At 41.2% G+C, this 52,219-nt stretch carries 49 protein-coding genes and 6 pseudogenes (1 of these 55 running past the window's edge); 14 read left to right on the plus strand and 41 right to left on the minus strand.

What is annotated here, in order from left to right; translation table 11 throughout:
- Together ACFORE_RS04195 and ACFORE_RS04200 are read right to left on the minus strand one after the other, a co-directional pair.
- Nucleotides 1-856 carry the 5' portion of an ATP-dependent nuclease gene (locus ACFORE_RS04195; RefSeq protein WP_000470931.1) on the minus strand. Its footprint begins 1,334 nt before the window's first position, so the window shows 856 of its 2,190 coding nt (coding positions 1-856); it begins with the start codon at nt 854-856; the stop codon falls past the left edge of the window.
- Nucleotides 857-989: 133 nt separating this feature from the next.
- Entirely contained in the window at nt 990-2,180 is a 1,191-nt protein-coding gene (locus ACFORE_RS04200) for an IS256-like element ISLgar5 family transposase (protein ID WP_000997693.1), read from the minus strand.
- A 627-nt stretch (nt 2,181-2,807) separates the two neighbouring features.
- Here ACFORE_RS04200 and ACFORE_RS04205 point away from each other — a divergent pair.
- Both ACFORE_RS04205 and ACFORE_RS04210 read left to right on the plus strand, forming a co-directional pair.
- Entirely contained in the window at nt 2,808-4,142 is a 1,335-nt protein-coding gene (locus ACFORE_RS04205; protein ID WP_380434997.1) for an MATE family efflux transporter, read from the plus strand.
- 392 nt (nt 4,143-4,534) lie between these two features.
- Nucleotides 4,535-4,852: a restriction endonuclease subunit S gene (locus ACFORE_RS04210; RefSeq protein WP_380435003.1), complete on the plus strand. Its 318-nt coding sequence runs from the start codon at nt 4,535-4,537 to the stop codon at nt 4,850-4,852.
- Between the two features lie 50 nt (nt 4,853-4,902).
- On the opposite strand, the gene ACFORE_RS04215 is transcribed toward ACFORE_RS04210, so the two are convergent.
- Nucleotides 4,903-5,835: a site-specific integrase gene (locus ACFORE_RS04215; protein WP_366125229.1), complete on the minus strand. Its 933-nt coding sequence runs from the start codon at nt 5,833-5,835 to the stop codon at nt 4,903-4,905.
- 96 nt (nt 5,836-5,931) lie between these two features.
- Nucleotides 5,932-6,471, minus strand: coding sequence for a restriction endonuclease subunit S (locus ACFORE_RS04220; RefSeq protein WP_269725867.1), 540 nt, complete (start codon nt 6,469-6,471; stop codon nt 5,932-5,934).
- 29 nt (nt 6,472-6,500) lie between these two features.
- Between ACFORE_RS04220 and ACFORE_RS04225 the strand changes: the two genes are divergently transcribed.
- From ACFORE_RS04225 to xerS, 8 genes and pseudogenes are all read left to right on the plus strand, one after another.
- Nucleotides 6,501-6,680, plus strand: coding sequence for a hypothetical protein (locus tag ACFORE_RS04225; RefSeq protein WP_235300405.1), 180 nt, complete (start codon nt 6,501-6,503; stop codon nt 6,678-6,680).
- Nucleotides 6,681-6,791: 111 nt separating this feature from the next.
- Nucleotides 6,792-7,490: a GntR family transcriptional regulator gene (locus ACFORE_RS04230; protein ID WP_235300404.1), complete on the plus strand. Its 699-nt coding sequence runs from the start codon at nt 6,792-6,794 to the stop codon at nt 7,488-7,490.
- A gap of 117 nt (nt 7,491-7,607) precedes the next feature.
- Entirely contained in the window at nt 7,608-7,940 is a 333-nt protein-coding gene (locus ACFORE_RS04235; protein ID WP_168260798.1) for a putative DNA-binding protein, read from the plus strand.
- 58 nt (nt 7,941-7,998) lie between these two features.
- Nucleotides 7,999-9,564, plus strand: coding sequence for a signal recognition particle protein (ffh, locus tag ACFORE_RS04240; RefSeq protein ID WP_235300403.1), 1,566 nt, complete (start codon nt 7,999-8,001; stop codon nt 9,562-9,564).
- A 172-nt stretch (nt 9,565-9,736) separates the two neighbouring features.
- Nucleotides 9,737-9,920: pseudogene (locus tag ACFORE_RS04245) on the plus strand (type II toxin-antitoxin system HicA family toxin).
- Between the two features lie 56 nt (nt 9,921-9,976).
- Complete coding sequence (locus ACFORE_RS04250) at nt 9,977-10,354, plus strand: type II toxin-antitoxin system HicB family antitoxin (protein ID WP_235300402.1); 378 nt, start codon at nt 9,977-9,979, stop codon at nt 10,352-10,354.
- A 74-nt stretch (nt 10,355-10,428) separates the two neighbouring features.
- Nucleotides 10,429-10,998, plus strand: a complete 570-nt coding sequence (locus tag ACFORE_RS04255) for a ribonuclease HI (RefSeq protein WP_235300401.1) — start codon at nt 10,429-10,431, stop codon at nt 10,996-10,998.
- A 145-nt stretch (nt 10,999-11,143) separates the two neighbouring features.
- Nucleotides 11,144-12,214 carry a tyrosine recombinase XerS gene (gene xerS / locus ACFORE_RS04260; protein WP_154454325.1) on the plus strand — a complete coding sequence of 357 codons (1,071 nt, stop codon included), beginning with the start codon at nt 11,144-11,146 and terminating at the stop codon, nt 12,212-12,214.
- Nucleotides 12,215-12,248: 34 nt separating this feature from the next.
- On the opposite strand, the pseudogene ACFORE_RS04265 reads toward xerS, so the two are convergent.
- From ACFORE_RS04265 to ACFORE_RS04335, 15 genes and pseudogenes are all read right to left on the minus strand, one after another.
- A pseudogene (locus tag ACFORE_RS04265) lies at nt 12,249-13,196 on the minus strand (sensor histidine kinase).
- Nucleotides 13,193-13,855: a response regulator transcription factor gene (locus ACFORE_RS04270; RefSeq protein WP_154454326.1), complete on the minus strand. Its 663-nt coding sequence runs from the start codon at nt 13,853-13,855 to the stop codon at nt 13,193-13,195. The pseudogene ACFORE_RS04265 and the gene ACFORE_RS04270 overlap by 4 nt, the downstream one beginning before the upstream one ends.
- 63 nt (nt 13,856-13,918) lie before the next feature.
- Nucleotides 13,919-15,889, minus strand: coding sequence for an FtsX-like permease family protein (locus ACFORE_RS04275; RefSeq protein ID WP_293651155.1), 1,971 nt, complete (start codon nt 15,887-15,889; stop codon nt 13,919-13,921).
- Between the two features lies 1 nt (nt 15,890).
- Nucleotides 15,891-16,643 carry an ABC transporter ATP-binding protein gene (locus ACFORE_RS04280; RefSeq protein WP_269725839.1) on the minus strand — a complete coding sequence of 251 codons (753 nt, stop codon included), beginning with the start codon at nt 16,641-16,643 and terminating at the stop codon, nt 15,891-15,893.
- A 419-nt stretch (nt 16,644-17,062) separates the two neighbouring features.
- Nucleotides 17,063-17,887, minus strand: a complete 825-nt coding sequence (locus tag ACFORE_RS04285; RefSeq protein WP_235281101.1) for a sugar phosphate isomerase/epimerase family protein — start codon at nt 17,885-17,887, stop codon at nt 17,063-17,065.
- Nucleotides 17,888-17,909: 22 nt separating this feature from the next.
- The gene (trmFO, locus tag ACFORE_RS04290) at nt 17,910-19,247 is read right to left on the minus strand and encodes a methylenetetrahydrofolate--tRNA-(uracil(54)-C(5))-methyltransferase (FADH(2)-oxidizing) TrmFO (protein WP_240892610.1); all 1,338 of its coding nucleotides are present in this window, start codon (nt 19,245-19,247) and stop codon (nt 17,910-17,912) included.
- A gap of 206 nt (nt 19,248-19,453) precedes the next feature.
- Entirely contained in the window at nt 19,454-21,586 is a 2,133-nt protein-coding gene (gene topA / locus ACFORE_RS04295; RefSeq protein ID WP_269725838.1) for a type I DNA topoisomerase, read from the minus strand.
- 133 nt (nt 21,587-21,719) lie between these two features.
- A complete protein-coding gene (gene dprA / locus ACFORE_RS04300) occupies nt 21,720-22,562 on the minus strand; it encodes a DNA-processing protein DprA (RefSeq protein WP_154454331.1) in 843 nt (280 codons plus the stop codon).
- A gap of 81 nt (nt 22,563-22,643) precedes the next feature.
- Nucleotides 22,644-23,417 carry a ribonuclease HII gene (locus tag ACFORE_RS04305; RefSeq protein WP_154454332.1) on the minus strand — a complete coding sequence of 258 codons (774 nt, stop codon included), beginning with the start codon at nt 23,415-23,417 and terminating at the stop codon, nt 22,644-22,646.
- The gene (gene ylqF, locus ACFORE_RS04310; protein WP_154454333.1) at nt 23,404-24,258 is read right to left on the minus strand and encodes a ribosome biogenesis GTPase YlqF; all 855 of its coding nucleotides are present in this window, start codon (nt 24,256-24,258) and stop codon (nt 23,404-23,406) included. The genes ACFORE_RS04305 and ylqF overlap by 14 nt, the downstream gene beginning before the upstream one ends.
- A 90-nt stretch (nt 24,259-24,348) precedes the next feature.
- A pseudogene (locus ACFORE_RS04315) lies at nt 24,349-24,552 on the minus strand (tyrosine-type recombinase/integrase); the annotation flags it as partial.
- 137 nt (nt 24,553-24,689) lie between these two features.
- Entirely contained in the window at nt 24,690-25,688 is a 999-nt protein-coding gene (locus ACFORE_RS04320; protein WP_373875648.1) for a DNA primase, read from the minus strand.
- A 40-nt stretch (nt 25,689-25,728) separates the two neighbouring features.
- Nucleotides 25,729-26,367: a peptidylprolyl isomerase gene (locus ACFORE_RS04325; protein ID WP_293956877.1), complete on the minus strand. Its 639-nt coding sequence runs from the start codon at nt 26,365-26,367 to the stop codon at nt 25,729-25,731.
- A 160-nt stretch (nt 26,368-26,527) separates the two neighbouring features.
- Nucleotides 26,528-26,899, minus strand: coding sequence for a transposase (locus ACFORE_RS04330; RefSeq protein ID WP_380435004.1), 372 nt, complete (start codon nt 26,897-26,899; stop codon nt 26,528-26,530).
- Nucleotides 26,900-27,059: 160 nt separating this feature from the next.
- The gene (locus ACFORE_RS04335) at nt 27,060-27,284 is read right to left on the minus strand and encodes a transposase (protein WP_154454335.1); all 225 of its coding nucleotides are present in this window, start codon (nt 27,282-27,284) and stop codon (nt 27,060-27,062) included.
- Nucleotides 27,285-27,305: 21 nt separating this feature from the next.
- Here ACFORE_RS04335 and ACFORE_RS04340 point away from each other — a divergent pair, with 21 nt between their 5' ends.
- Complete coding sequence (locus tag ACFORE_RS04340; protein WP_269725836.1) at nt 27,306-28,004, plus strand: YfhO family protein; 699 nt, start codon at nt 27,306-27,308, stop codon at nt 28,002-28,004.
- Between the two features lie 238 nt (nt 28,005-28,242).
- Here ACFORE_RS04340 and ACFORE_RS04345 read toward each other — a convergent pair whose 3' ends face one another.
- The 16 genes and pseudogenes from ACFORE_RS04345 to ACFORE_RS04420 form a co-directional block, all read right to left on the minus strand.
- Nucleotides 28,243-28,863, minus strand: coding sequence for a PepSY domain-containing protein (locus ACFORE_RS04345; RefSeq protein WP_154454337.1), 621 nt, complete (start codon nt 28,861-28,863; stop codon nt 28,243-28,245).
- Nucleotides 28,864-28,972: 109 nt separating this feature from the next.
- Nucleotides 28,973-29,095, minus strand: coding sequence for an ATP-binding protein (locus tag ACFORE_RS04350; protein ID WP_154454338.1), 123 nt, complete (start codon nt 29,093-29,095; stop codon nt 28,973-28,975).
- 121 nt (nt 29,096-29,216) lie between these two features.
- Nucleotides 29,217-32,021, minus strand: a complete 2,805-nt coding sequence (locus tag ACFORE_RS04355; RefSeq protein WP_235300357.1) for a phage tail tip lysozyme — start codon at nt 32,019-32,021, stop codon at nt 29,217-29,219.
- A complete protein-coding gene (locus ACFORE_RS04360; RefSeq protein ID WP_294009590.1) occupies nt 32,018-34,369 on the minus strand; it encodes a VirB4-like conjugal transfer ATPase, CD1110 family in 2,352 nt (783 codons plus the stop codon). Before ACFORE_RS04360 ends, ACFORE_RS04355 begins: the two co-directional genes overlap by 4 nt.
- The gene (locus ACFORE_RS04365; protein WP_044771483.1) at nt 34,326-34,679 is read right to left on the minus strand and encodes a PrgI family protein; all 354 of its coding nucleotides are present in this window, start codon (nt 34,677-34,679) and stop codon (nt 34,326-34,328) included. Before ACFORE_RS04365 ends, ACFORE_RS04360 begins: the two co-directional genes overlap by 44 nt.
- A 62-nt stretch (nt 34,680-34,741) precedes the next feature.
- Nucleotides 34,742-35,596, minus strand: coding sequence for a VirB6/TrbL-like conjugal transfer protein, CD1112 family (locus ACFORE_RS04370; protein WP_154454340.1), 855 nt, complete (start codon nt 35,594-35,596; stop codon nt 34,742-34,744).
- Between the two features lie 16 nt (nt 35,597-35,612).
- Nucleotides 35,613-35,855, minus strand: a complete 243-nt coding sequence (locus ACFORE_RS04375; RefSeq protein ID WP_380434998.1) for a hypothetical protein — start codon at nt 35,853-35,855, stop codon at nt 35,613-35,615.
- 17 nt (nt 35,856-35,872) lie between these two features.
- Nucleotides 35,873-37,693 carry a VirD4-like conjugal transfer protein, CD1115 family gene (locus ACFORE_RS04380; protein ID WP_380434999.1) on the minus strand — a complete coding sequence of 607 codons (1,821 nt, stop codon included), beginning with the start codon at nt 37,691-37,693 and terminating at the stop codon, nt 35,873-35,875.
- On the minus strand, nt 37,693-38,181 hold the full coding sequence (locus tag ACFORE_RS04385) for a hypothetical protein (RefSeq protein ID WP_380435000.1): 489 nt from the start codon (nt 38,179-38,181) through the stop codon (nt 37,693-37,695). Before ACFORE_RS04385 ends, ACFORE_RS04380 begins: the two co-directional genes overlap by 1 nt.
- A gap of 76 nt (nt 38,182-38,257) precedes the next feature.
- Complete coding sequence (locus ACFORE_RS04390; RefSeq protein ID WP_154454343.1) at nt 38,258-38,839, minus strand: CPBP family intramembrane glutamic endopeptidase; 582 nt, start codon at nt 38,837-38,839, stop codon at nt 38,258-38,260.
- Nucleotides 38,840-38,841: 2 nt separating this feature from the next.
- Entirely contained in the window at nt 38,842-39,075 is a 234-nt protein-coding gene (locus tag ACFORE_RS04395) for a transcriptional regulator (protein ID WP_380435001.1), read from the minus strand.
- 9 nt (nt 39,076-39,084) lie between these two features.
- Nucleotides 39,085-39,468 (minus strand): thioredoxin domain-containing protein, encoded by a 384-nt coding sequence (locus tag ACFORE_RS04400; protein ID WP_154454345.1) that lies wholly within the window; start codon nt 39,466-39,468, stop codon nt 39,085-39,087.
- 9 nt (nt 39,469-39,477) lie between these two features.
- On the minus strand, nt 39,478-39,906 hold the full coding sequence (locus tag ACFORE_RS04405; protein WP_294050016.1) for a hypothetical protein: 429 nt from the start codon (nt 39,904-39,906) through the stop codon (nt 39,478-39,480).
- Nucleotides 39,890-40,312, minus strand: a pseudogene (locus ACFORE_RS04410) (DNA cytosine methyltransferase); the annotation flags it as partial. The gene ACFORE_RS04405 and the pseudogene ACFORE_RS04410, both read right to left, overlap by 17 nt.
- A gap of 175 nt (nt 40,313-40,487) precedes the next feature.
- Nucleotides 40,488-41,312 carry a replication initiator protein A gene (locus tag ACFORE_RS04415; protein WP_154454347.1) on the minus strand — a complete coding sequence of 275 codons (825 nt, stop codon included), beginning with the start codon at nt 41,310-41,312 and terminating at the stop codon, nt 40,488-40,490.
- Nucleotides 41,309-41,482, minus strand: a complete 174-nt coding sequence (locus ACFORE_RS04420; protein WP_006738653.1) for a hypothetical protein — start codon at nt 41,480-41,482, stop codon at nt 41,309-41,311. The genes ACFORE_RS04415 and ACFORE_RS04420 overlap by 4 nt, the downstream gene beginning before the upstream one ends.
- A 448-nt stretch (nt 41,483-41,930) precedes the next feature.
- On the opposite strand from ACFORE_RS04420, the gene ACFORE_RS04425 reads away from it, so the two are divergent.
- The gene (locus tag ACFORE_RS04425; protein ID WP_154454348.1) at nt 41,931-42,338 is read left to right on the plus strand and encodes a DUF4231 domain-containing protein; all 408 of its coding nucleotides are present in this window, start codon (nt 41,931-41,933) and stop codon (nt 42,336-42,338) included.
- Between the two features lie 29 nt (nt 42,339-42,367).
- On the opposite strand, the gene ACFORE_RS04430 is transcribed toward ACFORE_RS04425, so the two are convergent.
- The 3 genes from ACFORE_RS04430 to ACFORE_RS04440 all read right to left on the minus strand — a co-directional run bounded on the left by ACFORE_RS04430 (nt 42,368) and on the right by ACFORE_RS04440 (nt 45,465).
- On the minus strand, nt 42,368-43,906 hold the full coding sequence (locus ACFORE_RS04430) for an ABC-F family ATP-binding cassette domain-containing protein (RefSeq protein WP_235280710.1): 1,539 nt from the start codon (nt 43,904-43,906) through the stop codon (nt 42,368-42,370).
- A gap of 144 nt (nt 43,907-44,050) precedes the next feature.
- Nucleotides 44,051-44,608, minus strand: a complete 558-nt coding sequence (locus ACFORE_RS04435; RefSeq protein WP_235280709.1) for an ECF transporter S component — start codon at nt 44,606-44,608, stop codon at nt 44,051-44,053.
- Nucleotides 44,605-45,465, minus strand: a complete 861-nt coding sequence (locus ACFORE_RS04440) for a pyridoxamine kinase (RefSeq protein ID WP_380435005.1) — start codon at nt 45,463-45,465, stop codon at nt 44,605-44,607. Before ACFORE_RS04440 ends, ACFORE_RS04435 begins: the two co-directional genes overlap by 4 nt.
- Nucleotides 45,466-45,584: 119 nt before the next feature.
- Here ACFORE_RS04440 and ACFORE_RS04445 point away from each other — a divergent pair, with 119 nt between their 5' ends.
- On the plus strand, nt 45,585-46,847 hold the full coding sequence (locus tag ACFORE_RS04445; RefSeq protein WP_154454351.1) for an aminotransferase-like domain-containing protein: 1,263 nt from the start codon (nt 45,585-45,587) through the stop codon (nt 46,845-46,847).
- A 7-nt stretch (nt 46,848-46,854) separates the two neighbouring features.
- On the opposite strand, the pseudogene treC reads toward ACFORE_RS04445, so the two are convergent.
- Nucleotides 46,855-48,480: pseudogene (gene treC / locus ACFORE_RS04450) on the minus strand (alpha,alpha-phosphotrehalase).
- Between the two features lie 14 nt (nt 48,481-48,494).
- A pseudogene (gene treP, locus ACFORE_RS04455) lies at nt 48,495-50,468 on the minus strand (PTS system trehalose-specific EIIBC component).
- 197 nt (nt 50,469-50,665) lie between these two features.
- Here treP and treR point away from each other — a divergent pair.
- Entirely contained in the window at nt 50,666-51,376 is a 711-nt protein-coding gene (treR, locus tag ACFORE_RS04460; RefSeq protein WP_264879619.1) for a trehalose operon repressor, read from the plus strand.
- 74 nt (nt 51,377-51,450) lie between these two features.
- On the opposite strand, the gene ACFORE_RS04465 is transcribed toward treR, so the two are convergent.
- Nucleotides 51,451-52,219 (minus strand): IS3 family transposase (locus tag ACFORE_RS04465; protein ID WP_380435002.1); only part of this gene is annotated, 769 nt, incomplete at its 5' end.

Raw genomic sequence — 52,219 nt, forward strand, 5'->3', positions numbered from 1 at the left:
TGCTATTTAGTTGCCGATTAATATTTTCGCCAATTTTCCTAATTTCAGGAACACTGGTAATAGTCTCATTTAATTGCTGTATAATTGTTTTTAATGACTCAACATTATCTGATGATATTTTTGATTCAATTGTTTCCATGATTCTTTTGACAGGGTTTCGATTGTTTTTCATTTCTCTAAGAACATCTCGAAGAGCGTCAACATAAACAACCGAAATATGCTTGAAAATATCTGACATGTCAATTCTTGAGCCCAAAAGAGCTTCATCGTCTTCTTCAGGATTACTAGCTATATTGTCATTGAGTCTTCCTACCAATTTATCATAATTTTCATTGATACAGAAATTTAGATTTGATTTAGATGTGTAGTAAAATTCATAGTCGGATAGACGAATAGAATTTCTAAATTCGTTAAATTGATGAGAGTCTAATTCAGTGGAAATATCAAATAATTGCTTTCTAATAGCTTTGTTAGGTCTAATAAATAGAGAAATACTACCTACACCTTTATCTGCATTTGAAATCAATTCTTCTAAGATTGTTTGACTTTCAGAATTTAAAGAAATGGAAGCACAAATCTCATTGTCAAATTCTTCTTCGCTGATTCCTTCAAATGTCGCAGAGATAATAATCCAATGCCCTTGCCACCCATTTTGAATTCCATGAAAAAAATCTGATTCTTTCAGTGTTTTACTACTATAGTAATAACTATCATCTAATAAGATTCTCAATGCAGTAAGAGCATTGGTTTTCCCTGAATCATTCTCACCTATAATAGTATTTGTCTCATTATCGAATCGAAAGATTTCGGATTCATAATTTCTAAAATTTCGAATTTGAAGAGTAGATATAAACATAAGCAGATCTCCTAACTATTTAATTAATATGATTATATAGTAAGTTTATCATAAATTATGTTAGTAAAAGTTCTCATTATAAGGGAGCGTCAATAATTTTGTGTAAATGATTCTTCCCTACTGCAGATTGTTTCTAATTCTCAATCAGTTGGCTTAGCATTTGTTCAAGTTCGCCTTCGGCCTGTTGAAAGCCTTTATGACTGCGACCTAGGAATTTTTGGTTGTAAGTATCAAAAGACGAGACTAAGAAACGTTCCATCGACTCTTCGTTTTGGAACTGTTCCTTGCGGTGGCTGTATTTCTTGATTTGCTTATTAAAGGATTCAATCAAGTTCGTAGAATAAATACTCTTGCGTATGGCCAAGGGGAAATCATAGAAAGTGAGCAAGTGATCGTTCGAAAGAATCGATTCAACCACTTTTGGATAGCTGGTTTTCCTTTTTTCCGCAAAAGCACCACGTGCTTCCAACGCCACCTCTTTAGATGAGGCTTGATACACCATTTTAAAATCATCACAGACTTCCTTACGATCATCGACACGCACTTTGTGACTGATATTACGGGAAACGTGTACACAACAATGTTGAAAACGAGCTTTGGGATAGAACCGACTAATCGCTCCTACCATCCCCTTTAAGCCATCCGTGATGAACAGGAGGACATTTTTCAAACCGCGCTCTTGAAGGTCCAATAAAATTTCCTCCCAAATCGTGATGGATTCAGTCGGTGCAATCGCATAGCTCAATACTTCCTTTGATCCGTCCGGGCGAATGCCAACTGCGATATGAATAGCTTCCTTGGCGACGGTTTTCCGCTTTAACGGAATATACGTTGCGTCCATATAAATAGCAGCATAACGGTCATGAAGCTCCCGCCCTTTAAACGCCGTTACCTCTTCTGTAAATGATTTTGTTATATTGGACATGGTTTGGGGCGTGTAGTAATGCCCATACATTTTCTCAATCAAGTCTGCGATTTCCGACATGGTAATACCTTTTCGGAAGAGGTGAATGACGGTCTCCTCTAACGTGTCATTCGTCCGTCTATAAGCAGGAACAGTCTGTTGCTTGAACTCACCATTGCGGTCGCGCGGAATCTGGAGATGAAGTTCCCCATACTCGGTCTTGACCGTACGGTCATAGGAGCCGTTACGAGAATTACCCGTGTTAAAACCAATGCGATCATACTTTTCGTAATCTAGGAAAGCCGTTAACTCCGTTTTGAGAAGCGTATTGACTGCTTTCTCCAAATGGACACGGAATAATTCATTCAAATCGCCTTTGTTCGCTAGAGTCTTTAGAATTTCTGTAGTAAAATCGTTCATAGGGAAGTCCTCTCTTCTGTGAATGTGTTGTGGTAACTCTATTCTACAGAAGGGACTTCCTTTTTTCTATTTACACAAAATATTTTACACTCTCCATTATAACAATTGGGTTAAAAAGAAAATAGATAGTATTCTACCTCATATTTATTTGAAAGTAATATATAAAAGACGTTCAAATTCGAACGCCTCTCGTTAACCAAATATTGGATTCAGAATCTAGTTTTCATATATAAACAGAGTATGATTAGGTGCAAAAATTGCACTTTTATTGCACTTTTATTTTTATTTATAGTGTTTTACTGTTCTGTATATTGTTTTAACTCCCTTGATAGTATCGCATTCTGTTTTATACACTTTACGTTGAAAACAGAGTGGGAGTAATAAACAGAGGATTAAAAAGCTATTAGCCTGCAAGTTGCAGTAGAAGCTGGCAATATTCCGAGTACTACTCATAAAATCATTAAACCTTGCTGATGTTCAGAAATGAAATCTGAATGTCGGCAAGGTTTTTTTGTTATTAAAGCGATTCCTCCCCAAAAATCATTAAAAAGATGCAAAAATCTATTGCTAATATGCAAGCGTTTGCTTTATAATCTAAGTATGATGCTTTAGGAAGAAAACGCTTTAATGACAACGAAAACCAGACGAAAACCATTTTTCAGAGAAGCCATGACGATTGCATTGCCCGTTGCTTTGCAAGCTATGTTGCAATCGTCTTTTTCCATGATTGACCAGCTGATGGTGGGGCAATTGGGCAAGACGGCCATTGCTTCGGTGGAAATTGGCGGAAAACCACAGTTTATTTTCACTTTTGTGAGTGGGGCAATTGCAACCGTGACGGGGATCATGGTGTCCCAATACATAGGCCGACAGGAGCAGAAGAAGATCAACACCAGCATGTCCTCCAATCTCCTTGTGATGTTGGCCTTGGCAGCCTTGACCGTTATGGCGTGTTTCTTCTTGCCAAGCACGGTGGCGGGGATTTTCACTACCGACCAAAAGGTGATTGCGACGGCGGCGGATTACATGCGAATTTTGGCCTTTATTTACCCACTGTCAGGGATGGCCTCCATCTTGGCCGTTCATATGCGCTGCTACAGTTACGCCCAATACCCGCTCTACATAAGTGCGGTGGGAGCCGTGGTCAATACGGTCTTGAATTACCTCTTGATTTTTGGTAATTTTGGTTTTCCTGTCATGGGGGTCAAGGGAGCAGCCATTGCCAGTCTGATTTCGCAGATGGTAAATCTACTCTTGATGATTTATTTTTATCGGAAATATTGCCAGTTTGCCTTTGATTTGGGTATGACCTCAAGCGAAGTCAAGCAGTACGCTGTCATGCTTTTCCCTATCGTTGCCAATGAATTGCTTTGGACCTTGGGGCAGAGTGTCAATACCTTCATCTATGGGCACATGGGAACAGGTGAGCTGGCTGGTATGTCCTCGACAGGTCCCATCCAAGGGCTCTTTATCGGAGCTCTTTCAGGGCTGTCGCAAGCAGCGGGCATTCTCATCGGTAGGCGCCTCGGCAAACGCGACTACGAAAGTGCCTACCACGATTCCAAACGCTTGTGCGTTTATGGTTTTATAGGATCTTTGGTGCTTTCGCTCGTGCTTATCCTCACCAGAAGCAGCTACATCAATCTCTACAATGTCGATGAGCAGGTCAGTCACGTCGGTTCACAATTGCTCCTAGCCTTTGCCATCCTTGCCCCTATCAAAGTCCAAAACATGATCTTAGGGGGCGGCATTATCCGAAGCGGCGGTCGAACCAAATACATCATGATTATCGACATGATGGGCACTTGGCTGATCGGCGTTCCCCTAGGGCTTTTCACAGGACTCGTCCTCAAACTCCCTATCGTTTGGGTCTATTTCATCCTCTCCCAAGAAGAGCTTTTCCGCTTTATCGTGTCCATCTTCATGTTTCGCAGCCGAAAATGGATGAATACCATTCGATAATATTAACGTAATATTATTTATGTAAACTATAAACCTTCCCAAGGGAAGGTTTTTTTCTGAAAACGGCTAGTCAAGAGCACTAAAAGCGTGTATAATGGAGCTATTACTGCGAAATAATGGAGAACACCTCCCCAATCTGAGGCGAAAAGCTTGGGGAAGCACGGAACCGTGACGGTTTTCTGCCGTTTTCCTGAAACTGGAGGGGTGTATGGATAGCAAAATACCAAACATAAGGTTTAAAGGGTTCACTGACGCTTGGGAACAGCGTAAGTTAACCGATATAACTTCTAGCTATTCCGGATTAACATATAGTCCAATCAAATAATGTAAAAGTTGGTGATGTTATTGTAGTTGTACGAAATGGAAGTAGATCTTTAATTGGGAAACACGCTATTGTTACCAAAGAAATGCCTCATACAGTAATCGGAGCATTTATGTTTGCTTTTCGAGGAGAAAATGGGGATTATATTAATGCATTATTGAGTACTAATAATTTTCAAAAAGAAGTTCATAAAAGTTTGGGAGCCACTATCAATCAAATTACAGGAAAAGATTTTTCTATGATGAATTTTCAAACTCCTAAACTTGAAGAACAGAATAAAATCGGTTCATTCTTCAAGCAGCTAGATAACACTATCGCTCGTCATCAGCGTAAGTGCGATGAATTGAAAGAGATGAAGAAAACACTTTTGAAAAATCTTTTCATCTAAAAAAGTGACAAAAAGGCAAAAACTTGAAGTTTTCACTTCAAGTTTTTTCGTTAGGAGTTTAGGTTGGACAAAGAGCGCATGATCAGGTCGATGTCCTGGCTTTCCAGTTCGTTGATGATGTGGAGGTAGGTTTTTTGCGTGGTAGTCATATTAGAATGCCCCAGCCTTCTGGAAACGCTGGCAATGGAAACACCCGCAAAGAGCAGCAGCGAAGCGTGGGTGTGGCGCAAGCCATGAACAGTGATGACAGGGATCCCAGCATTTCGGCAATGCCTCGCCAAGCGGTCATTTACCGTCGAGTTATAGACCTTTCCCTTGATAAAAATTGGCTGATTGTCAGGCAAATCCCGCAGCAATTCCGCAAACTGAATCACCGTTTGCCAGTCTATTGGAACCTTGCGAATGGACGATTGGTTTTTAGTGGGGAGAAAACCGCTATTGCCCTTGTAATCCCACGTTTTAGACACAAAAAGCGTCTGATGCGTCAAATCAAAATCCTTTGGCGTCAGCGCTAAAGCCTCCGAAAAGCGCAATCCAGTCTTTGCAATCAGCAAAATCAACCAGTCCATGTTGATCTGCGGAACCAAGTCAAGATCATCCAGCAATTTGTGCAGTTCGTATTGATTTAAAAACTTAGGCTTCTTGGCACGAGGCTGCTTGCCCTTGATAATAGCCTTGCGAGTCGGATCCCTTTGAATCAAACCCTCATCCACCGCGTCCAAAATCGCGCATTTCAAATGGTGGTGGAAGTCCATCGTCGTCTGACGCTCGTGCTCGCTGGCGTATTGATTTAACAGACGCTGATAAGACATCCGATTCAAATGCCTGATCTCAAGCTCAGGCACCAATTTCTCCAGCCACCGATAAGCCATATCGTATTTTTGCATAGTCACAGGCCGAATCGCCCCTTCCTTATAAACCGAAATCCATTGCTTGTAGTAATCACAAAACAACATCGCCTCAGAATGCTTCATCTCATCCATAAGTAACCCTCCTTTTTTGAAAACAAACAGAAAAGCAAACATTTACAACAATACTGTACCCCACCCCACCCCAAAAATGCACCACCAACCCCCAATTCACCCCCAAAAATCCTTACGCTGATGAAGAGTTATGGTGTTGTCTAACTGTTTGAAGAATGAGCCTATTTTCGTCTGTTCTGCTAGTGTCGGAACATTGATTGGAACTTGACCAATCTCATTCTTGTTAATTTTCTTTGGAAAGGCGATATGCAAAGTCCTCTTCCAAATCTGGTCTTGTACAAATGGTGAATAAATACTTGCCTGCAAGAAATAAGGATTTAACTCCTCAGATTTGAATAGTGCAAGACTAACGTAATAGGCGAGGTCTTCGTCTGTTTCAACGACATTCGCAGTTCCTATATCCCCGATTCGAGTCATCAAGACATCACCTCGTTGTGGTCTTATTTTGAATTCATCTTCAAAAGCCTCACGAGAAATGAACTTATTTGAAGTCAAAGTCTTGATATTCTCAACACTAAGAAACATCACACCATTATCTTGATACTTAGGAGTTTGGTGGGTTCCGTCATAAATATCGGAAACCTCGTTCAACTTACGCTGTTCCCAAGCGTTAGCTTTTTTTGGACAAAATTGAATCTATGATATAATAAATGGGAGTTATTATTATGATTTTAGATATTAATGTAAAAGAAATGGTCATTTTGGGTGTTCCATTTGAGGGTAGAAAAATTTTTACAAGTGTTTGGTACGCTCTAAGCACCAATATGATTGAAGGTTGGGAGCCGACTGCTAAAGATGTCGAACGTTTAAAAAGTGAAGCCATTGCTTTAGGAGCGGCATCCTGAGTCTAAACACTGCTAAACACTTTTAGCGGTGTTTTTCTTTGAGAAGTCTAAAAACTTCTTCAAAAATATGGTACAATGAGAAAAGGACATTTTTTAGGAGGGGAGTGCCGTATGGTTCCAGCGTACATTAGAATTCACGATGCGATTAAGAAACAGATTGACGATGGCTTTTGGGAGATTGGGCAGCGTTTGCCGAGTGAACGGGATTTGGCAGATGAGTACGAGGTGAGCCGTATGACGCTGCGTCAGGCTATTACGCTCTTGGTGGAAGAGGGCATTTTGGAGCGTCGTGTGGGGAGCGGGACTTATGTCGCCAGCCACCGCGTGCAAGAAAAAATGCGTGGAACGACTAGTTTTACCGAGATTGTCCGCTCACAAGGAAAAACGCCTTCATCTCGCTTGATTTCTTACCAACGAAAACCAGCCAATAACACCGAGCTTCAACGCTTGCAGCTGAAAGAAACGGATTATGTGATTCGCATGGAACGGGTGCGCTACGCTGACCATATGCCGCTTGTTTTTGAAGTGGCTGCCATTCCAGAAACGCTCATTCAATCCTTCAATAAAGAGGACATTACCGAGCATTTTTTCCAAACTTTGACCGACCACGGTTACGAGATTGGAAAGAGTCAGCAAACCATCTACGCCAAAAATGCCAGCGAAAAAGTGACAAATTACCTCAAAATTCCTAAAAATCACGCCGTCCTCGTCCTGACACAAGTTTCCTATTTCACCGACGGCAGACCATTTGAATATGTCCACAGCCAATATGTTGGTGACCGATTTGAATTTTATTTGGAAAATAAATGATCTGAAACACCTGATTTTTTAAGGTGTTTCTTTTTGTATTGAAAAATTTAACCAATTCTGACCATTTGCGTGCTTTCTGACTATTAAAACCGCGCGAAATATGATAAAATAAAGGCTATGGAAATTGAAAAAACCAATCGCATGAACGCTTTATTTGAATTTTATGCGGCTTTGTTGACCGATAAGCAGATGAATTATATCGAGTTGTATTACGCTGATGATTACAGCTTGGCAGAAATTGCTGAGGAGTTTGGTGTCAGCCGTCAGGCGGTTTATGACAACATCAAGCGAACTGAAAAAATCCTCGAAGCTTACGAGATGAAGCTCCATATGTATTCTGATTATATCGTTCGTAGTCAGATTTTTGATGAGATTTTAGAAAAATACCCTGACAATGCTTTCTTAGAAGAGAAAATCACGATTTTGAGTAGTATTGACAACCGTGATTAAACACCCGTCAGAGAAAATGATAGAAATGAAAGACAGATTCAAGTAGGAGAATGATATTATGGCTTTTGAGAGTTTAACCGAACGCCTGCAAGGCGTGTTTAAAAACATTCGTGGCAAACGCAAACTTTCTGAAAAAGACGTGCAGGAAGTCACCAAGGAAATTCGTCTGGCCTTGTTAGAGGCGGACGTTGCCCTTCCAGTTGTTAAAACCTTCATCAAACGTGTCAGAGAACGTGCTATCGGGCATGAAATCATTGATACCCTTGACCCAACTCAACAAATCGTCAAAATCGTCAATGAAGAATTGACAGAGATTTTAGGGTCTGAAACGGCTGAAATTGAGAAATCACCTAAGATTCCCACCATTATCATGATGGTCGGATTGCAAGGGGCTGGTAAAACAACCTTTGCTGGTAAATTAGCTAACAATCTCATCAAGGAAGAAAATGCACGTCCTTTGTTGATTGCGGCCGATATTTACCGTCCAGCAGCGATTGACCAATTGAAAACCCTTGGGCAACAAATCGATGTACCTGTCTTTGACATGGGAACGGACCACTCAGCTGTTGAGATTGTCAAAAACGGTTTAGCCCAAGCCAAAGAACACCGCAATGACTACGTTATCATTGATACGGCAGGTCGTCTGCAAATTGATGAAAAACTCATGAACGAATTGCGTGACGTTAAAGCCTTGGCACAACCAAATGAAATTCTCTTGGTTGTTGATAGCATGATTGGTCAAGAGGCTGCCAACGTCGCTGACGAGTTCAACAAACAATTGGATATCACAGGGGTTGTTTTAACCAAGATTGACGGGGATACACGTGGTGGTGCAGCGCTTTCTATTCGAGAAATCACAGGTAAACCAATTAAGTTCACTGGTACTGGTGAAAAAATCACTGATATCGAAACCTTCCACCCAGACCGTATGTCTAGCCGTATTCTCGGTATGGGTGACTTGTTGACGCTGATTGAAAAAGCCAGCCAAGAGTACGATGACAAGAAATCATTGGAACTCGCTGAAAAAATGCGTGAAAACACCTTTGATTTCAACGATTTCATCGAACAATTGGACCAAATGCAAAGCATGGGACCAATGGAAGATTTGATTAAGATGATTCCAGGTATGGCAAGCAATCCAGCCATGAAAAACTTCAAAGTGGACGAAAAAGAAATTGCTCGAAAACGTGCCATCGTGTCATCAATGACACCTGAAGAACGTGAAAACCCAGATTTGCTTAACCCAAGCCGTCGCCGCCGTATCGCAGCGGGTTCTGGTAACAGCTTTGTCGAAGTTAACAAATTCATCAAAGATTTCAACCAAGCCAAACAAATGATGCAAGGCGTTATGTCAGGTGACATGGACAAAGCCATGAAACAAATGGGCATCAACCCAAATAACCTCCCTAAAAATATGCCAAATGGCATGGATATGTCAGCTCTAGAAAGCATGATGGGCGGAAATGGTATGCCTGATTTATCAGCCCTAGGTGGCGGAGATATGGACTTACGCGAAATGATGGGCGGCGGCCTCAGAGGCCGAATCGGTGAATTCGCCATGAAACAATCCATGAAACGCATGGCAAACCGAATGAAAAAAGCCAAGAAAAAACGTAAGAAATAAAAAATATCTTGCAGATAAATCAATAGATCAATGAAAAAGGCTGAATGATTTGGCCTTTTTCATTATGAATTAAAGGTATTTCTTTTACCAAACACCCCAGAGAGCTAGTTTAAAACTTTACTTCTATTTATTTGATGTGTATAATATAAGTATAAATAGGAGGACAAGCAATATGCCAATGACCCCTAAGCAGATGATAAAATTGCTTAAAAAATGGGTTTTACGAAGTCAGCCAAAATGGAAGCCATAAGAAATTTCGAGATGATAAAGGACACCAAATCATTGTTCCATTACACAATAAAGACCTCGGAAAGGGCCTTGAAGACGCTATTTTAAAACAAGCAGGTTTGAAATAATCTACTTGCTGAATAGCAATGCTTATTTCACTACAACAATTACGAGGAGGTTTATTATGTTAGTTTATCCAGCTTTATTTACCCAAGATGGTGATTATATTCTTGTAACTTTTCCAGACGTTCCTGAAGCTATTACCCAAGGAAAAGATGTTCAAGAAGCTTTTGAAAAAGCTACAGAAGTTCTAGGATTTGCACTCGAAGATTATAAAGAGTATCCACAACCAACTTCGCCATCGGATTTAAAACAGCAATTTCCCGATAGCTATATCGCCTTAATTCAAATTGATATGGTTGTCTACATGAAAAAGTATCATGCCAACAAGATTCGTAAAAACGTGACTATTCCTGAATGGTTGAATGACTTGGCAGAGGAAAACGATGTTAATTTTTCTCAAGTCTTAACAGAAGCCTTGGAAAGAAAACTACAGCCTTAATAAACTATTGAAAGTCCGTGCGAGCGGGCTTTTTATTTACCCTATTATACAAATCAGCAACCTAAGAGGAAAATATGAATTGTGAAACCAGTCATTCAGGAAATTATATCATCTACACAGATGGTTCTTATAAAAAGTACAACAGCGGTAACGTTAAAGCTTCATGTGCCTATATTGTTTTAGATGACAATCACGAAGTCATTTTAAAGGGAAAGAGTGCCATTTCAGATACCAAAGAAAAGTTACTAAATTCCGTAGGCGTAGAACTTTTTTCGGTTATTATTGCCTTAAAAGCTCTACGGAAAATAATCAAAGATGCTGATAAAGTGAGTGTTACCATTATGACGGATTATCGAGAATTGGAGCGCCTTCATCATTTGTTAAATACTCACAGGAAATCGTCTTATAAAAAGAAAGAAAAACAGCAGATTTTTCAGTGGAATTGGTATTATTCAAATCTCTGTCAAGTGTTTAAATTGTACAAAGAATTGGGCAAAGAGTTAATTTTAGAGGTTAAATGGTGTCGTGGACACGCTGGAATTTTTTGGAACGAAAAAGCTGATAGTTTAGCAAAAGATGTGACTAAAAAGCGAGGCAAAGAAAAGAGAAGAACAAAAAATAAAATAATAGATATACACAAATAAATTTACGTTATCTATGGAAACAGATTTCTGAAGTATTTATATTTTTCTCTGAACATCTTTCTGAAAAACTGTAATTTTCTTGAAAGATAGGTAGACCTGTGATATACTTCTAGTTATCAGATATTTGGGAGTTTTTTAGCAAAAAATGAAACGTGAACACATTTTACAAAAAATCGACGAGCTGAAAACGCTCATGCCTTGGTACGTCTTGGATTATTATCAATCAAAATTAACCGTTCCTTACAGTTTTACGACCTTGTATGAATACCTCAAGGAATACAGACGCTTTTTTGAATGGCTTTTGGATTCTGGGATTTCAGATGCTGATAAAATGGCTGATATTGACTTATCAACCTTGGAACACCTCTCTAAAAAAGACATGGAATCCTTTATTTTGTACCTGCGTGAACGTCCGTCGCTCAATACTTATTCCAAAAAGCAAGGGGTTTCACAAACAACCATAAACCGTACGCTTTCAGCGCTTTCCAGCCTTTTCAAATACCTGACAGAAGAGGTCGAGGATGAAAATGGTGACCCCTACTTCTACCGCAACGTCATGAAAAAAGTCGCTACCAAAAAGAAAAAAGAAACCTTGGCAGCTCGGGCAGAAAACATCAAGGGCAAATTGTTTTTGGGCAATGAAACCATGGCTTTCATTGATTATATTGACAAAACTTATCAAAGTACGCTGTCGCATCGTGCCTTATCTTCTTTCCAAAAAAATAAAGAGCGCGATTTGGCCTTGATTGCCCTACTGCTTGCCTCCGGCGTTCGTTTGTCTGAGGCGGTCAATCTAGACGTCAAGGACTTAAACCTTAACATGATGATTATTGAAGTGACGCGAAAGGGTGGCAAACGTGATGCAGTCAATATCGCTGGTTTTGCTAAACCTTATTTGGAAGCTTACCTTGCCATTCGTACCCCACGTTATAAGGCTGAAAAGCAAGACCAAGCCCTCTTTCTCACCGAATACCGTGGGGTTCCAAATCGCATCGACGCATCCAGCGTGGAAAAATTGGTCGCCAAATACTCGCAAGCCTTCAAAGTCCGCGTCACACCGCATAAATTGCGACACACCTTGGCGACTCGCCTATACGACACCACAAAATCACAAGTCCTAGTTAGCCACCAACTCGGACACGCCAGCACTCAAGTCACCGACCTCTACACCCACATCGTCAACGACGAACAAAAAAATGCCTTGGATAAATTGTAAAAAAAGAAGTAGGATTAACCCCCTACTTTTTCTCTTACTCTTTTGGTAATGCAATAGTAACCTGAGTGCCTTTATCAACTTGGCTAGTGATGCTGATGGCTAGATTCAGACTATCTAAAATTTGTTTGGTCATGTAAAGCCCTAAACCAGTGGCTTTTTGATTCTCATGGCCATTAAAACCTGTGAAGCCTTCCTCAAATAAACGTGGCAAGTCCTCTTCTAGTATTCCAATACCATTATCTGATATGCTAATCCTACCATCTGTTATTTCAATTCTAATCTTGCCTTGTTCCTTAGAATACTTTATGGCATTGTCTAGGATTTGTGAAATGGCAAAGCTGAGCCATTTGCGGTCAGAAGCAAGCAGCCAATCACCTTCGACTTCGATAGATAATTGCTTCAGTAGGCAAGGAATGCGGTATTTTTTAACGTTTTCAATCGTGATATCGCGTACAGACAGGCGTTCAAATCGAAAATCATCCTTGTTCTGGCTGAATTTGAGGTAGGTTAGCAAGGTATCCAGATAGTTCTGCAAGCGAGTCAGTTATTGCTGAACTTCCTTGCCATCTAGCTGATTGGTTTGTGCCATCAAGGACAGGGCAGACAGTGGAACTTTCATTTGGTGCGACCACATCTTGACAAGGCTCTGCACATCTTCAGTCTTAGCCTGCTCTGCCAACAATTCTTGTGCACTTTGCTCGTACAAACGAATAATCACATCTTTATAGGCTAATTCTGACGGCAATTGTAAGGTATCTAATTCGTTTACATAAATAAATTGTTGTAACGTATTGATTTTATGTTTAAAACGTTGGTACTGCCATAAGGTGATAAAGCTGAGGATCGTCAGATTGAGCAGAAAACTGATCACAAAATAGACGATAGGCAAGTGGTAAAGAGCAAAAACAATTAGAAAGAGAGCACTCAGTAACGCATAGCTCCAGTACCAAACGGCATTTTCTTTAAAAAAAGTTCGAATCATTTTAAGAGATACCCCACTCCTCGGACTGTGTGAATGGCATTGAAACCTAGTGGTGTTATTTTTTTACGCAGGCGTGCCATGTTGACGCTGAGCGTGTTTTGATCGATAAAGCTGTCGTTTTCCCACAATTTTTCCAGCAATTCCTCCTTGGTCACCACTTGATTTTGGTGTTCAAATAAAATGGATAAAATTTTATTTTCTGTTGGCGAAAGGGAAATTTGTTCTGTGCCATTTGACAAAACCCCGTCACGCGAGAGGCTAAATGCCCCTAACTGGTAAGTGTCTGAGGTGAATTGGTAAGCTCGTCTTAAAAAGGCAGAAATTTTAGCATCTAAAATGGTCAATGAAAAGGGTTTTGACACAAAATCATCTCCACCCATATTGAGCGCCATGACCGTATCCATCTCATCATCGCTGGATGAAATGAAAATAATAGGCAAGGTCATCGTCTTGCGAATTTCTGTCGTCCAGTAAAAACCATTAAAATAAGGCAGGGTAATATCAATCAAAATCAAATCTGGCTGAATTTCCTCAACTTCTTGCTTAATGGCTCGAAAATTTTGCACACTAAAGACCTCATAAGTCTGGCTCAAGTGCTGTTTTAACAATTTAACGATGGTTTCGTCGTCCTCAATAATGTAAATCTTTCCTTGTTTCATAGTATTATTGTAACATAAGCTCTGATGAATCAAAATAAAAGATGGCCGCAAGGGCCACCTTATTTAACGATCAATGATTTTATAGTAAGTTTGGCTAGTGATTTTGTAAATCATGAAATAAACGAGGGTTAAGATGACAATGGTCGAACCACTCACGATGTAAATCGTGCTTGAGCTTGTCACACCGAAAATAAGCAACATTTGTTTTAACATAACCAAGGCCACCGCAAAATGTAGGGTTGCTAGTCCTAACGGCATGAAGAAAACCAGTAAAATTTGTGAATTGATGGCTTTTTTCACTTCTTGGCTGTTCATCCCAACTTCTTGCAAGATTTTATAAGATTTCTTGTCCTCAATACCTTCTGAACGTTGTTTGTAGTAAATAATCAAGGCTGCGCCCATTAGGAAACTGATACCCAGCAAGAAACCTGTGAACAAGAAGCCACCTGTGAAGGCATAAGCACTGTCGAGGTATTCCTGTTTGGTTTCTACCGTAGCTGAAATGCTATTTCCATTGGCATCTTCGTGAACGACTTCTGATTCACCGCCAAAGTGTGCCAAGGACTTGATTTCTTTTTGAGAAAGATCAGCATAGCTGATAAGTGATGTTTGATGGAAAACCTTATTTTTCGTGAAGATTGTTTCAATGTTATTAAGCACTTCTTGGTTGCTGACGACTAAGACAGCTGGGTTGTAGGTATTGGCTACTTCTGGGAAGTTAACCTCCTTGAGATTATGGACATTGTCAAAGGTTTGCCCAAATAAGTCCAGTTTTTCCAAATGGCTGTTGTCTTTTTGGGTAAAGAAAGCAGTTTGGTTTTCATTGAGGTGTGAGAGTTTGTTTCCCAAGGCTCTAAAGTCATCCTGTGTGACGATGTAAAGATAGCCAGCGCTGATAAGGTTAGGATTTTCGACATCCTCACGCGTCATGGCAATCTCTTTGGCATCTGAAACTGGGAAAAGCGTATAAACAGAACGGTAAGTGAGCCATTGGTCTGCAGGTTTGTGCAAGGGTTCCATGACCTCTTTTTCCATCAAGGTATCCATATCTGCTTGATTGTCAGCGTTAAGAGCTACCTTGGTGGTTTTTGGGAACATCATGTTCACTTGCGTTTGGGTATTCACATAAAGCGACGTTGTTGTAGCAATCGTAACAAATGCCATAACCGCTAGTAAAGTGATATTAGCCAGACCAACGGCATTTTGTTTCATACGGAAAATCATTTGTGCCGTTGTGACAAAGTGTTCAGGTTTGTAAAAATAAGCCTTATTTTGACGACGGCGTTTCAAATACCAAGTCATGAAACTGATATAAAAGAGATAGGTTCCTATGATAACCAGCACAACTGCCGCAAAGAAACGATACAATACAACCAAAGCAGCTACTTTAGTGGATGATAGGGACAAATAATAACCAATTCCCAAAGACAAAACACTCAAAATAGCCAGCAAGACATTACCGCGAGGTTCTTTTTCCCCTTGCTCTTGCTTTTTAAACAAGGCAAGCGGTGAGGTGCGACGAATGGTGTAAAGATTGACCCCTTCTAGCAGAACAAACATTCCGATAAAGAGAACAATTGCACTCACAAAGGCTTCAAGGGATAAGGTCAAGACCATCTGATGATAATGCAGGAGATTCACAAAAGCCAAATAGAACAATTGTGAAAAGATAGCAGACAAGACACTACCTAACACGATGACTCCCAGCAAAATCAAACCTAATTCAATGGTTGATAGCCAGCTGACCTGCCAACGATTCATCCCCAACATATTATACAGACCAAATTCCTTACTGCGTTGTTTGAGTAAAAATTGATAGCTGTAAATTTCCATCACGGCTGAAAAAATCGCCAAAACAATCAAAGCGAGACTGAGAATAGAGGCCCCATGACGCATTCCCCCACCAACAGGGCTAAACAAAATCAGCAAAGTTGAGCAGTTTAGGACAAATAAAATTGTACTGCTGAGCAGGAATGGTCCAAAAACATTAATGGACTTTTTAATATTAGACCAAGCGAGTTTTGCATAAAACATATTACTGACCTCCAAGTAAAGCGCTCATGGTAAGCGAAATATCTTTTGCAAATTCTTGATTGGTCTTGTGACCACGGTAAATTTGGTGGAAAATACGCCCATCTTTGATAAAGAGGAGTCTTTTCGCATGACTAGCCGCATTGGCAGAGTGAGTTACCATCAGCAAAGTCTGACCGTCTGCGTTAATCTCTTCAAACAGTTTTAAAATATCTTCTGAATTTTTGTAGTCAAGAGCGGCAGTCGGCTCATCTGCTAAAAGCAATTGTGACTTAGTGATAAGACTTCTAGCAATGGCAACACGTTGTTTTTGACCACCAGATAATTCAAACGAGCGTTTGTCTAGCAAGCTTTCAATGTGTAGTTTCTTTGCCAAAGGCTGCAAGCGTTGCTCCATCTCTTGATAAGGCAAGCGACCAAGTACCAAAGGTAAGAAAATGTTATCCTTGACCGAAAGGGTATCCAACAAGTTAAAATCTTGAAAGACAAAGCCAAGATTCTTCAAACGAAAAGCAGCCAACTGACTTTCCTTGATTTTGATAATGTCCTCTCCGTTTAACATGACAGAACCCTTAGTTGGTTTTTCCAAAGTCGCCAAAATGTTCAACAAGGTGGTTTTTCCTGAACCTGATTCTCCCATAATGGCGATAAATTCGTTTTTATCAACCTTAAAATCAACATCTTGTAAGGCACGCGTTTCCTCTTTTGAAAAGCGAGTGCGGAAAACTTTCTCTAAGTGATTAATCTCTAATAACATCTCTTTCTCCTTTATTTGGTATTTTAATACTATTTGCGTTTTATTTTTCTTCTGCCACTCCAATACCACACACCTAAGCTGATGACGCTTGCGGTGATCAGGTATAGAATGGTTATTAAACTATTGGTATCCATTAGGCTTATTTCTCCTAACATTCTTATTTGACTAAGCGGAAGGTCTGATATACTAGTAGGTTGCAGAACCTAGTATTGCCATACTCAACCAAATAAACAGCTGACTTCCTAATTGTAGGTGTCTTTTGATTGCTTGATTCATCTCATTGCTCCTCTCTTATTGACAAGTCTATTGTATCGAAAAAGGAGCCTTTCCTTCCTTACAGTTTCTCCTTTAAATCTTACAAAAATGTAAGAATAAAGTCATCAAAAACGCCCGAGACTAAATCTCAGACGTTTGTCGTTTTAGTTCAGTTCTTGTACCAACTGTTTCAAATAAGCATGACTAGCCACTTGCTCTTTAGGATTGGTGACATTTGCCAGATTAATCTCGTAAATGCTGGTAGCACGGCTATTAAGAAGTGGCAGAAGCTTTGCCCAATCTATCTTTCCTTGTCCCAGCGGCAGACTATCGTGGCGTTTTCCAAAAGAATCCACCAAATGGTAGTGAACGATGTTCTTTTTCAGGGTACTTAAAGACCTTTGTAGGGCCACATTATCCCGATTTAAGAAAATGAAGGCATGAGAAATATCGTAAGCCAACGGGTAGCCTTTTTGCAGCAAGACTTGGTCAAAATCAGGATGGCCAAAGGAAAAGAGATTTGAAATCCCATTTTCAAACATGATGCGATTTCCACCCAGTTGCCAAAGAGCATCTATTCGAGAAAAGAGGTAATCTTGAGCGTCTTTGAGGGTTTCAAAGGGATCTAGCAAGTCCTTTTCTCGCAAATCATAAGAGCCATGCACCAGTACTTTACAGTCAAATGCGTTAGCAAGTTCCAGCAAAGTCTTGGTGGTTTCATCAATAAACGAAACAAGTTCTGGCTTGTGGGCTGGATGAGCTACCAACTCCAAAAACTGCCCTTGGTATTTCATGGGTTGATGTAAAATAATATGCTTCACCCCGCTCATTTTGACAGTTTCAATGGCATCGCGCAACATTTTCAAACCTTGAGGAGTAAAATCGTGTTCTGACGTGTAAAACTCAAAGATTTCAGGTTGGTATGTTAGGCGACTCGCCACTTGAATAGGGTCACAACTGGCTTTCAAACCTAATCGAACAGGAAACATTGGCAACCTCCCTGAGATACTTTTAGACATCAAGATAAGCTTGCAAATCCGTCAAAGCACGCTCTGCAATTTTTTCGTAACGTTCTTTCTTATCGCGAATACGAGGACCGTCCAACTCTTTAATGATACCAAAGTTGACATTCATCGGTTGGAAATGCTTGCTTTCCGCATGAGTGATGTAATGTGGTAGCGCGCCAATAGCCGTGGTTTGTGGGAAAATCACAGGTTCTTCACCTTTGAAACGGCGAACAGCATTGATACCAGCTACCAAACCTGACGCTGCTGATTCAACGTAACCTTCTACCCCTGTCATTTGACCAGCAAAGAAGAGGTCTGGATTTTTACGTGTGGCAAAAGTTTCCGTCAAAAGATTTGGCGAATCCATGTAAGAATTGCGGTGCATCACACCATAACGAACAAAATCAGCGTTTTCAAGACCAGGAATCATACGAAAAACTCGCTTTTGTTCGCCCCATTTCAAATGCGTTTGGAAACCGACAATATTGTACAGGCTACCAGCAGCGTTATCTTGACGCAACTGCACAACTGCATAAGGCGTTTTAAATTCCCCATCTCGAGGTCCTTTGTAATCTTCTGGGTATTCTAAGCCAACTGGTTTCATCGGGCCATAAAGCATGGTTTTAATGCCGCGTTTCGCCATCACTTCAATTGGCATACACCCTTCAAAGTATTTTTCCTTTTCAAAACTGTTGAGTGGTGCTTCTTCTGCATTAACCAAAGCATCGTGAAAAGCCATGAACTCCTCTTTGGTCATAGGGCAGTTCAGATAAGCAGCCTCTCCTTTGTCGTAACGTGATTTGAGATAAACCTTATCCATATCAATCGAACCCTTATCGACAATCGGCGCCGCTGCATCGTAGAAATAAAAGCCATCCCCACCATTTAACGCATGAATACGTTCAGCAAGAGCGTCAGACGTCAACGGACCGCTGGCAATCACAGTAATCGCATCATCAGGAATTTCCGTGATTTCCTCACGAATAACCTCAATAAGCGGATGATTGCTGACCTCGTCAGTCACCATTTGCGAAAAGCCGTCACGGTCAACTGCCAAAGCACCACCTGCAGGTACACGCGTGCTTTCTGCGGCTTTCATGATAACAGAATCCAAACGACGCATTTCTTCCTTGAGTAGTCCTACCGCATTGGTCAAGCTATCACCGCGCAGCGAATTAGAACAAACCAACTCCGCAAATTGGTCGGTTTTATGTTGTGGGGTCGCTTTTTTCCCACGCATTTCATAGAGTTTGACAGGAATGCCACGCTTAGCAATTTGATAGGCAGCTTCAGATCCCGCCAAACCAGCTCCAATGACATTGATATAAGATGATTGAGACAATAGACTAATACCTCCAAAAATGACAGTTCTCACCGCCATTTTCCAAATGCGGGGAATGCCCCACACCTGAATCTTTCTAATTATGATATGTTTTATCATATCATAAATTACATAAAACACCAAAATAAACTATTATTTACGTAATTATAATTATGTAAATAATATAACACTAAAAAAGCTCGCAAACTCATTGCGAAGCTTTTTGGTTATTTGATGACTTCTTCTGTGTAATCGCATTCTTCATTGCTGCAGACCACTTGCTTGCCTCCCCCACGGATTTTCTTCTCAACCAGATAATCACCTGATTTTGGACACGTTCGTCCGACAGGTTTGTCCCAAGAGGTGAATTCGCAGTCGGGGTAGCGGTCACAACCATAGAAAATACGGTTACGTTTGGTTTTGCGTTCAATCACTTGACCTTCGCCACAAAGCGGACAAGTCACGCCGATTTCCTTGGTAATAGCTTTGGTATTATGACATTCTGGGAAGTTGCTACAAGCGTAGAATTTGCCGTAGCGACCGAGTTTGATAACCATAGGATGCCCGCAGAGTTCGCAGTCAAAACCAGCAGGTTCATCCTTGATTTGAATTTTTTCAATCTCGGTTTCAGCTTTTGCCAATTCTTTTTCAAACGGTTTGTAGAAGGCATCGATGACGGTCTGCCACTGCTGTTTACCTTCTTCGACCTCGTCAAGCTTACTTTCCATATCAGCCGTGAATTTGACATCCACGATATCAGGGAAGAATTCCACAATCAAGCCATTAACAATCTCACCCAATTCGGTTGGTTCAAAGCGTTTAGCAGCCAGACGGACATAATAACGTCTTTGGATGACATCAAGTGTTGGAGCGTAGGTTGACGGACGTCCCACACCGTTTTCTTCCAAGGTTTTAATCAAGGTTGCTTCCGAATAACGAGCTGGTGGTTGGGTAAAGTGTTGTTCTGGGTTGGTTGATACCTTTTTAACACTATCGCCCTCAGCCATGTCTGGCAACATTTTGTTTTTGTCAGAGTCGTTATACACGGCTAAATAACCGTCGAATTTCACTTGACTACCGTTGGCGGTGAAGCGCACACCATTTTGCTCCAAATGCACCTTCATGGTATCAAAGATTGCTGCTGTCATTTGACTGGCCACAAAACGATTCCAAATCAAGGTATACAGTTTTAGCTGGTCCTTATCCAAATGCTGTGCAATCGATTCAGGGGTTAAGGTCACATTTGACGGACGAATAGCTTCGTGGGCATCTTGAGCACCTGAAGCATTTTTCACACGATTGCCATGTTTCGAATAAGTCGCTCCAAAACGTTCTGTGATTAAGTTTGCGGCTTCGTTTTGAGCCACAGGGCTAATACGCGTTGAGTCCGTACGCATATAAGTAATCAAACCTTGTGTGCCGCTCTTACCAAGGCTAATTCCTTCGTACAATTGCTGTGCGACCATCATGGTCTTGCGAGTTCGGAAATTGATTTTGTTGGCAGCGTCTTGTTGAAGAGATGACGTGGTGTAAGGAAGTGGCGCATTGCGGCGACGTTCTTTCTTTTCAACTTTGGCTACTTCAAAGGTGTCACTCGTGATTAAAGCGAGCACTTTTTGCACATCTTCGTTGGTTTCGAGTTTTAGTTTTTTGCCATCAACACCGTAAAAAGAGGCTTGGAATTTCTTGTTTCCTTTTTGGAAGAAACCATCAATAGTCCAGTATTCTTCAGGTTTGAAAGCCTTGATTTCATTTTCACGGTCAATGATGAGTTTCAAAGCGACCGATTGCACGCGCCCCGCTGACAAGCCTTTTTTGACTTTCTTCCAAAGCAATGGCGAAATCGAGTACCCCACAATGCGGTCCAAAACGCGGCGAGCTTGTTGGGCATCAACCAGATTCATATCAATTTGTCGCGGTTCAACGAAGGCATTTTTGACCGCATCTTTGGTGATTTCGTTGAAAACCACACGGTTTTTGTCCGTTTCATCCAAATTTAAAATATGGGCCAAATGCCAAGAAATCGCTTCTCCTTCACGGTCTGGGTCACTTGCGAGATAGACTTTTTTAGCTTTTTTCGCTTCTTTTTTCAAGTCATTAATCAAAGGACCCTTCCCGCGAATATTGATGTATAGCGGTTCGTAATTATTGTCAAAATCAATGGACATGCTTGATTTTTTCAAATCACGGATATGACCAACTGAAGCGACAACCTTGTAGTTACGCCCCAAATATTTTTCAATGGTTTTGGCTTTTGCAGGAGATTCCACAATAACCAAATTCTTTTGTGGTTTTTTGCGTTTCGTTTTTGTTTTTGTTTTTTTGACAGTTTTAGATGCTTTTGAAACAGTCGTTGCCATAAAGCTCACTTCCTATTAGTAATAAACTTATATCATGATAACCCGCTTTTTTTAAACTGTCAATATAAAAGTTACGCATTTTGGAAACATTTTCAAAAAATCAGGGCAAAAAAATGTAAGAAAAAGGCTTGTCTTAATCACGATACTCCGACAAAATATCTTGCCCTGAAGTCACGCATTTAGCGCCTTCATTGATGAGTTTGTGGCAACCGTCTGATTGACCATCCAAGATATTTCCTGGTATGGCAAAGACATCCCGACCTTCTTCTAATGCCCTCTCACAAGTGATAAGACTTCCCGACCTCGCTTTGGCTTCAGCCACAAGCACACCTTGGGACAAACCTGCGATAATGCGATTTCGCTCAGGAAAATGGTACTTCAAAGGCTTCTCTCCTGGGGCATACTCACTTAAAACCAAATGATTTTTGCCTAAATAATCCTGTAATTGTTGATTTTCTTTAGGGTAATACACATCCAGCCCGCAACCGATAACAGCAATGGTCGCTCCGCCATTTTTCAAAACAGATACATGAGCACTGGTATCAATCCCACGCGCCAAACCGCTAACAATCACGAAACGATTGCCCAATTCTTTGATAATCTTTTGAACCGACTTGGTTCCCACAGCAGACGCATTTCTAGCGCCAACAACCGCTAATTTACGACGTTGAAGCAAGTCTAAATTGCCTTGATAAAAGAGCAAGACAGGAGGATTGTAACAATTTTTCAGCTCCAAGGGGTATTCCTTGTCTAAAATCGAAAGACTTGGGTAAGTGTTAAACTCCTGCCGCAAGGTTTTGCTATCTAGCGACTTGTAATTCTCAATAAACAAGACAGGATTGCGGCACTTTGAGACAACAGCCATATCCCTTAAGGACAGGGATTTCTTCTGCTTTTCGTGATACTCCAAAATCGCTAAGATATTCAGATTGGTTAAGCCTGCTTTTTTTAATTTAAACAATTCAAAATGATTCATGTGTCACCTCACTATCTTATTAGTTCGATAAAGAGGGCAAAAAATACCACCTTGCCTTAAAAAACAAGATGGTTAGTCATTTTAAGAGAGCATGGATTTGATAGGCTCAAAGCTTTTGCGATGAATAGGGGTGACACCGTATTGTTTTAGGCCTGCTAGGTGGTCTTTAGTACTATAGCCAACGTTTTTATCAAAGGCGTAACCTGGGTATTCTTTTGCGTATTCAGCCATCATACGATCACGCGTAACCTTTGCCACAATCGAAGCTGCTGCAATAGAAAGGGAATTGGCATCGCCCTTGATCAGGGATAGTTGGGGAATAGGTGTGTCTAACTGCATCGCATCAATAAGCAAGTAATCAGGCTTTGTTACCTCGCCTTTCATCTGCTCAATTGCTTGCAACATACCAAGTTTTGTCGCCTCGTAAATATTGACGCGGTCAATGGTGTCATTGTCCACGATGCCGATCCCCACTCCCAAAGCACGCGCAAGGACCTCTTCGTAAATCTCCTCGTGGTGTTTTTTGGGAATTTTTTTGGAATCGTTGAGGTGTCTGATTTTACAATCTTTAGGCAAAATCACGCAAGCAGTGACAACAGGTCCTGCTAAAGGGCCTCTGCCAACTTCATCAATGCCTGCGATAGCTTGATAACCTTTCTGGTACAACTCCTTTTCGTAGCGCAGCATTGTTTCAAGACGAACGTCCTCGTCAATCTCTGCCTGAATAGCTTTTTTGCGCTGTACAATCGCTTTTTGCACACCGATGCGAATATCTGATGCGTACAAGTCCCAGCGGTCATCGTCTAGACAATCAATCTGAGCCAGCGCTTCCTTGATGTCCTTAATAGTCGCCATCTGTCACTTCTCCTACGACATCTAAGGTGTAACGCCCCAATTTGCCTTCGCGGACATCCTTCACAAACAGATTGTAAAAACGGTCATAATCATCACGAAATCCTAATTTTTGCGTCATGGCCATGATGATTTCAGGCGCTTCTTCTTCCAAATCAATGCCCTTGAAACGCTCAATCAAACGCTCAGAGTAATGTTCCTTAAAGTAATTCAAGCCAAAAATAGTCACTTCATCCATGGGCAAGAGCTGGTCTTTGATAGCACCCGTCAGAGCTAATTTTAAGCCAACAACTTCGTCTTCAAATTTTGGCCATAAAATACCTGGTGTATCAAGAATTTCCAAGTCTTTATTTGATTTGAGCCACTGTTGCCCTTTTGTAACCCCAGGTTTATTGCCTACAACGGCAATTTTTTTACCTGCCAAACGGTTCATGAGGGTTGATTTTCCTGCGTTTGGAATACCGATAATCATGGTGCGGAGCGTTTCTTTTTGAATACCGCGCTCACGCAATTTAGCCAATTTATCAGCCATCAAAGATTTGGCAGCATCGGTGACCAATTTGACAGTTGCTTGCTCCTTAGAATTCACGGCCAAGGTCTTAATGCCCTGACTTTCAAAATACTGACGCCATTCTTTGGTGCGGTTACTGTCAGCCAAATCGGCCTTATTTAAAATCATGAGTTTGGGTTTATCTCCGACAATTTTCGTCAACATAGGATTTTGACTTGAGAGAGGGAGGCGGGCATCTACTAAAATCGTGACAAAATCAACGTGTTTTAGATTTTCCTGAACTTGTCGGCGTGCCTTGGACATATGCCCAGGAAACCATTGAATCGTAGCCATGAGTTTATAAATCCTTTCGTAGCAAGGTTTTTCGTTTGAAAAACCTGCCTGTTTTTTATTAGGCACCAAACAGGCACCAAGATTTTGTATTCACCAAGTTAACCTATAACCAACAATCTTTTGTTTTCCTTCTCTTAAATAAGAAATATCAAATGACTTGTAATATTTTGATAAATCTTTCTTTAGCTTAGGAATTATATTTGCAGTTATATGCCTAGGTGTATAAGTTGATTTTAGACCAAGTTTGTCTCTAAAATCATCTAAAGAAAATTCAATTATTTTTGAATCAAGATTATATTTATCTACAACTTCGTATCGAGTAACTCCTTTTGAATTTGTTTTTGTTCTATAGTACATTTTCGTTTCCTTAAACTTGAAAAGAAAAATCAATCATAGAAATATAACCATTTTATATTATATCATGATTCTCTTTATTTTACCGCCCTCTGCTTCCATCTTAAAAACTCTTCAAAACCTTCCAAATTAATAAAGACTAAGTCTGTTTCAATGGGAAGTCCTTTCTCAGATAATTTCTGACAAAAATCTCTCCCTGCTTCATCATTATCAACAGCCAAGGTTAATAAGCCTGGGTGCGTCTGAAAGAAGGTAGTCGTCTCTTGTATCGCTTGAAGGTAATGCGTTAATCGACTTGGTTTGACAGTATCTAAAAACTCAAGTTTGCCTTGTTCCTCAGCTGCTAATCGTAAGGACTGATACGCAATCACAGAGAGTTTTATACCTTCCATAGAAACCAAACGCACATCTGATAACTGCTTCTGATGGAGTTGATAATAGCTCATCATATCAATCACCGATTCACAAAAGATAAGGCGTTTCGGTTTTCCTATGTCAAAACTCATTCCCACATATCCATGAGAGTCTTTCATGATTTTCTTTAGGTAACCTCGATTATGTCTCTGATCATTTTTGACAAGCCCTTGAAGACTTGCCCCCTCTAGTTGGCCAAGATGATTGTAACTCTTAAAGACAAGAACTGATTCCTGAAAGGTCTTTGTCTGGTAATGAGCCTGTGCTAATAGACCTTGTCTGCCAAAAGCATTGATAGTATCATCACTTAGACCACGAATGTCATTCAGGTATATCCGTGCTTGGTCAAATGGTTCTTCTCTTAGATAATAACGAAAGGGTTGGTAAGTCTCTTCGACGATCTTAGTTTGTTCAAAGTCTCCAGTTTCAAGGTAAGACAGGGCTTTTTTAAAAGACACTCCCGTCATTAACTGAACAAAATCAATCACATCTCCCTGTACGTCACGTGAAAACCATTTAAAGGTATTGGTGTCCGCAAAAATCCGAAAGGAATCGTGTTCTGGATGTTCATAGACTTGCCCTGATAGTCGTTTAAAAGAATAACCTAGACTTTCTGCTACGTCTAAAATCGCCTTTTGTTTCATTCTTTCAATTCTTGTCATCTCATCTCCTTATCAAAAAAAAGCAGAAGATGAACTCCTGCTAGTTGGTCTCACTTGTAGTAGTGCCTTGAATCTTTGGAATGCTTGAGTCAGATCCATCAGAAGACTCTTTCAAGTCCTCTAGCTTCCCATTCCAAATGGTTACCTGATTGACAAGGAGTTTATCTGACATTTTGGCATAAGATAGTTTAAGAGTTCTTGTTTCTATCTGTGTGCTTTTCTGAGCCTTATCACTGACATCTGACACGTAAACAACCTGATAAGACACTTCCGCAAAAGCTTCATTTTCTTCTGTATTGACATAGATATTGGCAGACTCAAAGCGATAATCCAACATATAGTCTTTATAGACTTGGTTGATGGAATCTTCTTGACGAGCTACTTCTTCCTTAAGGGCAGAATCTGTCATATAGGGTTTAATACGGTTGTTATTCTCGCCCAGCTTTTCCTTAGTATAGTATTGGGTGAGAAATTCCTTGACTAACTCATCAGAGAGGACACTTGCCTCCTCTTTTTCTTTCTCTTTGGTCAGTAATTTTTGAGCCTCAGATTGGATTTGTTTCTGCGTGTGATTGGTGACAGACTGAGAACCAATGGTGTAACCCATCATCACCATAAAGCTAGTCACAGCTATACCTCCTAAACCAATCAATAGCCGAGCCTTCATTTTATTTAACATCACTAGTGCTATCTCCTTTTTCCATAAGATAGCACCATGATAACAAGATGGACTTGGAAAAGTTATCACAATAAAGAAAAGGACTACCTAGCTTAGGTAATCCCATTACGTCATGCCATCCGACTTCTAACAACTTTTCTAAGAACCTGTATTCACAAAATTATAGAGCCCTTAAAAGACGACTAATGTGAGATATCTTGATAAAAGCAACCTCTGACAATACAGATTTTTCCACATCCTTAGCTAATCTTCGAGAGTGGTTCAACCAAGAAAAGGTTCGTTCAACAACCCAACGTTTGGGGATAATTTGCCAGCTGCCCTTTATTTTTTCAGAAATATCTACTGGGCAACCAAACTCCTCAATTATCATCTCCTCAAAACTTTTCCGATAGCCAGCATCGGCTGAAAAAGCCTTGATGGTTGGGAATTGTACCATCACTTTGCGAGCCACTAAAATGCCTGATTTTGTATCGTGCAAATTAGCTGCATGAACCACCACATCAAGAAGATTGGCCATGGTATCAACAACGATGTGCGCTTCCTCCCTTTGACTTTTTTACCACCATCAATCCCACGTTCCTCTGCAGCATCTACTGTTTTCACGCTTTGAGAATCAATGATAGCATAGGTCGGAGTGGCTGCTCTACTAGCATTTAGTCGCTTTTTTTAACCAGTTCTATCAAAATGGTGTCCTACAGGCCGCTCTCCTTGGCTCGACGAAAGAAACTCCAGACAGTTGGGTAAGGAGGAAAATCATGAGGGAGCATGCGCCATTGGCACCCTGTCTTAGTGATATACAAGGTTGCGTTTACGAGTTCTCGCTTAGACCATTTATAGGTGCGGTGTTTGGAGAAATAAGGTTCAAGTTTAGCCCATTCTTGGTCGGTTAAATCAGTATCATATGCTTTTCTTGTCATATCTTTAGTTTAACTTTTTTTGTGAATACAGGTTCTAAAGATGCAAATGGTAAAACTATATATACGGTAGCTGATCAAAAACAACCAGCAAGACTAGAATTCAAAACGAAGTTGCAGACAGATAATACCTACTATCTCCAAGCTCCGTATAGTCTAAGAAAATCTAAGGGCGTAATCGGAATTCAGCTCAATGATAGGTGGTATCGCTATACGCAATCTTATGACGAGACCCAGCTCTGGAACATTGCTAGTCGTCAAAAAGATGAGGACCTCAAACTCTCGTTTGATTTCTACGTTAACGAAGCCCATCAAGAAGCGGCTGATAAGAGTTTAGCAAAACTCGAGTATGTTCGCGCGGCTGATGATGATATCGCAAAAGTTCTTGAAGCAAGACGAAAACAAGGGTTGAATGTAACTAGCTGGGGTAATACTTTTATCAAAGCAAAGACTAATATTACTGATGACAGTACCGTCATGATTACTTCGATTCCATATAATCCTGGTTGGAAAGTTAAGGTTGATGGCAAAGAGGTAAGCACTAAAGAAGTGTGGGGAAGTTTACTTTCATTCCCGATAACCAAAGGAAAACATAAAGTAGAAATGACCTTTACTCCAGATGGTTTCTGGCTAGGTACTTTCATCTCACTAGGAACTGGTATTGCTGTCGTTCTTATCACCCTAAAGTTTAAAAAACAAGGTGATACAAACGCAACCAACTAATCGCACATGAGACTGGAAAAGAATCCAGTCTCATTTTTACTCCAACTAAGTATAGATAACCAGTCATAGAATGGTTCAAATTACTTACACTTTGAATCACAGTAATATCTTATGAGAACGGCTGAGTATTAGCGTTTTGATGCCAACTATGACTCCAAACCAATAACTAATCTAGCCAGCCGATTGTATAAAGCAATAAAAAATACAAACCAGACAGTTGTCTGATTTGTGTCAGAGTTTAATCCAACATTGGTTCTTGACTGCGCTCGACGATTTCGCCTGTCTCGGCATCAATGGTGTAGTCATAGTCCATATTGGTTGCTGGATCGTTGAAGTCAACTTCATAGTAAGTGATACCATTGTCCATATCCATTTGAACAAATAATTGTGCCACGTTTTTTTCTTCTAATCCTGCATCTGCTAGAGCTTTATTTTTAGCTTCATCTTGTGAAATGCCTCCTGAAGGAGAGGCAGCAGGTGCAGTAGTTGTTTGATTTTGTCCAGAATTTTCTTGGGCTTGTGTAGTGGTTGCTGCCGCTTGTGTGGTCACTTCGAAAAGGTCATTGTCACGCTCTAAGATACTTCCTGTTTCAGCATCAATCACGTAATCAAAATCTCCGTCCTTAGTGTAAAATTCAATGTCATAAGTCGCTTGCCAGTCATCAGTATCCTTTTCCACACGAACAAAGGTCGCATCTGCCATACGGACTCCAGCATTTTTGATAGCTATGGATTTGGCTTCGTCTTCTGAAAGTTTATAGCGACTTTGTTGGAAGGCGAAAACTCCTCCACAAATCAATAAAGCACCAGCAAGTCCTCCAATACCAAGACGGATAAGCCATTTTTTTGAAATTGTCATAAGAATTACCTCTTTTAGTTTTTTATTTTTCTTTATGCTACAAGTATATAAAAACCAAGATAAAAAATCTTGGTTTTTTTGGTGTGATTCTGTGGCAAATTTGTGGCAATTAGTGAGGCAAAGTTAGCGTAAAGCTAGTTTTCTCAACGTCAGAGTTTACTGCAATTGTCCCGCCATGCCTTGTTATCACATCTTTAGCAAGTGATAGGCCAATTCCAAACTGACCGACCAATAATGCTTAACGCTTAGTAAATACTCTTGTTATCTACACATATAGTATAACCTAACTACTTCCTAATGTCAATTAAAACATCATATAAAGATTTATCTAAAGATGTATTCTTCCAAAAAATTTATTTCGTTGTATAAGCAAAGCTAATTGTACTATCGACTCCTGATAATTTACGGAATGTATAGTTAGGATTACCATTAACATTGGTCTCTGAGATGAGGAAAGAACCATCTGGGTAAACTTTCTCGACAAAGGCGACATGACCGTATTCTGTTGGCGATCCATGACCTCCTCCCGCAAAGGAAATAATCGCTCCCGCTTTCGGTAGCTTACCTGTATCTCCACCAAGACGTGCTGCTGTTGCCACCCAATCTTGACCATTCCCCATGGTACTGATAATTGGGATTTTCTCACCGTTTCGGCCTTTGAGTTTCAAGCCCAATTGGTTGATACGAGCGGCAACTCCCCACGTACATTGCCCATAGGCATAGCCCATACCGTCACCTCCACCTGGAACGGAGTTGTCATAAAGGTCACCTCGAACCGCTTCCAGCGCTTTTGGATCACTCTGGGCGGTTCCACCATTTGGTTGGCTAAAGCCTTTCTCAATTTGGTAATACCACTCCATTGCTCTCATTTGACGTTCTAGGAGTTTGTCACCACTATTTCCCTCCCAATAAATGAGAAAGAGTTGGGCAAGACTGGCTGGGCTACCTGAATTTTTGAAAAAGTCTTTTAACCAGTTGGTATAGTAAGGATTGTCCCCATTGAGCATGAAATCCAGTTGTAAGCCTAAGTCATACCACTTCTGCTTTTTTCGTTTGGCATACTCTAATAATAAGGTATGTCTGCGTGATCCATCTGCTGTATCTGTCCACTGCCCTAAGCCTAAGCCACGTCTTAGAATATTGGGGTACCTGCCATTATAGATAGCTGGACCATTTAGAGACAACCATCCCTCGTCGTCCCAAGAACTATCCGTTGCCCCAACAGGAGGCGATAAGTAATCACCTTCAGCTCGTTTGGGATTGATAGAGGATTCTACTGACCAGTTTCCTAAAATAGCCGCAATGGCTTGATTGGTCGCTCCTTGGCTTTTCAAATACTCATAGATAGCTTTGGCTCTCGCAAATTCATCGCCTCCGAATTGTCCAATGGTAGGTAGAATGGTCGTTTGGAGTTGAATGACTTTAGGAAAGTAAAAGGCCGGATTGACGTAAACCAGTTTCTCTGAATCATCGTCAACCTTTTGATAAGTCACTTTTAGACCAGTACCATCCTTGGTTTGACCAATCACTTCTCCTGCTTGAACTTTTTGGCCATCGCTCACTCGACCACTATGACTATTAAATAGGGTCAGCTGAGCTTTATTCAGTCCCTTACCTGACGTGAGGATAATGTTCTCACCATCTAGGGAAACCTTACCATCCATGGGAGCCACAATCACTTGATTTTCTTTAGCTTCTAGAATGATATGATGATGAAGCGTTGGCTTGTCATCAATCACCTCATAGCCATAGCGGACTGTCATGGTAAGCGCATCGTCTTCAGTCTGATCTTGAAATGGATTATCCAATTCTTGGAGGACAAGGTAGGTGCCTTCCTCACTTAATTTCTTTAAGTCTTCTCTATCGTCATCAGAAAGCTTATAGGCAGGTTCTTTACTTAACTCAAGCATGGATTTTAAAGAATCCCCACCGTTTAAGTCCTGCCAAAGTTGACTCAAATAGGCTTGATAGGTTTTATCCTCTTCTTCCATAATTTCTTCTAAAGCATAATCTTGATACTTGAGATTCATAAAGCCCATGACGTCATCAATCTTAGTGTAGTAGGTAATGCCAGTGGTGTTGGTCCGGGTGTTTTCCGCATCTTCCCACGTCATGTGCGTATAGGCTTTTGTCAGTTCACTCTCATCCTGTTGAATGAGAGTGGTTCCTGAAATTCCTATAACAAAACTCATCATCAAAAGCAAGAAAAACAAAAGGCCTGACACGACCCAAGTCATAGGATTAAGGGCAATCGATGAAAAGAAGGTCAGGCTATTTTTAATCGCTTGAATAACCTTTGTTATTCCTGACACACTCTGTTTTCTAGCTTGTTTGAGAAAGGTCTGGTAACGTCTTCTTGATTTTAAGGGCTTCTGTCGGGTGAACCTTTTCCCCTTTTTAAAGTTCTGATACCGCTCCTTACTTTGAGCAGCTTTCGTCTTAGTAAACCGAAGACCAGTCTGCCCACTTTTGACAAGGAGTTTCCCTGACTGATAGGTAAATCTCCCATAGCGTCTTCCTTTAATCACAGACTCTTTTAGGGTTCTGATTCCCTCTAAGTCATCATCTTGAGCGACTACATCAAGTGATTCTGAAGCGACATAGCGTAACCCTCGTTTGACCTTGGTCGAGGGTTTCTTAAACTGATGTGCTTTTTTTAGTTGTTTCACGTCACGCTTAGCTGATTTGACCTCTTTTTCTGCCTGAAGGCGTTCAAGAGGTTTTTCTTTTTGAAACTGAAACCGTGACGTTTTTGATTCTGTTGGCTTTTTCTGATAGGTAAACTTAGAGGTAACAGCCTCCTCTTTTTCGGCCATCTTGACCTCTGCCAAGTGTTTTCTCGCTACTGCTAGGCGCTGTCTGGCTTGAGGAAGCCGATACTTCTTAATTTCCTTACTTTTTAGCCATCTGGGAGACACATAGGCAATCGCTTCCTTAAAGGTATCTGTTGCTAGATCCTTCTCCTCCTGATAGGTTTGCTTCAGAGCCTGACGTTGTTCCCTTGTTTCAGCTTTCTCAGCTCGGCGCATGATAAAGCGTCGTTTAGGAAGTGAGCGTTTTAACCCCTTCTTCTCCCTGCGATAATGGATACGACTAGCCTTTAAACTACTCTGAAAGGTTTTACGGGCAACCTTGACCTTCTGTTGCTCTCTTGTCATGATTCACCCCTCATCTTTTCTGGATCGGTACTCATGATGTTAAAGAGTTGGGTTTGAAGTGGGATTTTATTTCTAAAGGGAACAACCGTTGAGCCTGCCTTAATCAATCCAGCTCCCTTTTCTGGGTTAACCAAGTATTTCTCAAGCTCCTTAGATAAGCCCAAAAGATGAACCAACTCTTCTCGGTCACTCTTAGCTTGTTTTAGAAGTATCATGAACTCGCTATTAGCGATAATGCGTCTGCCATTAGCATCTAATAAAAGAGTTTCCACGTTCTGGGTAATGCCTGTTGGAATGGCCCCGTACTTACTAACACGGCTCCATAATTTGAAGAAGAAATCAGAAGCGTACTTATCCAACAAGAGAAGCTGCATTTCATCAAAGTAAATCCAGGTCTTCTTGCCAAGTTTTTGGTTTTTAACCACACGATTCCAAATCTGGTCAAAAATGACCATTAGGGCAATTTGCTTTAATTCATCCCCTAATTTTTTGACATTGTAAATGAGGAAATGGCTGTCAGTTTTAATGTTGGTTCGGTGTGAGAAAATATCAAGTGAGCCTTCCACATAAAGCTCCATATCAAGGGCTAAGTCTTTGGCTTCTTGTTCAGGTTGTTTAGAGAGGACAAAGACCCATTCCACGAGAGATGGTGTCTCAAAATGCTTGTAGGTCAACCGTGTCACACGGTCAATCAGCGATTTCTCTCGACCGTCCATTTTCCGGTCTAAGAGTTTCCCAATCCAAGACAATAGAAATTCCGATTTGACCTTAATAGGGTCTTCATCCATATTGTCATCGGATAAGTCTAAAACGTTTAAGAAAGTGGTAGAGTCAGGCGCAATATCAATGCTCTCCCCACCAAAGGCTTGACCAATGATACTGTACTCATTTTCGGGATCAACGATGATGATTTCGGTATCACTCTCTTCTTCTTTTAACTTGGTTGGGATGATTTCATGCTTAGTTGCCATTCCTTTACCAGCACCTGATGTCCCTAAAATAAGACCTGATGGGGTATTGAGTTTCCCACGGTCAATGGTGATGATATTACTTGAAATCTGATTTATCCCATAAAATTTCCCTCCCTTATCTTGTAGGTCAACAGAGGTCCAAGGGGAGTTCACGGCAATGTTTGAGGTCAAAAGAGACCGAGACATACCCTCAAGGTAGTTCTTGCCAAAAGGAAACAGGCTATTAAAGGCAGCTTCTTGCATATAGGTCAGATTATCAATCACAAGGTCATTAGAACCTGCCACTTGTTTGATAATGTCAAGCGAGTGCTTCAATTGGTCTTCGTTATCCGCAAAGACTCCAATCAGAAAAAGGGTGTCAAAGAGCTTGTCTCCTGTTTGGGTCATGGTTTTAATCAACTCATCGGCTTCATCAATATTACTTTCTAAGACTTGACTAACCTTTTCAAGATACACCCCAGAACGTGCCATCTTTTGTTGTTCCCCAATTTTTTGCGATTCCATCAAAGTCTTCTTGGTGCGGAGCTTGGTCATGGCTTCTGACTTGGCTGACCCTTTGGCATGAAGACTAATCATCACTTCCAAGTCCGACTGCATGAGTTCTCGTAAGAACTTATCTCCCAACTCCATCCCATAGTCACGAACATAGACAATCTGAAGCAGTCTATCATCCATTTCAATATGATTTTTGTGCTTAAAAGACAGACTGGTTGGGGCAATAAAATGCTTGGTCGTTTGTCCTGAACACACCAGGTCTTGATAAGTAAAGGGCAAATGATTTTCCCCTCGCAACATATCAGCCATGTGATTCACACGGCTTTCTCCACTGAGGAGGGTAAAGTTCGCATCAATTTCAGAAAAACCACTCTTGAAGTATTCCCCAATCTGAGACAGAGAGCGATAAGCGAGTTTCGGATTTTGGTCTGACTTCCCAAAAGAAATGAGCTTAACCGCTGAAAAGTTATTTTCTCCAGCTTCAAGGTTATTTTCCATGATACGATTGAGTTCTTCACGATAGGTATCGTAGCCATCCTCATGAAAAGGATACAAGACACCCTTTCTAAACTTATCCAAGTTGACCCTCTGGTTAAAAATAGTAAGTTGGAAATTGGTCTTGTCATCCAAACTGTTAATCAAATCTGAATAGGTTTCCATAATCGCTCCCTTATCTTCAAGTCCCACCGTTTGGTAATTGACATCTCCTAAAAGATAAGACTGGGAAAAATAATCTGGGGTGACTTGCATGAGACCATTAGGAAAAAGGCCTTGGTAAAGAAGCGTATTAACAGTTGTTGGTAGCACTTCTTCTTTTGGTTTACGTGTCTTCTTGTGCTTAGAAGAGGTCTTTGGTTTCATTGAGTGGTTTGTTTTTTTCACGTTGTATTCCTTTCTGTCCAGTTAGTGTACGGTCTGGTATGGTCATTTCATAATGCCATCTATAATTAAGATACGTTTCAAAAGGTAAGTCATTAGGTCGATAGACCCCAAATAACATGAGGGGAATGGTAAAGGTAAAGATAAGACCATAGACAAACCAATCCCCAAATTGCCAATAAAAGAGGTTTAATCCTAAAATCAGGATGGTAATGGCAATGGCTGGCAAGACAAAGATGACTTGTCGTGTGGTAAAGCCTAGCCAAGCCCTATGTTGGACTTTTGTGATGTCCTTAAAAACACGTGTATTCATAAGACTCCAATCTAAGATGAGTATCAAAAAAAGATTGGGAGGAACGTCCTTCCCAATCCTCCTTACATGCCTAGGATACTTCTGGCAGTCCGTTGACTGCCCACCAAGGCAATGATCAATAAAATAGCCTGAACTAAACCACCAAAGGCAGTCGCTAGCGTCTCCATCACTCCCGCCCCATTTGAGAGGGCCAATTTCCCAGCTGATTCAAAGAGGGGAACAAGGGAGATGATTAAGAAAATCAAGACTCCTTGAAGGGCATAGACCATGATGTTTTTCAGGTAGCCAATCCCAACACTTCGCCAATCATCACTGAGGAAAGTCGGAATCGTTAGGGGCGCAAATGGAATCATGAGGTAAAGTTGGATAAAGCGAATGGTAATGAGGAGATTCACCACCATCACACTAACCAATCGAACTAACCATATCAGAATGGCAAAAAATCCAACAATCAGTTTTCCAATAATTCCTGACCCTTTAAGTCCTGAAATGGCCTCATAAGTCGTTCCCCCATGAGAAACGACACCAGCTACGCCTTCAATGATGTGAGAAGCAACAGCTAAGATGGCTTCTACAATAACAGTAGTGTTTGTAATGACCACAGCCACCATAATATAAGAGACAATCATAGGAGAAATAGCTTCAAAGGTCATGGCACCACCTGAATTGGCGATTTTCTTAGCCATCTTAGAAAACTCAAGGACTAAAACGACTGCTAAGATAGCCACTCCCAAGGGCTGCATCACTCCTTTTGTGATTGCTGACATATAAGACCACACGGTTGGGTTATAATCCGCAAGGGATTTGACCAAGTTGGCCGTCGATTCTAAGTCCACGTTAAAGCCTTCAAAAAGGCTATCGCTCGAAATTTTCTCCGAGGCTAGAAAGACAAAAGCTGAAGGTAATGTGTTGTTCATGTCATACTTAGCCCTCCTAAATGGTAATTTGAGTGATAAAGGCACCAGCGGCACCTACCATTACACCACCCACAATTTCTAAGATGGCATTGTGGACACCAGGTCCACCATCTTTGATATTGGTTGATAGGTTTATAATGCCCATGACGACAAGAAAGGCACCTGTCGCAACCATTCCTTTTTGTAAGAGCGCCATGGCTTGGGCAAACATGGAACTAGCGTCCACGCCATAAACAAAGCCTGTTAATTTTTGGTTCATACGATTCCTCTTTTCTATTAGTGTAGTGTGCTTTCTTTGCTTAAATCCCTAACCTTGTGGTCTAAGGGTTCAAACGGAACTTCCTCTGTTTTGAGGGGGTCAATGTGGTAATGCCACCAACGTTCATCTGACTCCTTATCCGCCAGGTATTGCCAGTTCTTGTGTTTCAAGGGGAAGAACTTTTTCTCCTTAAAAACAGGTACCCCTGCTATTCTCACCAAGCACTCATCACGTTTCATGTTTCCAACTTCATCAGGGGTCATGAGATCCCTTGCGATTTTCTGATGAGACGTTGACCCAGACCCTGTTTGGCCATACGACCGACTGGTACTTCTCACATCAATGGTTTGTTTGCCTAAGAGACCACTCATGAACTTGAAGGTCTCTTCATCATTTCCTCCAAGATAAAGCAAACTGTCACAGTTTCCTAGAATGGTTTTCCAAGCCTCTTTCTCCTTATAGATCCCTTGAAGTTGGGCAATGTTTTGAAGAATGGGTACGAGACTCATGTTCCGTGAGCGAACTGTTGAGGTTTGTTCCGCAAAGTCTGGAATTTCGCCGACATTCGCAAATTCATCTAAATAACTTCTCACGTGGATAGGTAGTTGTCCCTTAAAGTCCACATCAGCTTGTCTCGTTAAGGTTGAAAAGACGGTGGAGAAAAAAAGGGCTGAGAGAAACCTAAAGGTGGTGTCATTATCTGGAATAACGAGATAGACCATGGTTTTCTGCGTCCCCCATGTTTTTAAGTCCAAGGTGTCACGTTTGGTTAAATCAATGACAGATTGGATATTAAAGAGGGAAAACTTAGCTGTTGTGACGGCAATGACAGAATCCAAGGTCTTATCCTTGTAGTTTTGGAAGTCTGCCCAGTTACGCATGGTGAAGTTTTCTGTCCCATATGTCTTGGCATAGGTCTCAAACATCACTTCTAAGACACTCTTATCTTGATTTTCTCCTTTGGATAAGAGCTTGATGAGTTTTCCGATTTCTGAAAAGGCTGGGTAGCGGCCTCGCTTACGGCGACTGTCTGCTTCTTCTTTGGTACTGCCTGGAGGATTGTAAAAATCCACCAAGTAAGATGAAATAGCACGGACTAAGGTCATGGAAGCTTCATCCCAAAAGGGATCACTGCGACTACCATTGCCTTTGGTATTATTGAAATAGACCGTAAGCATACGGTTCAAATCATTCTCCGTTTCCACATAACGAAAAGGATTAAAACCATCTGAGTTTGTCATGTTTACAAGGTCTAAGACCTTGACCTGATAGCCATTCTCTAAAAAGAGCTTCCCTGTCTTTTCTGCTAAGTGATCCTTAGGGTCAACGACAATATTGGAACAGTTGAGTTGAATCAGATTGGGTTTGACAAACCGAAAGGTCTTCCCGCTACCAGACCCACCAATAACCACAAGGTTCTTATTTCGGTCAAATTGTGGGGCTTTCTTTTCTAACAGGGTTAGCCTAACATTTCGTGACAAGATGGTGTCATTAAAGGGATTCTTACTGAGAAAGGCTTTACGCTCACGATTGTTTCCAAAGCGAGCAGAACCATACTCCGCCCCTTCTCGGTAAACCTTTTGACCAGTTGAGACATAAAGATAGACTAGGCCCATTGTCACAAATCCAAAGCAAAAGCCCAAAACTGATTTACCTGTAAAGTTGCCATTCCACAAGGGATTTAAGACCTGATTCTGTCCCTCTCCTAAGAGATAGACAAGACGTTCCAAGGGCGGTTGATTAGGAAGACTATCGTAAAGCAAGACTATCCTATGGCAGAAATAGCCAAGAGCAAGCCCTAAAATACCAAAGATAAAAACTTTTTTCCCTGAGACCATTAGAGAATGACCTCCTTTGTTTTCACAGCAGAGGGTTCTGACATCACAACCTGTTCCTTGGCTTGTGCGATTTCCTCATCAAGGGTTTTATCTATAGTTAGCCCTTTCAGTTTTTCTGGATTGGAAACGAGCTTTTGAAGTAACTCATCTAAGTGCTTGTCTAAGAGCGACTTATCTTTAGCATAGAAATGAAGGTAATCTCCTTGCCAACTAATGGCAATAGGAAGGTTTTCTGATTCCACCAATTCCTTGAATTTCTCGACATCCACGAGTTTATCCAAAATATCTTTTGAGATGTTCAGCGACTCAATGGCATATGGACTTTGCAGGAGTTCTTCTAACTTTTGAACCCCAACTTTATAAGCCGAGTCTTGTGCTAGGGCGTGTCTGGCTGACAACTCTAAGAGTTTGAGAAGCACCTTTACCGTAAACATGGTACTACGTTCTGCATATTGAATCGCTTGGCGTTCCTGTTGTTCGGATGACATCATTCCCTCCTTTATATGATTCCCCATCAAAACAATAGGGTGCTTTCATGATACGAAAGCACCCTTGATTTTGGTATCACAATAAAGATAGGAAAAAGACGATTCCATTCCAAGACAGGTGAATAAGTGTGGACGTCAAACAGTCTGTTTGTCCTCTCACCACACCAAGTGTGAGACCTAAACTCCCATAAAGAACCCAAGTGATTAAACTAGAGGGGTGATGAGCTGAGGCAAAGAGAAAACTCGTTAACAAAACTTGAACCACTGGTTGAGACAAGACTCCCCACAACACCTCTCTATAAAAGACTTCTTCCACAACACTGGCATTAAGGAGAAAGAGAATGAAAGACAACATTGGTACTTGGCCTTGAACAGTCACTAACGTCTCTTGATTTACCTCACTGCCTAAAAACATGGCACTCATGATAAGTGCCAGACTTACCATGACACCTAGACTACCAAGTACCCAAAGCCCTCTCTCCTTCAAGGATAGGTTTCTTTTCGGGAACTTAAACCTTTTCCAGCTCCACAATAGCAGGGCTAGAAACGTCACTTGTAAAACCGTTAGCCATGCCCTATTTAGCCAACCAACCAAGTGCACACTCACAAGGAAGACATTGACATGAATGGCTCCGTACATCACTAATAGTCGTTTCATCGCTATCTCCTCAACAAGTCTTCATAGTCAATCTCTAAGACGCTCACAATTTTCTCCACCCATTTGCTTTGTGGCATGAGACGATGAGATTTGTAGTGGCGAAAGGTTTGGTAGAGGCGCTTAAACTCACTAGGGTAGACGTATTGGCCCTTAAACATCTGTCGAGCAAGGTCAGCCCATGACAGTCCTTTTTCCATAACGATAATTTCCAAATTTTCCCAAAAACGGTCGTTCATAACTCCTCCTTATGTCGCCAAGTCCTTAAAAAGATGTTCACGAAAGGAAACCACTTTTTGACTTCTCGGAAGAAAGGTCCTTGCTTCTTCTAAACTCATATCGGGATACACGTTATCCTCACAAACCACAATTGGGAGACGAAGATTCTGGTCAGGTTTCCGTAGAACTAACGTCACTAACTCACTCAATTTCATCTCTCTATGACCTTTAAATCGTTGTAGCGAGGGGGATAAGAGCGTAAAACAATCACTGCTTTTGGTAAACAAGCTCAATAAGTCTTCACGTGACAGGTTACCCACTTCTTTACTGGAGTAGGAAATACCATGCGAGTCACAAAAAGAAAGTAGTTTTTGATTCCGACTGGTGTTTCTACTTAAATAGATTTCTAACATCGTATCCTCCTACACAGATAGCTCCTTCTCTAATGCTTGAGTTGGTGGGGTAAACACCTTACTCATATCAATAGGCGACCTGCCTTCACCAAAGCACTTTACTGTAATCAGTGTAGTCAATAAACCATCTTTTCCATTTGCCATATAATGTTGACCAAATGCCCTAAAGGCGAGATCGTTCTCATCCGTTAGATAAGTATCAACACCATTTTTGATGTCTTGGGTTTCAATAAACTCAAAAATACGGTGTAAGTTGGACTCATAAGCTAACGGATAATTCATTTCTTTGTGGTAGTCATCTTCAAAAGTAACATCAATGTCACAATCATAATTGGGTAAAGAAGCAATCATTTCCGAAAATCTCTTCACCTCTGCTTGATGTATGGCTTCTTCTAGCTCCGTGCAGTTCCTAATACTTTTACTATGTAATAATTTCATGTTCTTCTTCCTCTTCAATCTTTCTAAATTCTCTAGCAATGGCCTCGATAACGGTGACGGTCACGCTATTGCCTGCTTGTTTATACAACTGACTTTTACTTGAAACACTTTCTGCCCTCTTAAAAGCCCAGTCAGGAAATCCTTGTAACCTAAAACACTCTCTTGGGGTTAGGCGTCTGATTCTCAAACGATACAGTTTTCCATCTAGGATTATTCCAGTCACTTCATACCACTTGTCCTTACGGTACTCCAAAGCAGCAACAACCACTCCCATATTGTCAGAAGTGGTTAAGGTATTAGAAATCCCCTTTCCCACTCGACCTCTACGTTTGGTAGACTCTGGGTAAGCAAGGTTGACAGAATCTCCCACTATTGCCTTGGCATACCCTAGTTTAGTCGCTTCCCTATAAATCTAAAAACTTCATGTCTCACATTCCTTTCTGACAAAACTAAAAGGACCTTACTTCTTGCGTAACGTCCTTTCTTAACAATGATCTTCCATTTCTGGAGCAGTGATAAGTTCAAAAATTAACCAAATCATTCCTAATCCCCAAATACCTAATAATATCCACCAAAACATCTTACTCACCCCCTTTTAGTTCTTTTAAACGTTGTACCTTGGTCCATTCGGATAAGACGCCATTAAAGACGTATTCCGCTATCGTTTCTGCCCTGTCCGCAAACCTCATATTCTCTAAAGCGTACTGATACCGATGATCAAAATAAATCATGGCATAATCACTAGCAGCCTGTGATAAACCAACTTGTCTCAACTGATCATGTACCAAGCCCCAAATGTAATCTCTATCGTATCTTGTGACTCGGTCTACTTTACGTTGAAAATTGTCATTGTCACATTTCTTACTTGTTTGACTTTCTGTCTCCTCCTCGTCCTCAATGACTGACTCACTCTCTTTAGTTTCACTCATATCAGTCTCACTAACTTCAGTCTCACTAGTGGCTGAATTTAAGACTGGCCCCGGCTGATTTTGACACCCCCCTAGTGTTTTTTGAACACTACCCCCGTCTGAATTTGAGACTGGGGTAGGTTCATGTTCCAACTCCCCCAAGTAAATCTTATTGGCCATTCGTCCTTTTTCACTGGAAGATTGTTGGACTTCATCTATCAAGCCGTACTCTCGCAACGTTTTCTTAATAGCCAACAACTTAGACTTGGAACAGCCAAGTAGTGCCATGAGTTTTGAGTTGGAATATACCAGATAAATAGCCCCATCTTCATCTATCCACCCTCTACTTAATGACAATTCCAAACGATCTTTTAGAACAGCATAAGCGACCTTAACCTCAAGCTTCATATCCTTGTAGTACTCACTCTCAAACAAGAGTTTAGGGAGCTTATAATAACGCTCTGACGTTTGATAGTGATTAGCGGTGATACGTTTCATGATTGTCCCTCCAACACTAACAGACCAACATTCCCCATGTCATCAAACTGGATTAAGCCAGACTCTTCCATCTCACCAACTATCCATGTCGCTTTCTCAATATCGATTCCCATGATAGCCATGAGATGACACATCACAATTTGTCGTGATGACTGTTCATTCTTTTGCATGATTTTCCTCCTGAGAATAAAAAAAGCGAGAACACTTATTAAAATGTTCTCGAGAAATTCTAGGCACCAAACTAGGCACCAAAAATTGATTATTTTTGCGAATTATTGCTAAACACTACAATTACTTACCAAAGAAAAAAATAGTAAAAGCCCTGATAAATCAAGGCTTTTGGGCTATATTTCCTATTTTTTGATTTTGCAATTCCACGTGGCTCCCATTCAACCATTGAATAGTAGCCATATAACATCTTCCTTTCTGTGATACTGTTTATCGTATGCAGTTGCATTAAGGCTCAAAAAGCCCTAAACCGTTCTTTATTATACCATAAATTGCCTCCAATGACGGTGAAAACCAGTTGCATAGCTATTGTCCCAAGGAAATCCCTTGTCTTTCTTGACTATCTAAGGCGAATGCACTACAATGAAGTCACATAGCAAAGGAGATAACATGAACGATTATCAAGAAATGACAGTTAAGACTTATTTGACAGAACGCTTGGACGATAAAATCAACAGCTACCAAAAGAAGAGCCATTTTCATCGTGCTTGGTTTATTGTCTTTAAGGTCATTCAAATCATTGTTCTGGCTTTAGTACCGATTTTGGCTAGTCTACCTATTCCTTGCTTTAAATTGCTTGCGGTCATCGCTTCATCCCTTGTGTTAGTTCTTGAAGCCTTGCTTGCCGTATTCAATCACCAAAATAGATGGCGCCTTTACCAAGAAATGGCGGATGCATTAGCTTCTGAAAAATTCGCCTTTGTCACTAGGGCTGGTATTTACAAAGACAAATCAGACGATGAGTGTTTTGCCCTTCTTGTAGAACGTTGCGAACACCAAATGATAACAAGAGTTTAAAAAAGAGAGTGCTAAACTCTCTTTTTTGCTTACATGAGTTCGTTGAAATCCCAAACTTCTGTCCAACCTTCATAAAAATCAGGCTCGTGACACACCATCAAAATGCTGCCTTTATAGGCTTGTAAGGCGCGTTTGAGTTCGTCCTTGGCATCAACATCCAAGTGGTTAGTTGGCTCGTCCAGAACAAGCACATTATTTTCACGGTTTATCAAGAGACAAAAACGCACTTTGGCTTGCTCCCCACCTGACAAAACTTGGATTTGGCTTTCAATGTGTTTTGACGTTAATCCACAGCGAGCAAGGGCTGCACGCACTTCAGCTTGGTTGAGCGCTGGAAAAGCTTCCCACACGGCTTCAAGTGGGGTTTGGCGATTGCCTGAGGCGACTTCTTGCTCGAAATAGCCTAATTCGATGTAATCCCCACGTTCCACACTGCCTGAAAGCGGCGGAATAATACCCAAGAGGCTCTTAAGTAGGGTGGTTTTTCCGATACCGTTTGCTCCGATGATAGCCACTTTTTGATTGCGTTCAAAGGTCAAATTGAGCGGCTTAGTCAAAGGACGGTCGTAACCAATCTCTAAATCATGCGTTTGGAAAATGAAACGGCTTGGCGTCCGTGATTCTTTGAATTCAAAAGATGGTTTTGGCTTTTCAGCCTGCAATTCGATGCGCTCCATTTTGTCCAATTTTTTCTGACGGGACATGGCCATGTTTCGAGTGGCCACACGCGCTTTGTTGCGGTTGACAAAATCTTGCAAATCAGCAATTTCCTTTTGTTGGCGCTCATAAGCTGCTTCCAACTGAGCTTTTTTCATGGCATAAACCGCTTGGAAATTGTCATAATCACCCGTGTAACGTACCAAATCATGATTTTCCACATGGTAAACGATATTAATCACGTCATTTAAAAATGGAATATCGTGTGAAATCAAGACAAAGGCATTTTCATAATTTTGCAAGTAACGTTTCAACCACTCGATATGCTCGGCATCAAGGTAGTTGGTCGGCTCGTCCAAAAGTAAAATATCAGGTTTTTCAAGCAAAAGTTTAGCCAAGAGGACCTTGGTCCGTTGACCACCTGAGAGTTCTGTCACGTCTGACTCCATGCCAAAATCCATAACACCAAGGGCACGCGCCACCTCGTCAATTTTCGCGTCTAAGGTGTAAAAATCACGGGATTCTAGGCGGTCTTGCAATTCTCCAACTTCTTCCATGAGGGCATCCACATCTGCTCCCTCGTCTGCCATAGACAGGTAAATGGCATTGATGCGTTCTTCGGTTTTAAACAGTTCATCAAAAGCTGTTCGCAACACGTCACGCACTGTCATACCTGCTTCAAGAACCGTGTGTTGGTCCAAATAACCAGCTGTCACGTATTTTGACCATTCGACCTTGCCTTCATCAGGTTGCAAGTGCCCAGTGACGATGCTCATAAAGGTAGATTTCCCCTCACCATTGGCACCAACCAGTCCAATATGCTCTCCTTTCAACAGACGAAAAGACACGTCCTCAAAAATGGTACGCTCGCCAAAACCATGGCTTAAATGTTTAACTTCTAAAATACTCATTACTCGTAAACTTTCATTATTTTTTCATTTGACATGGGTTTCGTCAAACGAATCTTTTCAATTATAGCATGACTTTAAATCTGAAATCAATGACTTCTTCTTAAAACCGCATAGGAAAAGCCCTCGTTTCGAGGGCTTATGTTGTTAATTTGAAACTGTACAAGTTTGCGTGTGTTGGCGAGCAAAGACTTGTTTTAGCAAAGGATAGAGAATCGGAACAGCGATGATGGTAACCAAAGCCGAACCAAAAGTGCCACCGATTTTAACCACAGCTGTCAAGAAAGCAACTTGGAGATTGAGTCCGCCAACCAGACTGTTGATGAGGGTGTATTTGATGAGGTTGCTGATGATTTTAGTCAAAGCAGCTACGACACCAACGACAATCACATTGCGCGTGGTGTCTTTGGATTGCATTAGTCCTTCAAAAACCAAGTGAAGAACGGCACAGACAATCAAAGATTCTAAAATGGTAATCCAGACTTCTGCAGCGTAGCCATTGAGAACATCAAACAAGCCAAGCCCAACGGCAGCTACCAAGGCGCCTAAGCGTGACCCATAAAGCAAAACGGCGACAACGACTAAGGCATTTCCAAAATGAACGAATTGGGCACCCATAGGGATACGCAAACATTGAACGCTGACAAAGATTAAGGCAGCATAAAGACTGAGTTCGACAAGTTGACGTGTGGTGAGATGTTTCATTCCTTTTCCTCCTTTAAAACCATCAAACGACTCGCTAAATAGCCCAAATAAGGCTCATAGCACAGCCCCCATTTGATATCACGCTCTAGCTCTAAGGTCAGTGACAAGATCTTATCAATGATATCAAGTGCTAATGTGGCAACAGCATCCAAAGATAAACCATGAAAATATCCAGCGGCTAAGATAGCACTTAAAACATCACCCGTCCCAAAGAAATTCTGCGGGTAGGCTTTGGCAAAATGATACGAAACACTCGCCTTTTCCCTATCCCAATGAGCCAAACCGATGCTTCCGGCCTCAAAAGACACTCCTGTCAAAATAATATGCTTATTGTTCAAGGGAGTTAGTTGCGTCAACAAGTGCTCGATAGCCTCTTGGTCATAAGCATCACCAAGATAAGGCACATCAGCTAACAAGCAAGCTTCCGTGAGATTGGGCGTGATGATATCAGCCTCTTGGCAAAAAGCACGCATGGCTGCCACAAAACTCTGCTCATACCCAGCATACAACCGTCCATTATCCGCCATAATAGGGTCTACAAAACGCACTAAACCTTTTTGAGAAGCAAAATCAGCTATTTGTTGCAACTGTTCTGGTGACTTGACGTATCCTGTCATTAACCCGTCTGCTTGAAAGGGAAGCTGACGCCATTGGCTGAGAAAGCCTGCTGTCGCATCGGTTAAATCGGTGATGCTAATGTTCTCAAAGCCACCCGTATGCGAGGACAAAAGAACGGTTGGCAAGGGAATGACTTCGATTTGGCAGGCTGACAAAATGGGGAGTGCTGCTGATAAAGCAACTTTGCCTAAACCGACAATATCATTCGCCACGATGAGTGATTTGGTAATGTGTGTCATGTGATAAAACCTTTTCATCCCTTCTCCAAAACTTAGAGAGGTTCAAGTGATGATATTATTGTAAGAAAATTCAGTTTATTATACAATAGAAACAATCAAAAACTGTATGGGGACAAAACATGACCAGTAAATACCAAGACATTATGGCTGACATCATTACTCAAATCGAATCTGGTGCCTTAAAAAAAGGGGATAAACTCCCCTCGATTCGTGCCATCAGCCAAAGCTACCAATGCAGCAAGGACACCGTGCAACGAGCTTTATTAGAATTAAAATTCAAACACTACATTTATGCCGTCAATAAAAGTGGCTATTATGTGCTGGAGGGTAAGAGTCAGCATGAGGACCGCCTCAATCTCAGTCTGAGCGACTACAATAACATTGCCTACGAAGATTTTACTGCTTGTTTGACGGAAACCTTGGTAAAGGGGCAAAATTACCTCTTTGACTACTACGCTCAGCAGCAAGGGCTAAAAGCCCTCATTCGCTCGCTCAAACAGTATTTGGAAAAAGGAAATATTTACGCCAAAGAAAGCGACATCTTGGTCACTTCAGGTACCCAACAAGCTCTCTACATTTTATCTCAAGTCCCATTTCCTAATGAGCAAGGTGTCATCCTTTTGGAGCAGCCGACCTATCACCGTATGATTGACTTGGTCGCCTCGCAAAATCTCCCCTACCAGACCATTGACCGTGATTTTAATGGTATTGATTTAGCTCGATTGGAACATCTATTTAAAACGCAGCCCATTAAATGTTTCTACACCATTTCGCGTTTTTCAAATCCTTTGGGCTTGTCCTACACGGCCAGCGAAAAACAAAAAATCGTGGACTTGGCTAAACGCTACAATGTTTACATCATTGAAGATGATTACATGGGCGATTTCACCAAATCCACTGATTTGCCTCTGCATTACTATGATACTTCGGGGCACGTTATTTATTTAAAATCTTTTTCAGCGACTATTTTCCCAGCGCTGCGTCTTGGCACGCTGGTGCTACCGCCAGAACTCATGCCGTCTTTTTTAAAACTCAAAAAACTAATGGACTACGACACCAACCTTATTATGCAAAAGGCGCTGTCTTTGTACTTGGACAATGGCATGTTTGACAAAAACCTCACCTATCTCAGCAAAGTCTTTCAAGAACAAGAGAACAAGTCAACGGAGCTTTTGACACGTTTTCCAAATATCCTGCATTTTAGCAGTTCATTGCAACATTTGGTTATTGAATTGCCTCAAAACAAGCATTTGGGCGAGCTGAAATTTACCAAACAGGTGGATTATCTCGAAAACAATTACCTAACCCAAGCCCCCAAGCGCTTTATTAAATTGCCTAATAACCAGCATTTGCCAAAAACGTTGAAAATGATTTTGAACTAATAACCTTCTAGTCCACCAAAATGGCCAAGGTTTGATAGGGTTTTAGCGTGATCGTGTCTGATAAAGCCTCTTCAGGGTAATTGCTTAGCAACACGCGCCCTTCTTGGTAAGCTTTTGGCAAGGGCACTTTAACCGTTTTAGCAAAGAAGTTATTGCAAACTAATAGACGTTGCTTGCCGTACTGACGTTCAAAAGCGTAGATGTAAGGATTATCTTGGTAAGCGGACTGATAGCTACCCTCAGCAATGATTGGCAGTATTTTTCTGAGCGCAATCAATTCTTGGTAGAAGGTAAAAATCGGTCCACTTTTTTCTTTGGCAACATTGATGTCACGGTAGGTTTTTCCGACTTGTAACCAAGGTTGACCAGTTGAAAAACCAGCGTTTTCCTCGTCATTCCACTGCATCGGGATACGGCTATTGTCCCGTGATTTCGCTTGAACAATGGCAAAGGCTTGGGATTCTGTCTTACCTGCCGAGCGCAAGGCTTGATAAGCATTGATACTCTCTACATCGACGTAGTTAGCCATGCTCTCATAATCAGGGTCCAACATACAAATTTCTTCGCCCATGTAGATGTAAGGCGTCCCGCGAGATAAATGAATCTATGCGGCAAGCATAGTTGCTCCTTCATTGCGGAAATGCTCGACGTCCACAAAACGGTTCAACGCGCGTGGTTGGTCATGATTGTTCCAAAACAGGGCTGACCAGCCGCCACCCTCACTCATCTCTTCACCCCAAGTATGGAACAAGGTTTTGAGTTCTGCAAAATCAAAGGGCTTCAAGGTCCATTTTTGCCCTTGGTCGTAATCCACTTTGAGGTGGTGGAAATTGAAAACCATGTCCAATTCATGACTGTTTGGATTGCTGTATTGAATGCAGTTTGGAATATCCGTGAAACTCATTTCGCCAACTGTCATGCTATCTGAATCTTGTCCAAAAGTGGCTTGATTGAGCATTTTTAGGTAGTCGTGCGCAATCGGACGGTCAGTGTATTCAGGTTTGCCGTCAAATTGGTCATTGTCTTTTAGCACCTCGTCTTTACCAATCAAGTTAATGACATCAAAGCGGAAACATGTCACGCCTTTGTCACGCCAAAAATTTACCACCTTAAACAACTCTTTGCGCACATGAGGGTTGCGCCAATTCAAATCTGCTTGGGTCACATCAAACAAATGCAGGTAATATTTGCCCGTGTCCCCAAAAGGCGCCCAGGCATTGCCGCCGAATTTAGAGGCCCAGTTGGTCGGCTGATCCCGCAAGATAAAGAAATCTTGGTAATAGCGATCTCCCGCCAAAGCTTTTTGAAACCACTCATGCTCCGTCGAACAATGATTCAACACCATATCTAGCATAATATCAATACCGTGTGCCTTGCCTTTTTGAACCAAATCTTCAAAATCAGCCATGCTACCAAACAAGGGATTGACCGCGGTGTAATCTGAAATATCATATCCATTGTCACGCTGAGGGCTTGGATAGAAAGGGTTGAGCCAAATGACATCAACACCCAATTCTTCTAAATAAGGCAATTTTCTTATAATCCCGCGCAAATCGCCGACACCATTGCCTGTCGTGTCCTTATACGATTTTGGATAAATCTGATAAACGACTTTTTTCTTATCAAATACCACTTTTTGCTCCTTTATCACAATTTACTTGCTGTGAAAATCGTTTCCCCATGCGCAATATCACATGGTAATGCTCTTGTCACGTCTGTTTGGAAATCGTTTTGATTGGTTACAATGACAGGCGTTGTAACAGGGTAACCTGCTCCTTGAATCGTTTGAATGTCAAAACGAATTAAGACATCACCTGCCGACACTCGGTCACCTTGTTTCACTTCTGCCGTAAACCCTTTACCATCAAGGCTAACCGTATCCATCCCAATATGCATCAACAATTCTATGCCTTCGTCTGAAATCAGCCCCACCGCGTGTTTGCTTGGGAATAAAACAGACACTACACCGTCAATTGGGGCAACCAATTCCCCTTTGTCAGGTTCAATCACGATACCTTGCCCCATGACACCTTGAGAGAAGACAGGGTCTGGTGATTCGCTCAAGGGTTTTGCCGCTCCTGAAAGTGGGCTTTTTACTGTAACAACTGTTCCAGCAGGTGCTTCAGCATCTTTTTTCGCTTCAATAACGGCTTGAACTTGCGATTGTTCACTGGCTTTCAAATCATCTTCTGTCTTGGTCAAGAAACCTATTTTTTGGAATACCAAGCTCAAGACAAACGGTACCACGACGGCAATAACCATATTGATGGCAAATAAGCTCATGTATTTGGCTTGAATAGATAAAATCCCTGGAAGTCCACCAATACCAATGGCGTTGGCTGTAATGTTAAAGCTTGTACAAAATAGTCCTGCAATACCTGAACCAATCATACCCACCACAAATGGATAAATGTATTTCAAGCTGACCCCAAAAAGAGCTGGTTCCGTAACACCAAGATAAGCTGAAATAGCTGCTGGTAAGGAAATCTGCGCCTCACGTTCGTCATGACGATTCATCACATAAAAAGCCAAAACTGCTGAACCCTGTGCAATATTTGATAAGGCAATCATTGTCCAAAGCCCTGTGCCACCAGCATCCGCAATCAATTGGGTATCGATAGCGTTGGTCATGTGGTGCAAGCCTGTGATAACGAGTGGGGCATAAAGAGCACCAAAAATTGCTCCAAAGAGCCATTTCACAGGACCTGTCAAACCAGCAAGCACAACAGCTGAAATGCCTTTACCGATGGTCCAACCAACTGGTCCAAGTACTGTATTCGCCAAAATCAAAGCTGGAATCAAAGATAGAAAAGGCACAAAAATCATAGAAACCACTTCTGGAATGTGTTTGCGCCAGAAACGTTCTAGATAAGCCAGAGCCAAACCTGCCAAAAGCGCTGGAATGACTTGAGCTTGATAACCAATCATACGAACGGTGAAAAAACCAAAATCCCAAGTCCAGTTAGCGGCAATATCTGCCGCTGAGGTACTAGCCACACTGTACGCATTTAGCAATTGATTTGGTGAAATCAAACAAATTCCAAGGATAATCCCTAAAATTTGACTGGTTCCCATTTTCCGTGTGACCGATCATACAATCCCCACTGGTAAATAGTGGAAGATAGCCTCACCTGGTAACCACAAGAAAGCATTCACACCTGACCAAAATTGAGAGACTTCAACAATGGTTTTGCCATTTAGGGCTGACCACTGCACCCCTTCTAGGATATTTCGAAAACCTAAAATCAAACCACCAACGATAATCGCTGGAATAATTGGCGTGAAAATCTCTGCCATCATGGCCAAGGCACACTGAAGCCAATTTTGATTGCGTTGCGCTGCTGATTTAGCCGCTTCTTTTGAAACACCTTCAATACCAGAAATCGCTGTAAAATCATTATAAAAAATAGGAACGTCATTTCCAATAATCGCTTGAAATTGACCTGCATTGGTAAAGGTTCCCTTAACAGCAGGGATAGCTTCTAAACGCTCGACATCTGCCTTGCTGTCATCATCTAAAACAAAACGCATCCGAGTAGCACAATGTGTCACTGCCGCAATATTATCCTTCCCGCCGATTGCTTCTAGCATCTCGCGAGCTTCTTTTTCAAATTTTCCCATATCTCCTCGGTAAAACCGACTCCTTCGTTAGTCTATAAATAGTCGCTAGCTTTATTTACAAGGTTGTTGTAATCGTTTTCGGTATTGTATGCAAGTTGTTTGCTTCAAAAAAACCTAAAAATCCCTTGAAAAAAGATAAGTTGTATGGTATTTTAAAAACAAATCTATAAAACTGAGGAGTTTTTCCTAAAGAGCACATGAAAAAATACGAATATATTTTTAAAAAACTCGAACATGATATTAACGCTGGGGTCTATCAAGCTGGGGACTACCTTCCCACTGAAAATGAGTTGACCAAAACCTACCAAGTAAGCCGCGACACCATTCGTAAGGCTTTGGGGATTTTGGCTGAAGCTGGACTTATCAAGAAAATCCATGGATCAGGCTCCCAAGTGGTCAAAAATGATCCCATTGACTTTCCAGTGTCCAAACTAACCAGCTACAAAGAATTGGTGGATGCCCATCACATCACTTCTAAAACCAATGTTATCAGTATTGATAAACTGATTGTCGATGACACACTGGCTGCTCTCACAGGGTTTCAAAAAAATCACTTGGTTTGGCGGGTCATTCGCCAACGTGTGGTTGACGAGGTTGCTTCGGTGCTTGATATCGATTATTTAGACAAATCTCTCGTGCCTGACATGACACGAGAGATTGCTGAGGTGTCTATTTACGCTTATTTGGAAAAGCAACTGCACCTCAGCATTGCTTATGCGCAAAAAGAAATCACCATTGATCAGCTGACAGACCGTGATAAGCTCTTGCTAGATATTGGTCCTGAACACCATGTTGTGTCCGTCAAATCCAAGGTCTATCTGGCGGACAAGCGCCAATTTCAATTCACCGAAAGCAGACACAAGCTGGAGAAATTCCGTTTTGTTGATTTTGCCACACGGCACCACTGATTTCTTAAAAAGAGCAGCAAAAAAGTAGCAAATAACCCTGAAGTTGATCTGACCCCAAAAAGTTGGACAAGTAATTATTGAAAGGATTTAGTCCTGTATTGTACAGGGCTGAGTCCTTTTAGTTTTACTTGAATACGTTTGTTATTGTAATAATCTATGTAATCTATAATGGCTTGTTTAAGTTCATCTAGCGATTTGAATGTCTTCTCAAAGCCATAAAACATTTCTGATTTTAAGATACCAAAGAAGGATTCCATCATGTCATTGTCTGGGCTATTGCCTTTACGGGACATGAATGGACGAATTCCCTTTTGATTAAGAAATTCATGATAACATCGATGTTGGTATTGCCAACATTGGTCACTGTGGAGAATCGTATGATTATAATGGGTATCCGGAAAAGCTTGCGTTAACATTAGTCTGATCTGTTCTAAATTAGGCGAAGTTGATAGCTGGTAAGCGATAATCTCACTATTATAGCCATCTAAAACCGGAGATAAATACAGCTTTTGTGTGCTAGCTGGAATAGCAAATTCTGTGACATCTGTATAACATTTTTCATAGGGCTTTGAAGCTTCAAACTGACATTGGATGAGATTATCGGCTTTCTTACCAACTTCACCCTTGTAAGATGAATAGTGACGTTTGCGGCGAATGCGTGCCGTTACATTCATGAGTTTCATTAAGCGTTGTACTTTTTTGTGGTTGACCAAAAAGCCTTGATTTCTTAGTTCCAAAGTGATACGACGATAGCCATAATTACCTTTATGCTCATCATAAATCGTCTTGATTTTAGCTTTAAGAGCTTTGTTCTTGTCAAGCTTATTTTGCTGTTTCAAGTGG

Origin of the sequence: Streptococcus alactolyticus (genome assembly GCF_042649785.1) — a bacterium.
Classification (GTDB): domain Bacteria; phylum Bacillota; class Bacilli; order Lactobacillales; family Streptococcaceae; genus Streptococcus; species Streptococcus alactolyticus.

What these genes read in the sequence shown, in the direction of transcription:
- ACFORE_RS04285 (WP_235281101.1), bottom strand. Translation starts at nt 17,887, where the DNA reads ATGTTTCCTGTTCGATTAGGTTTGAAAGCCAGTTGTGACCCTATTCAA.
- ACFORE_RS04200 (WP_000997693.1), bottom strand. Translation starts at nt 2,180, where the DNA reads ATGAACGATTTTACTACAGAAATTCTAAAGACTCTAGCGAACAAAGGC.
- xerS (WP_154454325.1), top strand. Translation starts at nt 11,144, where the DNA reads ATGAAACGTGAACACATTTTACAAAAAATCGACGAGCTGAAAACGCTC.
- ACFORE_RS04280 (WP_269725839.1), bottom strand. Translation starts at nt 16,643, where the DNA reads ATGTTATTAGAGATTAATCACTTAGAGAAAGTTTTCCGCACTCGCTTT.
- ACFORE_RS04370 (WP_154454340.1), bottom strand. Translation starts at nt 35,596, where the DNA reads ATGAACAACACATTACCTTCAGCTTTTGTCTTTCTAGCCTCGGAGAAA.
- ACFORE_RS04375 (WP_380434998.1), bottom strand. Translation starts at nt 35,855, where the DNA reads ATGAACCAAAAATTAACAGGCTTTGTTTATGGCGTGGACGCTAGTTCC.
- ACFORE_RS04380 (WP_380434999.1), bottom strand. Translation starts at nt 37,693, where the DNA reads ATGGTCTCAGGGAAAAAAGTTTTTATCTTTGGTATTTTAGGGCTTGCT.
- treR (WP_264879619.1), top strand. Translation starts at nt 50,666, where the DNA reads ATGAAAAAATACGAATATATTTTTAAAAAACTCGAACATGATATTAAC.
- ACFORE_RS04305 (WP_154454332.1), bottom strand. Translation starts at nt 23,417, where the DNA reads ATGGCGACTATTAAGGACATCAAGGAAGCGCTGGCTCAGATTGATTGT.
- ACFORE_RS04275 (WP_293651155.1), bottom strand. Translation starts at nt 15,889, where the DNA reads ATGTTTTATGCAAAACTCGCTTGGTCTAATATTAAAAAGTCCATTAAT.
- ACFORE_RS04250 (WP_235300402.1), top strand. Translation starts at nt 9,977, where the DNA reads ATGTTAGTTTATCCAGCTTTATTTACCCAAGATGGTGATTATATTCTT.
- ACFORE_RS04400 (WP_154454345.1), bottom strand. Translation starts at nt 39,468, where the DNA reads ATGTTAGAAATCTATTTAAGTAGAAACACCAGTCGGAATCAAAAACTA.
- ACFORE_RS04255 (WP_235300401.1), top strand. Translation starts at nt 10,429, where the DNA reads ATGAATTGTGAAACCAGTCATTCAGGAAATTATATCATCTACACAGAT.
- ACFORE_RS04440 (WP_380435005.1), bottom strand. Translation starts at nt 45,465, where the DNA reads ATGACACACATTACCAAATCACTCATCGTGGCGAATGATATTGTCGGT.
- ACFORE_RS04235 (WP_168260798.1), top strand. Translation starts at nt 7,608, where the DNA reads ATGGAAATTGAAAAAACCAATCGCATGAACGCTTTATTTGAATTTTAT.
- ACFORE_RS04405 (WP_294050016.1), bottom strand. Translation starts at nt 39,906, where the DNA reads ATGAAATTATTACATAGTAAAAGTATTAGGAACTGCACGGAGCTAGAA.
- ACFORE_RS04230 (WP_235300404.1), top strand. Translation starts at nt 6,792, where the DNA reads ATGGTTCCAGCGTACATTAGAATTCACGATGCGATTAAGAAACAGATT.
- ACFORE_RS04270 (WP_154454326.1), bottom strand. Translation starts at nt 13,855, where the DNA reads ATGAAACAAGGAAAGATTTACATTATTGAGGACGACGAAACCATCGTT.
- ACFORE_RS04445 (WP_154454351.1), top strand. Translation starts at nt 45,585, where the DNA reads ATGACCAGTAAATACCAAGACATTATGGCTGACATCATTACTCAAATC.
- ffh (WP_235300403.1), top strand. Translation starts at nt 7,999, where the DNA reads ATGGCTTTTGAGAGTTTAACCGAACGCCTGCAAGGCGTGTTTAAAAAC.
- ACFORE_RS04335 (WP_154454335.1), bottom strand. Translation starts at nt 27,284, where the DNA reads ATGACAAGAAAAGCATATGATACTGATTTAACCGACCAAGAATGGGCT.
- ACFORE_RS04225 (WP_235300405.1), top strand. Translation starts at nt 6,501, where the DNA reads ATGATTTTAGATATTAATGTAAAAGAAATGGTCATTTTGGGTGTTCCA.
- topA (WP_269725838.1), bottom strand. Translation starts at nt 21,586, where the DNA reads ATGGCAACGACTGTTTCAAAAGCATCTAAAACTGTCAAAAAAACAAAA.
- ACFORE_RS04420 (WP_006738653.1), bottom strand. Translation starts at nt 41,482, where the DNA reads ATGCAAAAGAATGAACAGTCATCACGACAAATTGTGATGTGTCATCTC.
- dprA (WP_154454331.1), bottom strand. Translation starts at nt 22,562, where the DNA reads ATGAATCATTTTGAATTGTTTAAATTAAAAAAAGCAGGCTTAACCAAT.
- ylqF (WP_154454333.1), bottom strand. Translation starts at nt 24,258, where the DNA reads ATGGCTACGATTCAATGGTTTCCTGGGCATATGTCCAAGGCACGCCGA.
- ACFORE_RS04385 (WP_380435000.1), bottom strand. Translation starts at nt 38,181, where the DNA reads ATGTCATCCGAACAACAGGAACGCCAAGCGATTCAATATGCAGAACGT.
- ACFORE_RS04355 (WP_235300357.1), bottom strand. Translation starts at nt 32,021, where the DNA reads ATGACAAGAGAGCAACAGAAGGTCAAGGTTGCCCGTAAAACCTTTCAG.
- ACFORE_RS04325 (WP_293956877.1), bottom strand. Translation starts at nt 26,367, where the DNA reads ATGTTAAATAAAATGAAGGCTCGGCTATTGATTGGTTTAGGAGGTATA.
- ACFORE_RS04215 (WP_366125229.1), bottom strand. Translation starts at nt 5,835, where the DNA reads ATGGATGAGATGAAGCATTCTGAGGCGATGTTGTTTTGTGATTACTAC.
- ACFORE_RS04205 (WP_380434997.1), top strand. Translation starts at nt 2,808, where the DNA reads ATGACAACGAAAACCAGACGAAAACCATTTTTCAGAGAAGCCATGACG.
- ACFORE_RS04345 (WP_154454337.1), bottom strand. Translation starts at nt 28,863, where the DNA reads ATGACAATTTCAAAAAAATGGCTTATCCGTCTTGGTATTGGAGGACTT.
- ACFORE_RS04320 (WP_373875648.1), bottom strand. Translation starts at nt 25,688, where the DNA reads ATGACAAGAATTGAAAGAATGAAACAAAAGGCGATTTTAGACGTAGCA.
- ACFORE_RS04425 (WP_154454348.1), top strand. Translation starts at nt 41,931, where the DNA reads ATGAACGATTATCAAGAAATGACAGTTAAGACTTATTTGACAGAACGC.
- ACFORE_RS04415 (WP_154454347.1), bottom strand. Translation starts at nt 41,312, where the DNA reads ATGAAACGTATCACCGCTAATCACTATCAAACGTCAGAGCGTTATTAT.
- ACFORE_RS04430 (WP_235280710.1), bottom strand. Translation starts at nt 43,906, where the DNA reads ATGAGTATTTTAGAAGTTAAACATTTAAGCCATGGTTTTGGCGAGCGT.
- ACFORE_RS04395 (WP_380435001.1), bottom strand. Translation starts at nt 39,075, where the DNA reads ATGAACGACCGTTTTTGGGAAAATTTGGAAATTATCGTTATGGAAAAA.
- ACFORE_RS04390 (WP_154454343.1), bottom strand. Translation starts at nt 38,839, where the DNA reads ATGAAACGACTATTAGTGATGTACGGAGCCATTCATGTCAATGTCTTC.
- ACFORE_RS04435 (WP_235280709.1), bottom strand. Translation starts at nt 44,608, where the DNA reads ATGAAACATCTCACCACACGTCAACTTGTCGAACTCAGTCTTTATGCT.
- ACFORE_RS04365 (WP_044771483.1), bottom strand. Translation starts at nt 34,679, where the DNA reads ATGAATACACGTGTTTTTAAGGACATCACAAAAGTCCAACATAGGGCT.